We start from the raw sequence: 57,671 nt of genomic DNA on the forward strand, positions 1-57,671 counted from the left end.
CGGGGGCGGTGCGCTGGCCTGGGCCCGCCGCCACCGCCGTGGCGGCACCCCCCGCCGCGACCAGCGCCCCGGCCACGGTGGCCACGTGATAGCCGAATCCGCCGCCCGGGGCCTGCGCCACCTCGCGCCAGCGCGGGCCGTGCAGCCTCCGCATGAGGGCGTCGTCGGCGTTGCCGGCCTGCAGGCGCAGGCTCACCCCGTCGTCGGCCGGGCGGACAGGATGGATGATGTGTCGCGCACCGCGGGCGAGCGACCAGCCCGCGCGGCGGACCCGCAGCGCGAGATCGGCGTCCTCGCGGAAGGCCCGGGGGAACCGCTCGTCGAAGCCCGCCACCTGCTCGAGGGCCGCACGGCGGTACGCCATGTCCGCGGTCGCCCAGTCCGCGCCCTCGAGCGCGGCGACGTTGCGCTCCCAGTCCGTCGGCGGGCGATCCGTCGGACGCGGCACGCGGATCGAGGCCTGCGTGGCGCCCGTGTCCGGGCCGCACGCCGCGAGGTCGTCCACGAGCCCGGAGAGCCACCCGTCGGGCAGGATCACGTCGTCGTCGAGGAAGGAGATCCACTCCGGGGCCGACTCATGCGTGGCCCGCCAGCCGCGGTTGCGGGCGGCGGCGGGCCCTCGCCCGTAGCCGCGGACGACCCGCAGCGGCCAGTCGACTCCCGGCAGGCTCGCCGTCAGCGGGTCGACCCGTCCCGGCCGGTCATCGACGAGCACGACCTCCACGGGAGCCGGGTGGGTGTCATCTGTCCGCTGCGCGGCCAGGGAGTCGAGCATCGCCTGGAGGCACTCCCGACCGATGGTGGGCACGACGATCGCCCAGCGGGGAACTCGGCTCATGCGTCACCGCCGGCGACGAAGTCGGCGCGGCGCACGAGGTGGGGGCCGAGCACCAGCGCGGCGACGGGCGCCGACCCGAACAACTCGAGGGCGTCGCGGGGATCGTCCACCATGGGCCGGCCCGCCGTGTTCAGGCTCGTGTTGACCAGCACCGGGACACCGGTCCGGGCCTCGAAGGCGCGCAGCAGGTCGGCGACCCGCGGCGTGTCGGAGTCCGAGACCGTCTGGACCCGCGCGGTGCCGTCCGTGTGCACCACCGCGGGCAGCCGATCCCGCCATTCGGGGCGCACCGTGTGCACGAAGAGCATGTACGGGCTCGGCAGCGGGCCGTCGGTGACGATATCGGCGGCGCGCTCGGCGAGGATCATCGGCGCCACGGGCCGGAACTGCTCACGCCCCTTGACGTCGTTGAGCCGCTCGACGTTCGCCGCCCGCGTCGGGTTGGCCAGCAGGGACCGGCGACCCAGCGCCCGGGGACCGAACTCACTACGCCCGTCGAACCACGCAATGACGCCGTCGGCGGCGAGTAGATCGGCCACCTCGCCCGCCAGATCATCCGGGGTGCTGAAGGGCACGCGCGCCGCGGTGAGCCACTGCGCCAGCTCGTCGTCGTCCCATCCACGCCCCACCGCGGGGTCCACGGCCCCCGGGGCGAGCTCGTCCTGCTCGCGCGCCAGGTGCAGCGCCGCCCCCAGTGCGGTACCGGAGTCGCCGGACGCCGGCTGGACCCACACCTCGTCGAACGGCCCGTCACGCCAGATCCTCGTGTTGGCCACACAGTTCAGCGCGGTCCCGCCCGCCATGGTGAGCACGTGCTCGCCCGTCTGCCGGTGCAGCCAGCGCACGTTCTCCACCAACACCTCCTCCACCCCGGCCTGCACCGACGCGGCGAGATCGGCGTGCACACCACCCCACGTCCCGTCGTCGACGCGGCGGGGCGCGAACCTCTCCCACTCCGGGGCGCGCGCGGTGAACCCCCCGTCCGGGTTCGCGTGCAGGCTCTCGCGCAGCTCCGGCAGGAAGCGCGGCTCGCCGTAGGAGGCCAGTGCCATCACCTTGAACTCGTCGCTCGAGCGTAGAAAACCCAGGTGCTCGGTGAGCGACTCGTAGTACAGGCCCAACGAATCGGGCAGTTCCTGGCGGTGACAGATCTCCAGCTCCCCGTCGCGGTAGTGCCCCGCCAGCTGGGAATGCCGCTCCCCCCGGCCGTCGTTGACCACCACCGCGCACGTGCGGTGCGGCCCGGCCAGCGCGGCGGAAGCGGCGTGCGCGACGTGATGCTCGACGAACCGCACCTGGTCGGGGTCCAGCCCGGGTAGCGCCTCGGCGAGGAACTCCGGCGCGCGCCGCACGTAGTCGATGCGCACCGGGTCGAAGGGGTCGTCGGGCTGCAGCGCCGCCAGCTCGGGGTCGAAGGCGTACCCCACCGCGTCCAGATCCGCCGCGGTGATCCCGGCCTCCTCGAGGCACCAGCGCATCGACAGCTCCGGCAGTTCCCAGGCAGAGAACGGCACCGGCCGCTTGGCGTGCTTACGGCGGGAGAAGCGTTCCTCCTCGGCCGCGGCGACCACGCGTCCGTCGACGACCAGCGCGGCGGACGAGTCGTGGAAGGTGGCATTTACTCCCAGGACGATCATGGCGCGACCATAGGCCCGATCGGGGGGAAGTGGCCACCGAACGCGGCCGTCCTAACGCTCGACCGCGAACCGGCGTGCGAAGCCTCAGCTCTCGTAGCGCCTCGCCGCGCTGGACCTCTGGCTCTCCTCGAGGGCCAGGAAGCGCGCCTCGACGTGCGGTGGCAGGACCCGCCGATCCCTCGCCACCCAGGCCGCGCCGCGGAGGGCGTCGAGCACCCCCGCCGCGGTGACCCGGTCCCGCGGGGCGCCCGCGAGGACGTCGCGCGTGCGCCGGAGTGCGGCGGGCAGCGGCCGGCGCAGCCACGTGAACCAGAGGGTGTTCCGGATGCCGTGACGGCGGCGCAGATGCGGGTCGCGCAGCACCGACGCCTGGTGGTGCACGGTCATCTCGGGCAGGTAGCAGAGCTCCCAGCCGGCGGTGGCGAGGTCGGCCGCGAGCAGCTCCTCCTCGCCCCCCAGCCACAGACGATCGTGAAAGCCGCCGACCTCCCGGTAGGCCCCGGCCCGGACGATGCTCGCCCCCGCGAGGAAACTGCCCAGCGCCGGCCCGGGGAGCCAGTCCGGGCCGCGCACCGGTGAGTTCTCCAGCTCCGCGACGATCGGGTCGTCCTCGCCGTCCGGCTCCACGACGATCCGCGCCGTGACCACGCCCAGCCGCGGGTGCGCGTCGAGGGCGTCCGCACCGGCGCGCAGCGAACCGGGATCCCACCACGTGTCGTCGTCGCAGAACGCGACATAGGGGGTGGTCGCCGCGTCCACCCCGAGGTTGCGGCCGACCGCGCCCAGGTTCGTGGGGCTGGCGATGAGCCGCACGCCCGGGCGCTGGCGGGTGATGGCGTCGGCGGTGCCGTCGGTGGAACCGTTGTCGACGACGATGACCTCCGGACGCTCGGGAAGCCCCGCCAGCCGGTCCAGGGCGGCGAGCGCCTCCTCGCGGCGGTTCCAGGTGATCATCACCACGCTCACCCTGGGATCCCGACCATCCGGCTCCGGTGCGCTGCTCATCCGACTCTCCTTCCGTGTGGCGGCTTCCACCCGTCGTCTACGGCGCGGGGCTTCTACCCGTCGTCCGCGGCGCGGAGCCGCTCCCGCGCGCGCAGGGTGCGCTCTCCCACGACCCGGCGCGCGGCGAGCGCGGCAGGGATCCGCGGCACCGCGCTGAGGAGTCCCCTCCGTCCGTCCGCGCTGCGCATCCCGTCCACGACCTCACCCGCGACCGCGCCCGCCGGCAACCGGAGGACCGCGGTGAGGAGCCGGCTGCGGGTGAGGCCGGCCCGGCGGATCCCCGGCGCGTCCCGCACCGGTGACGGGTGGTGGTGGGCCACGAGGTCCGGGACGTGGCAGAGCTGCCAGCCCGCGTCGTGCAGGTCCAGGGCGACCCGCTCCTCCTCGCCGGGGAAACGGATGACGTCGTCGAACCCACCCACCTCGAGGAACGCGTCGCGGCGGACGATCGCACCGCACCCGACGAAACCCAGCAGAGCCGGGCCCGGGGCGTCCGGCGCGGTGCCCAGGGGCGAGTCGGCGAGGACCGCGTTGATCGGGTCCGGCTCGTCCGCCGGACCCACGAGGATGGTGCCGGCGGCCAGGCCGAGTCGCGGGTACTCGGCGAAGAGCCGCACCGCCCGCTCGAGGGAGCCCGGTTCCCACCACGAGTCGTCGTCGGCGAACGCGACGAGCTCGGTCCGCGCCGCCCGCGCGCCGACGGTGCGGGCCCTCGCGGCGAGGTTCTCGGGCGACGCGATGACGCTCACGTGGTCACCCGCCGCGCGGCACACCTCCACCGAGTCGTCGTCCGAGGCGTTGTCCACGACGATCACGGGCGCGTCATGGCGGGGCAGGGTGGCCCGGAGGTCCTCTCGTCGGTTCCTCGAGGCCACCACGACCGTCACGTTGGTGTTCACCGGCCCGAGGCTAGCCCGACGAGCCGGGGCTGGCGGGACGGCGCCGGGTCGGGCAGGCTCGGGACGTGCGCGTACTCATCGTCGGTTGGTCCAGTCCCCTGCACGGCGAGGCCACGGCCGGCGACGTCCTGGCGATGGAGGCGGTGGCCCTTCGCCTCACCGCCGACGGGATCGGTCACGACACCGCCTGGAGCGCGGTGATGTGCCCGCCCGGCGGCCTCCGCCTCGACGACGTCGATCCCTCCCGGTACACCCACGTGGTCTTCGTGTGCGGCCCCGCCAGCGGCGACGCCGCGGTCGAGATGCTGGACCGCTTCCCCCACTGCCGACGCATCGCTGTCGGCGTCAGCGTCGTGGACCACGCCGATCCCCTGCTCGACCGGCTCGACGCCGTGATCGCCCGCGACGCCCCCGGTTCGACCGCGCGACCTGACCTGGCGGCACGCGTCTCGCCATCAGCGGTACCAGTCGTCGGGGTCTACCTGACCGGCGGCCAACACGAATACGGCGACCGTCGCCGCCACGAGGCCGTGATCGGCGCGCTCACCGACTGGCTGGGCGGCCTGGACTCGGCGCTGCTGTCGCTGGAGACCCGACTCGACCCCCGCGACTGGCGACTGCCCTCGACGCCCGGTCAGGTGAGCTCGGTGATCGCCCGCATGGACGCCGTGGTGACGATGCGGATGCACGGACTCGTGCTGGCCCTGCAGGCCGGTGTGCCCGCACTGGCGATCGACCCGATCAGCGGTGGCGGCAAGGTGTCCGCGCAGGCCGCCGCGTGGGACTGGCCGGCGGTCGTCGGCGCCGACGACCTCGGCGCGGGCGCGCCCGGCGCCGACGCGTTCACCGCCGACGGCCTGGGCGCCCCCGGCCCCGGCGAGACCGTCCTCGACCACTGGTGGCGGTGGTGCCTGTCCCCCGACGGGCGCGCCACCGCGAGCCGACGCGCCGACGACCGGCCGTCCGACGGCATGCTCGACGACCTGATGAAGGCACTGCGGTCGCGGTGAGCGCGCGGCGGCCGACGTCCGATGGCGGTTGGGCGGCGTCCGGTCGCCGATGCTGCGGACGCGACCGGAAGCGCGGCGGCGCGAGTCGCTCTAGTGTGGCCGTGACGCCGACCGCGAGTTCCCACCCGAGCACGAAGGAGAGCGCCCGTGCCCCGACCCGTCCCCCGACTGATCAGCGACCAGTCCTTCGACTTCGTGCGCTCGGGATACCTCTTCGCCTCCCGGGTACGGCGGCGTGCGGGGGTCACCGCCGAGTCCCAGACACCGGTCCGGTTGCGGTTGATGGGCCGCAGCGCGGTGTTGCTCCGGGGAATCGACGGCGTGCGTGCGTTCTACGACGCCGACAAGGTCAAACGTGACGGGGCGATGCCGGGGTTCATCCGGTTGCCTCTGTTCGGCCCCGGCTCCGTCCACAAGCTCGACGGCCGCGCCCACGCCACACGCAAGAACGCGATGGCCGACATGGCCTACGACGACGACCGGGGAGCCCACTTCGGCGAGCTGGTGGCCGAGGAGCTCGAGGAGATGCTCGACCAGTGGGCACGCAGCGGCGCCGGCACCGTGTACGACGACACGGCGACCGCGTTCGGTCGGGCGGCGTTCCGCTGGGCCGGTCTGCCCCTCACCCCTGCGGAGGCCGACCGTCGCGCCCGCCAGATGAGCCGCCTGCTCGACACGTTCGGACGCGTGGCGACCAACCCGGTCGCGCAGATCGAGCGCATCCGGCTGGACCGGTGGGCCACCGACCTGATCCGGGCGGTGCGATCCGGCCGGCACCGGGCCGACCCGCACTCCGTCCTGGCGGCCATGGCCGACCTGCGCGATGAGAACGGCGCGCTCGTCGACGACCGCACCGCGGCGGTGGAACTGCAGAACCTCACCCGGCCCACCGTGGCGGTGGCCCGGTTCGCGGCGTTCGCCGCCGTCGCACTCACCGAACACCCCGCGTGGGCGGACCGGATCCGGGAGGCCGCGTCCGCCGCCGGGCGGCTGACCGAGATCCCCGAGGCCGTGGCGTTCGCCCAGGAGGTCCGCCGTGTCTACCCGTTCGTTCCCATGCTGCCCGCCCTGGCGACCACGGACTTCGAGGTCCAGGGCTGCCCCGTGCGCAAGGGCCAGCGGGTCCTGCTCGACCTGCTCGGGACCGACACCGACCCGCGGCACTGGCCGGACGCCACCACGTTCGACCCCGACCGGTTCATGGACGTCGACGACGCCGAAGCGCTCGAGGCGTTCATCCCCCACGGCGGTGCCGGCGTGCGCACGGGCCACCGCTGCCCTGGTGAGAAGATCGCCGTGGCCGCACTGTCCGCCGCCGTGGCCGCGCTGTGCCGCCCCGAGGTGCGGGTCAGCCGGGACCCCGACGACCTGACGTTCCCGTGGACCGAGATGCTGACCCGGCCCGCGACCGGCGTGCGGGTGGCGTGGCAGGAGCGCTCGGCCGCGACGGCGTAGGGCCGCCGCCGTGACCCGGCCGCGAGGCGGGAGGGGGTCAGGGCAGGAGGCCGAGCAGCCGTGCCCGGGCCACCGACTCCATCCGCGACCGCGTCCCGAGCTTGGTGCCGATGTTGCGCAGGTATGCCTTGATCGTCTCCGGGGAGAGCGACAACCGCGCGCCCACCTCGGCGTTGGACAATCCGAGCGCCACCTGGGCGAGGACGTCGATCTCGCGGGGCGAGAGCACCGAGTTCGCGGGCACCGGCACGTCGCCGGCGTCGGGAGCGCGCCCGACGCCGGCGAGGGCCGACCCGGCCGCCAGCAACCGGTCGCGAAGGGCCGGGTCCCCCAGCTCTGCGGCGATCGCCCGCAGCTCGCCGTGCAACACCCTCAGCTGCTCGCGATCCGAGGCCTCCAGGCCGACCGAGTGCTCGGCGGCCGCGACGTCCGCCATGCGCAGGCGGCGGTCGACCTCGTCGCGGACCCGGAACTCCGAGGCGAGCTCGGCGGCGACCGAGTTGAAGGTCCGGGTCACGTGGTCACCGAGCTGCGTGGCCACCCGCGTCGACCCGTAGAGGATCGTGCGCGCGACGCCGGAGACCATCACCGGCACCGAGATGATGGCGCGCAGCCCCTCCTGCCCCACCGCCTCGGCGTAGTGCCGGGTGATTCCGGAGCAGTCCTCGTAGTCGCGCACCGTCGCGGGTCGCCCCGACGCCATGACGTGACCGCCGAGCCCGCGCCCCTTGGCCACCTGCAGGCCCTGCATGGAGGAGGTCCGGGCGCCGATGAACCGACTGAGTTGGGCGGTCTCGCCGTTCCCCTCCCCGGCGAACACGATCGGGAGCCCGGAGTCCTGCCGGGCCCGGCGCAGTGCGCCCAGGACGGCGTCCGAATCGCTCGGTCGGAGGGTGGTCATGGCAACGCTCCTCGTACTGACGTCGATCAGCTCCGCGCGGAGTCGCGGATGCTGGTGATGATGGCGCTGAAGTCCTTGTCACCGTGATCCTGCGCGAACTCGTCGTACAGCGCCGCGGCCGCAGCACCGAGGGGCGCCACCGTGCCGGTGCTCTCGAGCGCGGACAGCGCCAGGCCGAGGTCCTTGTTCATCAGTGCCGTGGCGAAGCCGGGCTTGAACTCGTTGTTCGCCGGCGACGTCGGGACGGGGCCGGGTACCGGGCAGTTGGTGTGCAACGCCCAGCTGTTGCCGGTGGCGCCGGTGACGACGTCGAACAACGCCTGGTGCTCGAGACCCAGCCGCTCGGCCAGGACGAACGCCTCACCGATCGCGATCTGGTGCACGGCGAGGACCATGTTGTTGCACACCTTCGCGGCCTGCCCCGCACCGGCGCCGCCGCAGTGGATGACCTTGCCCGCCATCGGCTCGAGCAGCGGCTGCGCGGCTGCGAACGCCTCGTCCTCACCACCGACCATGAACGCCAGGGTGCCGGCGGTGGCGCCCTTGACCCCGCCCGAGACGGGAGCGTCGACCTGGAGCATGCCGGCGGCCACCGCCTGCTCGTGGACCGCGCGGGCGTCGTCGACCGAGATGGTGGACGAGTCGATGAACAGCGTCCCCGCCTCGGCGGAACCGAGCACGTCGGCGTAGGTCGAGGTCACCAGCGCGCCGTTGGGCAGCATCGTGATGACCGCGGCGGCACCCCGCACCGCCTCGGCCGGGGACTCGCACACCGTCACCCCGGCCTCACGCGCGGCCTGCTGCGCGGCCTCGACCGGGTCGAAACCGCGGACCTCGTGACCGGCCCCGACCAGATTGGCGGCCATCGGCCCGCCCATGTTGCCCAGCCCGAGGAACGCCACGGTCGGCTTGCTCGTGTCCACGTTGCTCATCTACTACGCTCCCAGTCCGCGAGCGGCGACGGCCCGGCCGACGACGACCCGCATGATCTCGTTCGTGCCCTCAAGGATGCGGTGGACCCGCAGATCCCGCACGATCTTCTCGATTCCGTACTCGGATAGATATCCGTAACCGCCGAACAGCTGCAGCGACCGGTCCGCGATGTCGAAGCAGCGGTCGGTGACGAACAGCTTGGCCATGGCGCACAGTTCGACGTGGTCGGGCTCCTTGGCGTCCAGCGCCGCCGCCGCACGCCACAACATCAGCCGGCTGGCCTCCAGCTCGGTGGCCAGCTCCGCGAGGGTGAAACGGATGGTCGGCTCGTCGATGAGCGCCCCACCGAACGCCTCGCGGTCCCGCACGTGGGCCACCGCCCGCGCATAGGCCTCCTGCGCGCCGCCCAGCGAACAGGCCGCGATGTTGATGCGGCCGCCGTTGAGACCGCGCATGGCGATGGTGAAGCCCAGCCCCTCCCCGCCGGAATCCGCACCGCCGATGAGGTTGGCGGTCGGCACGCGCACGCCCTCCATGATCACCTGCGCGGTGGGCTGCGCGTTCCAGCCCATCTTCCGCTCGTCCGCGCCGAAGCTCAGCCCCTCGGAGTCCGCGGGGATCAGGAACGCCGAGATGCCCTTGGGGCCGGCGTCCCCGGTCCGCGCCATGACGAGGTAGACGTCCGACTGCCCGCCACCGGAGATGAACTGCTTGGTCCCGGTGAGCACGTAGTGGTCGCCGTCCCGCACCGCCTTCGTCCGCAGCGCCGCCGCGTCCGAACCGGCGCCCGGCTCGGTCAGGCAGTAGCTCGCGAACAGCTCCATCGAGGCCAGCCGCGGGATCCACTCCCGCCGCTGCTCGTCCGTGCCGAACTCGTCGACCATCCACACGCACATGTTGTGGATCGACAGATACGCCGCCACCGACGGACACCCCCGCGCGAGCTGCTCGAAGATGCGGACACCGTCCAGGCGACGCATCCCGCTGCCCCCGACGTCCTCCGAGACATAGATCGCGCCCATGCCCATCCCGGCGGCCTCCCGCAGGACGTCCTTGGGGAAGTGGTGGTTCTCATCCCACTCCTGCGCCATGGGCCCGACCCGCTTGTCCGAGAAGTCGCGTGCGGCGTCGACGATGACCTTGTCGTCGTCATCAAGCGTGAACATCAGGTTCCTCTCCTACGCCCGGTAGGCGTCAGTCCATCGTGGGGATGACGAACTCGGCGCCGTCCTTGATCCCCGAGGGCCACCGCTGGGTGACCGTCTTGACCTTGGAGTAGAACTTGATCGACTCCGGCCCGTGCTGGTTGAGGTCGCCGAAGCCGGACTTCTTCCAGCCGCCGAAGGTGTGGTAGGCGATCGGCACCGGGATCGGCACGTTCACGCCGACCATGCCGACCTCCACGCGGGAGACGAACTCGCGGGCCGCGTCACCGTCACGGGTGAAGATGGCCACGCCGTTGCCGTACTCGTGGTCGCTGGGCAGCGCGAGGGCCTCCTCGAAGTCCTTGGCGTGGACGATGGACAGCACCGGGCCGAAGATCTCGTCGGTGTACACGCTCATGTCGGTCGTGACCTTGTCCAGCAGCGTCGGCCCGACGAAGTAGCCGCCCGAGATGTCCTCGCCGTTGAAGGAGTCCGTGTAGGCGCCCACGCCGCGGCCGTCGACGAGCACCTCCGCGCCCGCATCGGCGCCCTGGGAGATGTAGTCCAGCACGCGCTCCTTGGACTCCGGGGTCACCAGCGGGCCGTAGTCGGACCGCGGGTCGTGGCTGTGGCCGACCTTCAACTCCTTGACCTTGGGCAGGAGCTTCTCGATCAGCTTCTCCGCGGTGCCCTCGCCGACCGGCACGGCCACCGAGATGGCCATGCAGCGCTCGCCCGCCGAGCCGAAACCGGCCCCGACCAGGGCGTCCGCGACCTGGTCCATGTCCGCGTCCGGCATGATGATCGCGTGGTTCTTGGCGCCGCCGAAGCACTGCGCGCGCTTGCCGGTGCGCGCGGCGTTCTCGTAGATGTACTGCGCGATCGGGGTGGAGCCGACGAAGCCGACCGCCTGGATCGTGTCGTTGTTCAGGATGGCGTCCACGGCCTCCTTGTCGCCGTGCACCACCTGGAAGATGCCGTCCGGCAGACCGGCCTCGGTGAACAGCTCCGCGAGGCGGACCGGCACCGACGGGTCGCGCTCTGATGGTTTGAGGACGAACGCGTTGCCGCACGCGATGGCCGGACCGGCCTTCCACAGCGGGATCATGGCCGGGAAGTTGAACGGCGTGATGCCGGCGACGACGCCGAGCGGTTGGCGCATGGAGTAGACGTCCACTCCGGTGCCGGCGTTCTCGGTGTACTCGCCCTTGAGCAAGTGCGGGATGCCGATCGCGAACTCGATGACCTCGAGGCCGCGCTGGATGTCGCCCTTCGCGTCCGGAGTCGTCTTGCCGTGCTCGATCGCGAGCAGCTCCGCGAGCTCCTGCATGTTCTGGTTGACCAGGTCGACGAACCGCATGAGCACGCGGGCGCGCTTCTGCGGGTTCTGCGCGGCCCACGCCTTCTGCGCGGCGGCGGCCTTGGCGATGACGTCGTCGACCTCGGCCGTCGTGGCCAGCGGCACGATCGCCTGCGCCTTCCCCGTGCTCGGGTTGAGCACCTCCTGGGTGCGGCCGCCCGTGGCCGCGACACGCGCGCCGTTGATGTAGTGCTCGACCTGCCTGAGATCCGACATGTCCGTCCCTTCGTCAGCGGGCTCGCCGCGGCCTGGTGACCGCGCGCCCCTCTCCCGTGATGCCCATCACCCTATACTTGCAACTCCTAGTAATCCATATCGAGGCGGCGACGGGCCTCGCACCATCCCCTTTCGGGTGTACCGCCACCCCGAACGACGGACCTACTGTGAGCTGACTCACTACACAATAGGCACGTCCGTCGACAGGAGTACCCATGTCCCCGTTGCCCACCGAGGCCACCGTCCGGTTCCGCGCCGCCCGCGACTTCCTCCAGGCCCACGCGCAGGACTACGAGGGTGCCCGGGACGGTTTCGTCTGGCCTGAGCTGGACGAATGGAACTGGGCGTTGAATTGGTTCGACGTCCAGGCCGAGGGCAACGACGACCCGGCGCTGTGGATCGTCGAGGAGCACGACGGCGGCGGCGCACCCACCGAGGCCAAGTACTCGTTCGACGAGATGCGCATCCGCTCCGACCGCACCGCCAACTGGCTCCGCGACCACGGAGTGGAGCCCGGCGACCGCATCCTGCTCATGCTCGCCAACCAAGTCGAACTCTGGGACGTCATGCTCGCCGTGATCAAGCTCGGCGCCGTCGTCATCCCCGCGACCACGCTCCTGGCCGAGGGCGACCTGCGCGACCGGATCGCCCGCGGCGGGATCAAACACGTGATCGCCCGCGCCGAGCTGGCCGACCGCTTCGCCGGCATCTCCGGTGACTTCCAGCGCATCTCCGTCGGCGGGGCCGACGTGGGTGGCGCCGTCGGCGGGGCCGATGTGGGTGACGCCGTCGGCGGGGCGCCCGAGGGCTGGATCGATCTGGCCGGCGCGATGGACGCCTCCCCCGACTTCGAGCCCAGCCACACCACGCACGCCGACGACACCCTGCTGCTGTATTTCACCTCCGGCACCACCAGCAAGCCCAAGCTCGTCGAGCACACGCATGCCTCGTACCCCGCCGGCCACCTGTCGACCATGTACTGGATCGGATTGCAGCCCGGCGACGTGCACCTCAACGTGTCCTCGCCCGGCTGGGCCAAGCACGCGTGGTCCAACGTTTTCACGCCGTGGATCGCCGGTTCGTGCGTGTTCATCTACAACTACTCCCGCTTCGACGCGACGGCGATGATGCGCGAGATGGACCGCTGCGGAGTGGCCAGCCTGTGCTGCCCGCCGACCGTGTGGCGCATGCTCATCCAGGCCGACCTCACGCAGCTGCAGGTCCCGCCGCGTCTGGCGGTGGGCGCCGGTGAGCCGCTCAACCCCGAGGTGATCGGCCGCGTCCGCGACGCGTGGGGCGTGACCATTCGTGACGGCTTCGGCCAGACCGAGACCACCGTGCAGATCGCCAACACCCCCGGCCAGCCCATCAAGGACGGCTCCATGGGCCGGCCGTGCCCGGGCTTCGAGGTGGCGCTGGTGGACCCGGCCACGGGGCAGGAGGTCACCGATGACGGGGCCGAGGGCGAGATCTGCCTGCGCCTCGACCCGCGGCCGCTCGGTCTGATGGTCGGCTACCACGGCGACCCGGAGCGGACCGCTGCCGCGTACGCCGACGGGTTCTACCACACGGGCGACGTGGGCTCCCGGGACGCCGACGGCTACATCACCTACGTGGGTCGCACCGACGACGTCTTCAAGTCCTCGGACTACCGGATCTCACCCTTCGAGCTCGAGTCGGTCCTGCTCGAGCACCCGGCCGTGGCCGAGGCGGCCGTGGTGCCCTCCCCCGATCCGGTGCGGTTGAGCGTGCCCAAGGCGTTCGTCGTCCTGGCCGGGGGTTGGGAGGCGACCGAGGAGACCGCGCGGGAGATCTTCGAGTACTCGCGCACCCACCTGGCCGGCTACAAGCGGATCCGCCGGCTGCAGTTCACGGACCTGCCCAAGACGATCTCGGGCAAGATCCGGCGCGTCGAGCTGCGCAGGGCCGAGGTAGACAACGGCCCGTCGGTGGACTTCCCCGGCGAGTTCCGCGAGGAGGCGCTGCGCTGACCGCGACGACGACGGCGTGAGCGCCGCGCCCGCAAGGCCGCCCGCCGCACCGAGGGCCGAGGGGTGGGCGCTAGGTTGACTGTCATGACCGCACCCGAGATCGAACCCTCGCTGCTCGCCGTCGCACTCGCCGCCCCGGGCTTCATGCCACTGGAGGAGGGCACGACTCTCTACGAGATCGCCTGCGAGTACCTGGGCGACGGTGTGGGCGTGGAGATCGGCACGTACTGCGGCCGCTCGACGGTGTTCCTCGGCGCCGCCGCGCGCGTGACCGGCGGCAGCATCGTCACCGTCGACCACCACCGCGGGTCCGAGGAGCACCAGCCGGGCTGGGAATACCACGACACCTCGCTCGTCGACCCGCACACCGGGCGCCTGGAGACCCTGGTCGCCTTCCGCCACACCATGTGGGACGCGGGTCTGGACGAGGTGGTGACCGCCGCGGTGGGCAGCTCCCGGCAGGTCGCGCGGGTGTGGGGCACTCCCGCGTCGTTCGTCTTCATCGACGGTGGCCACTCCTCCGAGGCCGCGCAGGCCGACTACTCCGGCTGGGCCCCGTGGGTGAAGATCGGCGGAGCGCTGCTCATCCACGACGTGTTCCCGAACCCCGAGGACGGCGGTCGTCCGCCGTACGAGATCTACTGCCGCGCCCTGGAGTCAGGGCAGTTCACCGAGGTGGCCGCCGTGGATTCGCTGCGTGTCCTGCGCCGGGTTTCCGGCGAGGTCGGCGCACCGATGCCCTGAGAGGGGTCACACGGCCCAGCGGCCGCCCGCGCTCCACGCGTCACCGGCGCCAGGCCGGCCGTGGCGTGTGTGCAGGAACCGCCCCACCACGGCAGCCCCGAGGTCGTCGACCTCCGGCGCCACCACCGTGCCCTCGACCCGCCGGGCCAGCGCATCCAGGAACCGCGAGAGGCCGGGATCCGCACCCAGGCGGAAGAACGTGGTCTGCGCGCCGAACCGGGCGACCCTGTCGAGCTCGTCGACGGTCGTGCGGATCGTGTCCGGGTCCGGCGGGTAGGCGAACCAGGGTTCGCCGCCGCTGAGCAGGTGCGCGGTGGGCTCGCCATCGGTGACGATGAGCAGGACCGGCTGCATGGTCGGGTGCTCGCGGAAGAAACGACCCGCCAGGAGCAACGCGTGGTGCAGGTTCGTCCCGGCCTCGTACTGGGCGTCCAGTGACAACAGTGACTCGATCGTGCGGGTCTGGGCGAACCGCCCGAACGAGATGAGCTGGAGCCGGTCCTGCCGGAAGCGGGTGCTCACCAGGTGATGCAGGGCGAGCGCGGTGCGCTTCATCGGCACCCACCGGCCCTCCATCGCCATGGAGAACGAGGTGTCCACGAGCAGCGCGACCGCGGCCTGCGTCCGGGCCTCGGTCTCGCGGACCTCGATGTCCTCGGGCAGGAGCCGGACCCCGCCAGCGGGTTCACCGCCCTCGGCGGCGATGCGGGAGATCGCGTTTCCGATCGTCCGCGGCACGTCCCACGACTCGACGTCGCCGAACTCCCATCCCCGGCTCGACCCCGTCTGGTCACCGGCCGCGCCCGATGCACGGGTCTCCCGCGCGCCCGATCTGCCGGACAGCCGGCGGGCGGCGTCCCGCAGCAGCGACCGGCCCAGTTTACGGAGCGCGGCCGGGGACAGTCGCAGGTCGCCGTCCGACCGGCGGCTCAGATAGCCCGAGTCCCGCATGGCCTGCTCGAGCCGGGCCAGGGTCTGGACGGACACCGCCGCCTCACGACCGAGGGTGCGCTCGACGGCCTCCAGGTCCAGTTCGGACAGCGGCGACCGGTCACCGCGGGACAGCTGCTCGGCCAGGCGGTCGAGGTCTCCGAGTTCGGCCATCGCGGCCGTCCCCTCGGACACGCCTAGGTCCTCGGAGCCCTCGAAGTCCTCGGAGCCGTCCCAGTTCTCGCCGGGTCGCAGTGTCTGCAGCAATCCGTCGAGTCTGCCGAGCTGCTCGGAGAGCTCGGGCGAGCCGAACGCCTGCTGCGACAGGGCCATGAGCTCCTCCCGCTGCTCCGGGGTCATCGAGCGCATCATCCGCTGCGCTGCGGCCGAGCGCTTGGCGAGGGTGTCGATGAGCTCGTCGACGTTCTGCGGCTGCTCGGGGAAGGCGTCACCGTGCCTGTCCATGAACTCGCGGAAGTCCTCGTCGGTGTCCTCCCCGCGGGCGTGCTTGCCCAGCAGGTCGGTGAGGCCGGAGAGCATCTCGGACACCGCCGCCCGGTCGGCGTCGGTGGTGTTCTCCAGCGCCTGCTTCATTCCGGCGAACCGCGCGTCGAGCGCCTCGGCACCCAGCAGGTCCTGGATCCGCCTGTACGCCTCGCGGGCGTCCGACGAGGCCCAGTCGTAGTCCTTGAGCTCCCCCACCGCGGCCGCCGGACTGTCGGGGAGGTTCTCGATGGTCATCTCCCGCAGCGTGCGGTCCATGGGGTCCATCTCGGTGTCGCGGGCGAGCTGCCCGCGTTCGGCGAGCAGCGCCTCGTCGAGCAGCTTCGAGACCTCGTCGAGGGTGCCGCCCAGCCGGTGGCGCTTCAGCAGTTCACGCCGGCGGCGGTGGACGCGCCCCGCGAGCTCGTCGAGCCCGGTGTGGTCGCGGCCGCCGGAGCGCAGGAACTCGCGCATGGACTGCTCGGGTGAGTAGCCGGCCATGACACCCTCGGACACCGCGTCGAGTGCCTCGGACAGGTCGAGCGGGGGCGCGAGCGGGTCCGGCCCGCCGACGTAGCGTCCGTAGCGGGCGCGGGGTTCTGGTCGCGACATCGCGCACCTCCTGCTCCGATGGCCGCGTGGCCACCGGGGTGTGTCAGCCGTAGACGGCGGCGCCGTCCCCGGTCTCCTTGGACAGGCGCCGCGAGAGGTACAGCCCCTCCAGCGCCAGCTCGATCGCGCCGGCCCGCTGGCCGGCGTTGGTGGCGCCGACCCGGTCGGCGATCTCGTCGTACAGCCCCGGTACGGACAGCTCGGGCAGTGCGGCCAGGAACTCGGTCGCGGTGACGCTCGCCCCTGTGGTCAGGGTCACCGAGCCGTCGAACGCCTCGACGAGCGGGGCCATGTCGATGCCGCGGAAGAGCCCGCGCACGACGTCCACGGTCGCGGTGCGGAGCAGGTACCGCAGGATCTCGGATTCGCGCCCCTCCTCGCCGGGTTCGAACTCGATCTTGCCGCGCAGGACCTCCACGGCGGCGTCGAGATCCACGAGCCGGGCCACCGCCTCGCCGGGGTCGTCGGCCCCGCGGACGGCGGCCCGCCGGCGGGCCGCCGCGGCGACGGTCTCCGCGCCCGCGATGGCGAAACGCGCCGACACGCCCGAGGCCTGGTTGATCGAGTCGGAGGTGCGCAGTTCTCGGGTGAAGCGGGCGAGCAGCTCCATGAGAGCGTCCGGCACCTCGGCGGTGAGCTCGGCCTCCTGCCGCACGACCTCGATCTCGTCGGCCAGGTCGAGCGGATAGTGGGTGCGGATCTCCGCGCCGAACCTGTCCTTGAGGGGAGTGATGATCCGCCCGCGGTTCGTGTAGTCCTCCGGGTTCGCCGACGCCACTACCAGTACGTCGAGGGGCAGCCGCAGCACATAACCGCGGATCTGGACGTCCCGCTCCTCCATGACGTTGAGCAACGCCACCTGGATGCGCTCGGCGAGGTCGGGCAGCTCGTTGAGCGCCACGATCCCGCGATTGGCGCGGGGTACGAGTCCGTAGTGGATGGTCTCCGGGTCACCGAGGCGGCGACCCTCCGCCACGCGCATGGGGTCGACGTCGCCGATCATGTCGGCCACCGACGTATCCGGGGTGGAGAGCTTCTCCACGTACCGTTCGGTGCGGTGGCGCCACTCGACGGGCAGCGCGTCACCCTCGCGGGCGATCCGCTCGCGGGTCGGGTCGGTGATGGGGGCGAGCGGGTCCTCTCCCAGTTCGGAGCCGGCGACGACGGGGGACCACTCGTCGAGCAGCCCGACGAGGGTGCGCAGCAGGCGGGTCTTGCCCTGTCCGCGCTCACCGAGCAGTACGATGTCGTGCCCCGCGATGAGGGCGCGCTCGACCTGCGGGATCACGGTGGTGTCGAACCCGTGCATCCCGGGCCACGGGTCCCGTCCGGCGGCCAGGGCCGCGAGCAGATTGCCGCGCAACTCGTCGCGGAGGGTGCGGCTGGTGTAACCGGCGGCGCGCAGCTCGCCGAGGGTCCTGACGTCCGGCTTGTCGCTCACATCGCCCACCGTAACCCTGTGACGCGACTTCCGCTTCCGACCTACAGTGGCGGCATGCGTTCCGTGCTGACGGTGGTCCTCAACGTCATCTGGCTGGTGACCGCGGGCGTGTGGTTGTTCCTGGGCTATGTGGTCGCCGGGATCCTCGCGTGCATCCTCGTCGTCACGATCCCGTTCGGGGTCGCGAGCTTCCGGATCGCCGCCTATGTCCTGTGGCCGTTCGGTCGCGAGGTCGTCGACCGGGGCCGGCCCGGCGGGGCGAGCACGGTCGGCAACGTCATCTGGTTCTTGGTGGCCGGGCTGTGGCTGGCGATCGGCCACGTCGCCACGGCACTCGCCCAGGCGGTGACGATCATCGGACTGCCGCTGGCGTGGGCCAACCTCAAGCTCATCCCCGTGACGTGTTTCCCGTTCGGCAAGGAGATCGTGCGCTCCGGCCGGGCGTCGATGGTGCCGGTCGCCTCCCGCTGACCACCCGTCCGGGGCCGGCGGCGGTCGCCGTGCCCGGGGTCGGCGGCGGCCGGGTCAGTCCTCGATCCGCGGCTGGTGGTGACTGGCGATCGAAACCCGGTTGAAGGCGTTGATGAGCACGATCGTCCACTCCAACGCCGAGAGCTGCTCATCGGAGAAGTGGTCGGTGGCGGCCGCCGTCGCGGCAGCGCGTTCGTCGCCGTCGTCCAGGCGTGTCAACGTCTCGGCCAGGCGCAACGCCGCCCGCTCGGGGTCGCCGAACGCGTCGAGTTCGTGCCACGCGGGCAGCAGGTCCAGCCGTTCCTGTGACACCCCGGCCTCGCGGGCGGCCGGCACGTGGGTGGCCAGGCAGGCCGCGCATCCGTTGATCTGCGACACGCGCACGTTGACCAGTTCGAGCAGTGCCTCCTCCAATCCGGCCTCGCGGGACGCCTGCCGGGACGCGACGGCGGTACGGACGAGCTGCTTGTAGACCTCGCGCTGGGTCCGATCCAGCTGCGGGACCCCCATATCAGCCGTCCTCCGCTCCGACCCGGGCGCGGTCCTCGTCGGTGGCGTCGCGGTACGCTCCCGCGAACTCGTCGGCGTTCTTGCCGAGGAACCCTTCCACCATCGAACACACGGGGACGATCATCACGCCCTCGTCGCGGGTCGCCTCCACCGCGCCGCGCACGAGCGCGGTACCGAGACCCCGGCCTCCGAACTCCTCGCCGACCACGGTGTGGTGGAAGATGCGCTCGCCGCCGATCTCGCGGAAGTCGGCGTGGCCGGCGACCTCGCCGGAGGCGTCCCGGATCTCGAACGCACTGCGCGAGTCGGAGCGCTCCACGGTCACGGTGCTGCCGCTGCTGTCGGTGTACTCGGTCATCGGTGTTCTCCCCTACTCGGTGGTCCGTGCACGCGGATCGGGATTGACCCGCGGTCTGAGCGTGGTGGTGGGCAGCGTGGGCGCGGGCAGCCGGGTCAGGCCCTGCGGGTCGTGGCCGATGTAGCCGTCCACGCGGCCGAAGCGGTCGGAGCCGGCCTCCCACAGGTCACGGTAGTGGGCGATCTCGTCGTGGGTCCGCCCGATGAAGTTCCACCACATGATGATCTCCTCGGCGAACGGAGTGCCGCCGATGAGGATCGCGCGCCCGGCGGTGGCGCCGGTGTTGCGGAGGGTCAGGGTGGTCTCGCCGACGCCCGTGTAGGCGAGTTCGGTCACCGCGACGCGCACCCCCTCGAGCGTGAGGTCGCCGCTGTCCGCGAGCAGCCCGTGCTCGAACTCCGGGTCCACGTCGAGCGTCAGCTCGGCGCCGGGGTCGAGCCGGATCTCCGCCGCGAGGAGGGGGGTGTAGGTGGGGACCGACGACGACGAGCCCATCAGTGACCCCATGAAGACCTGCATCGACGAGCCCTCGAAGCGGACCGTGTCGGGCACGAAGTGGTCGAACCTGCGGCCGCCCACCTCGCGGTGCGACTCGGGGAGCACGGTCCAGAGCTGCACTCCGTGCAGCATGGTGGTGTCCTGGGTCGACACCTCGGTGTGGCAGATGCCGGACCCGGCGGTCATGAGGTTGACCTCCCCGGGGCGCACGACGGCGTGGTTGTCGCCGGAGTCGTGGTGGGTGATGTTCCCCTCGAACAGCCAGCTGACGGTCTGCAGGCCGGTGTGCGGGTGGGAGGGGACGTCCATGCCGCCGCTGACGGAGACGTCGTCGGGTCCGTAGTGGTCGACAAAGCAGAAGGCACCGATGAGGGAGCGTTGCCGCTGCGGCAGCGTGCGGCGGACGGTCATCGCGCGCGGCCCGCCCAGGGGGACGTCGCGGGAGGTGATGATCTCCACGGCGGCGCCACCGGGGCGTGGCCCGTCGGGCGCGCCGCCGGCCTCGCACTCGATCTCCTCGGGCCGGGGGTCGAGGTTGGTCATTCGGCCACCTCGCTCATCTGTTCGCGGGCGCCGGCTTCCTGTCGCCGCATCTCGAGCTTCCGGGCGTTGATCGTCCCGCCCAGCGCGAGGACGAGCGCCTTGTCGACCAACGGTACCGGTAGATGGTCCAGCAGGCGACGGGTCAGTCCGCGGCGCAGGGCGGCGAGCGGGCCGATCCCCAGGATCCCCGCGAAGGTGACGACGAGGTCGAGTCGACCGAAGTCGGCCCGCACGCGGTCGGCCAGAGTGGAGAGGGAGTCGGGGTCGGTGACGTCCGCGGCTACCGGCGTGATCCCCGTCCCGCCGGCCCCGGTGATGACGACGACGGGAGCGACCGGGTCACTGTGGTCCATACCACGACGGTACCGGCGGAACCGGCCCGGGTGGGGCGCTACCGGCGGCTCAGACCGTGCCCCGAGGCCGAGCTTGCCGCCGAGGACGACGATGTACGGCTCGCCCTCGCGGCCGGCCTCCGCCCACAGCTCGCGCAACCTGCGCACGCTGCCGGAGATGTCCCGGGAGATGGGTGTGGTCATCCAGCCGTCGGCGCTGCGGCAGATCCACTTCAGGTTCTTCTCGTTCCCTGCCGCGCCCACCAGAGTGAGCGGGCCGGGCGTCCGGGCGGGCTTGGGCCAGGCCCAGCTGGGCCCGAAGTCGACGAACTCGCCGTGGTACTCGGCCTTGTCGTGGGTCCAGAGCTCGCGCATCGCCTCGAGGTACTCGCGCAGCATTGTGCGACGGCGCTTCGGCGGAACGTTGTGGCCGCCATCTCGTCGAGGCTCCAGCCGTAGCCCACGCCCAGGACGGCCCGGCCGTCGGAGAGGTGGTCGACGGAGGCGAAGGTCTTGGCCAGCGTGATGGGATCGCTCTCCACCGGGATGGACACGGCCGTGCCCAGCCGGATGGTCGAGGTCACCGCGGCGGCGGCGCCCAGCGCGACCCACGGCGAGCGCCGCGGTGTGTGGCCTGATACCCCGGTCGCTCGTGAACAGCGTCAGGCCGAATTCCATGCGCACTCCCCGGTCTGCGTCGCCACCCGCGCCGACACGTGATGAGGCAGGTGTCCCGCGGCGGCGTGGCGACAGACTAACGCGCGACGACGGCGGTCGGGCAGGCCTCGCCCGGCGCACAGTCCGCGGGGTCACCCGGCTGCGACCGCAGGCGCTGCATGGTGTGGTCCGAGACGTACCGGAAGATCTCGTTGCCCGGCGTGGTGCGCGACAGTGCGTCAGCGGCCAGCAGCACCACCGCGGCGGTCCATGTGCTCAGCTCGACGGGCCACCGTTTGCCGTCCGCGAAGACCAGGCCGGTCCAGTACGAACCGTCGTCATCCCTCAGGTGCTGCATGTTGGTGAACTGCTGCAGCGCCTGCTCGTGCCGACCCGCGGCCTCGAGCGCGAGCACCAGCTCGCATGTCTCCGCGCCCGTGACCCACGGACGGTGGTCGACGCAGCGGATACCGAGGTCGTCCACCACGAAGTCGTCCCAGCGGGAGTCGAGCCGGGCCTGCGCCTGCTCCCCCACCATGACACCGGCCAGGACCGGGTAGTACCAGTCCATGGAGAACTCGTCCTTGGGCGTGAACAGCTCCGGGTGCGCGCGCAGCGCGTGGCCCAGCCGGTCGGCGGCCGCGTCCCAGTCCGGCGCCGTCTCCCCCAGCTCCTCGGCGATCGCGACACCGCAGCGCAGCGAGTGGTGGACGCTCGACGACCCCGTGACCAGGGCCTCCTCGCAGAAGCCCTCGGGGCCGGCGCCCCACCACATCTGCCCCTCCGGGCCCTGGAACGTCAGCACCAGGTCGAGCGCACGCCGCACGGTCGGCCACATCGACTCCAGGAACCCCGGGGTGCCGGTGACCAGGTGGTGGTGCCAGACCCCGACCGCGACGTAGGCGCAGAAGTTCGAGTCGACGTCGCCGTCCACGATCCGGCCGTCCTGCCACTTGATCGGCCACGAACCGTCCGGGCGCTGGGAGTCGCGGAGGAACCCGTAGGCCCGCTCGGCGGCCTCCCACTGGCCGGCGACGGACAGACCCATCGCCGACTCGACGTGGTCCCACGGGTCGGTGTGCCCACCGGTGAACCACGGGATCTCACCGTTCGGCTTCTGGACCGAGGCGATCCACTGCCCGGTGGCCCGGACCGCGTCGGCGTCGAGGACGCCCGGCACGCTGGGCACCGGCCGGTCACCGGCCACCACGGTCACCGGCCCCGGGCGGGACACGCCGTTGTTGTGTGACTGCACGGACGATCAGGCCTCCACGGGCTTGCGCAGGTAGAACACGATCGACTTGCCCATGACCGGGTTGAGCAGCTTCTCGGCGGTGCGTGTGACCCACGGGCCCTTCATGAGGTCCCACACGAGCAGCTTGTGGTACGCCTTCGGCAGCGGATGATCCTCGTTCTCCGTGCCGACCGCGCACTTGAGCCACCAGTACGGCGCGTGCAGCGCGTGGGCGTATCCGGTGCCCGTCACCTCGAGGCCCGCGGCGCGCAGCTTGTAGCCGAGTTCCTCGGCCGTGTAGATCCGGCAGTGCCCGCCCGGGTTGGAGTGGTAGGCGTCCGACAGCTTCCAGCACAGCTTCTCCGGCCACTCCCGCGGCACGGTCACCGCGGCGACCCCGCCCGGCTTGAGGATCCGGACCAGCTCCGCGATGGCCTTCGTGTCCTCCGGCACGTGCTCGAGGACCTCGGAGATGAGCACCAGGTCGAACGTCGCGTCCCCGTACGGCATGGCCAGGGCGTCCCCGGTGACGGCCTCGCCCTTCGACGTGGGCAGGCCCTCGCCCTCGGCCTCCATGGCCGCCAGCATGTCCGCGACCTGCTGCATCTCGTCGGCATTCTGGTCGAACGCTGTGACGTCGGCCCCACGCCGGTAGAGCTCGAACGTGTGACGGCCGAGCCCGGCCCCCACGTCGATGGCTCGCATGCCCGGGGTGACCCCCAGACGGTCGAAGTCAGCGGTCAGCATGCGGCGTCCTCCTGCTCACGGATGTCGTACTCACCGGATTCCGGGAGCACCTCGGGCGCGTCGTCGGTGACGTGCTCGTCGATCTCGGTCTGATCCGGCCCGAGGACCGGCCCCGCCGACAGGTCCGGCAGCGCGTCGCCGCGGACCCGGGCGATCGCCGCCTCGTAGACCTCGACGGTCCGGCGGGCGACGGCCGCCCAACTGTAGCGCTCCATCACCCTCGCGCGGCCACCCTCCGACAGCCGGCCCCGCTCGACGGGATCGGACAGCAGCGCGCTGATCTCCCGGGCCAGTGCGTCGACGTCCCCGGGCTCGACAAGGCGGGCCGCCGAATCGTCCGTCCCGACCACCTCCGGCAGTGCGCCGGCCCGCGTCGCCACGAGAGCGCAGCCACTGGACATCGCCTCCACCGCCGGGAGGGAGAACCCCTCGTACATACTCGGAACCACCGCGATCTCGGCGGACCCCACGAGTTCGGCGAGCTCGTCGTCGTCGACCCCGGACACCAGGTCCACCGCATCGCGCAACCTCAACCTGTCCAGCAGACGCGACGCCTCGCCCTTCGGCTTGAGCTTGGAGATCAACGTCAGGCGGACGTCCGGGTGTTCCTCGCGCACCTTCGCCAGCGCGCGCAGCAGGACGGGGACACCCTTGAGCGGCTGGTCGGCGCTCGCCACGCACACCAGGCGGCCGGGTTCGCGACGCCGCCCGTCGTGGAAACGGTCGGCGTCCACACCCAGCGGGATCGTGACGATCCGGTCCGGGTCGACCCCGAAGTCCACCGCGATGTCCTCCGCCGAGTTGCCGGAGACCGTGATGATCTCCTGCAGCCGGCGGGAGACGCGGATCTGCATACCGAGGAAGCCGAACCACCGCCACGTGGTGATCTTCTTGCGCAGCGGGGCCTCTTTCATGGCCAGCGCGCGATCCCTCGTGATGGGATGGTGCACGGTCGCCACCACGGGGAAGCCGGCCTTCTCCAGGTCCAGCAGGCCCGAGCCCAGGCACTGGTTGTCGTGCACCACGTCGAAGTCGTCCAGCCGGTCTTTCAGCGTGCGCGCGGCCCGCAGGCTGAACGTCCGCGGTTCCGGGAACCCGGCGGTCCACATCGTGACCACCTCGAGCACGTCGATGAGGTCCCGGATCTCACGGGGGCGCGGCGTACGGAACGGGTTCGCGTCGTTGTACAGGTCCAGGCTCGGCACCTTCGTCAGCGTGGGCCCGGGATCCAGCTCGGGGTACGGCTGACCGGAGAACACCTCGACGGTGTGGCCGAGTGCCGCCAGCTCACGGCTCAGGTGGCGTACGTATACACCCTGCCCGCCGCCGTGGGGTTTGCTCCTGTACGAGAGCAACGCGATCCGCACGATCGATCGCCTCCTTCTACGGTCATCGGCCCCGCCGTCGCGACTGCCGTGGGTCGCGACGGGCACATCGGGCAAGTCTAGAACACGTTCCCCAGCAGCAAGGACGCGGCCGGGCAGCCGACCCGCCGACACACCGGACCCCCGGCACGCGGGGTGCTCGGGGGTCCGGTGAGACGGGCTGGGCGCGGCGGCGATCCTGCCGCGCCAGCCGATCAGTAGCCCAGGTCGTCGAGGCGGACGGACGCGCCGGTGGCGTCGCCGAAACCGTCCTCGGGGCCGTAGAAGCCGTCGCCGTAGTCCGGGATGGAGTAGGCGGCGGCGCGGGCCTCCTCGGTGGGCTCGACCGTCGAGTTCCGGTAGCGGTTGATACCGGTACCCGCCGGGATGAGCTTACCGATGATGACGTTCTCCTTGAGGCCCACGAGCCGGTCCGACCGCTTGTTGATCGCGGCGTCGGTGAGGACGCGGGTGGTCTCCTGGAAGGAGGCCGCCGAGAGCCACGAGTCGGTGGCGAGCGAGGCCTTGGTGATGCCCATGAGGACCGGGCGCGCCGAGGCCGGCGAACCACCCTCGGTGAGCACGCGGCGGTTCTCCGCCGTGAGCTCGGCACGCTCCACCAGGGCACCCGGCAGGAACTCGGTGCTGTTCGACTCGTTGATCGCGACGCGGCGCATCATCTGGCGGACGATGACCTCGATGTGCTTGTCGTGGATCGACACGCCCTGCGAGCGGTAGACCTTCTGCACCTCGTCGACGAGGTGCTTCTGGACACCGTTCGGGCCGAGGATCGCCAGCACCTCGTGCGGGTCCGCCGGGCCCTCGAGGAGCGCCTGACCGCGCTCGAGATGGTCGCCGTCGGCGATCGGCCGCGAGGAGCCGTCGTCGAGGGTGATGTGAGCGAGACCCTGACGCTTGGAGAGCTTCTCGTAGACGATCTCGTCCGCCCCGTTGTCGGGCACGATCGTGATCGTGTAGAAGCGCTCCTCCTCGTCGATGCGGATCCGGCCCGCCTCCTCGGCGATCGGCGCCTTGCCCTTGGGCACGCGCGCCTCGAACAGCTCCTGCACACGTGGCAGACCACCGGTGATGTCGTCGCCGACGCCACCCTGGTGGAACGTACGCATCGTGAGCTGGGTACCGGGCTCACCGATCGACTGGGCGGCGACGATGCCGACGGCCTCGCCGATGTCCACCAGCTGACCGGTCGCCATCGAGCGGCCGTAGCAGGTGGCGCAGACGCCGGTGCCGGTGGTGCAGGTCAGGACCGAGCGCACCTTGACCTTCTCCACGCCGGCGCTGATGAGCGCCTCGATGGTCGGGTCGCCCAGGTCTGTGCCCGCCGACACGATGACCGTGCCGTTGGCGTCGACCGCGTCCTCGGCGAGCGTCCGGGCGAACGTCGAGGTCTCGACGTGCTCGTCGCGCTCGAGGACACCCGTGGAGTTGCCCTGGGCGTCCATGATCGGACGGGCGATGGTCGTCTCCACGCCCTTGCTGGTGCCACAGTCGGTCTCGCGGACGATGACGTCCTGGGAGACGTCGACCAGACGACGGGTGAGGTAGCCCGAGTCGGCGGTACGCAGGGCGGTGTCGGCCAGACCCTTACGCGCACCGTGCGTGTTCATGAAGTACTCGAGCACCGTCAGGCCCTCGCGGAACGAGGACTTGATGGGCTGCGGGATGAACTCGCCGTTCGGACGGGTCACCAGGCCCTTCATGCCGGCCAGCGACCGGATCTGGGTCATATTGCCCGCCGCGCCCGACTTCACGATCGTCGGGATCGGGTTGTCGTCCGGGTAGTTGGCCTCCATGGCCTGGCCGATCTCGTCGGTGGCCTCCTGCCAGAGCTTGACCAGGTCGCTCTTGCGCTCCTCGTCGGTGATCTTGCCGAGGTCGTACTGCGACTCGAGGCGCGCGGCCTTGGTGTCGTACGAGGCGAGGATTTCCTTCTTGGCCGGCGGCACGAGCACGTCGGACATGGCGATGGTGACACCCGACCGGGTGGCCCAGTAGAAGCCGGTGTCCTTGAGCTTGTCCACCGTCTGCGCCACGACGATCATCGGGTAGCGCTCGGCTAGGTCGTTGATGATGACGGCCTGACGCTTCTTCGGCATCTGCTCGTTGACGAACGGGTAGTCCGCCGGGAGCAGCTCGTTGAACATGACGCGGCCGAGCGTGGTCTCGGCCAGCCACTCCTGCCCGGGGGTCCAGCCCTCGGGGAACTGCTCCGCCTCGATCTCGGCGCTGGGGCGCTGCTGCGTCATCCGGACCCGGATCGGGGCGTGGATGTCGAGCACACCCAGGTCGACGGCCATGATGGCCTCGGCCGGGGTCGCGTACACGCCGGTCGCCGGCGCGTCGTCGGTGGCGGGCTCGTAGGCGCCCTCGGCGCCCTCGTCCAGACGGGTCAGGTAGTAGAGGCCCGTGACCATGTCCAGACGCGGCATGGCGAGCGGACGACCCGACGCCGGCGACAGGATGTTGTTCGACGCGAGCATGAGGATGCGCGCCTCGGCCTGCGCCTCCGCGGACAGCGGGAGGTGCACGGCCATCTGGTCGCCGTCGAAGTCGGCGTTGAAGGCCTCACACACGAGCGGGTGCAGCTGGATGGCCTTGCCCTCGACGAGCTGCGGCTCGAACGCCTGGATACCCAGGCGGTGCAGGGTCGGAGCGCGGTTGAGCATCACCGGGTGCTCGGCGATGACCTCTTCGAGCACGTCCCACACCTGATCGCGCTGACGCTCGACCATGCGCTTGGCGGACTTGATGTTCTGCGCGTGGTTGAGGTCGACGAGCCGCTTCATGACGAACGGCTTGAACAGCTCGAGCGCCATCAGCTTGGGCAGACCGCACTGGTGTAGCTGGAGTTGCGGGCCGACGACGATGACCGAACGGCCCGAGTAGTCGACGCGCTTGCCGAGGAGGTTCTGACGGAACCGGCCCTGCTTGCCCTTGAGCAGGTCCGACAGGGACTTGAGCGGGCGGTTGCCCGGCCCCGTGACGGGCCGCCCGCGGCGACCGTTGTCGAACAGCGCGTCGACGGACTCCTGAAGCATCCGCTTCTCGTTGTTGACGATGATCTCGGGCGCGCCGAGGTCCATCAGTCGCTTGAGGCGGTTGTTGCGGTTGATCACGCGACGGTAGAGGTCGTTGAGGTCCGACGTGGCGAAGCGGCCACCGTCGAGCTGGACCATCGGCCGCAGCTCCGGCGGGATCACCGGGACGGCGCCGAGCACCATGGCTGCCGGGTGGTTGCCCGACTGCAGGAATGCGGAGACGACCTTGAGCCGCTTGAGGGCGCGGATCTTCTTCTGCCCCTTGCCGTTGCGGATGATCTCGCGCAGCGACTCGGCCTCGGCCTCGAGGTCGAAGTTCAGCAGCAGCTGCTGGATCGCCTCGGCACCCATGCCGCCCTCGAAGTACTCGCCGAAGCGGTCCTCGAGCTCGCGGTAGATGCCCTCGTCGGCGATGATCTGGTTGACGTCGAGCTTGACGAAGGTGTTCCAGATCTCCTCGAGGCGGTCCAGCTCACGCTGGGCGGCCTCGCGGATCTTCTTCATCTCCTTCTCGCCGCCGTCCTTGACCTTGCGGCGCTGGTCGGCCTTGGCACCCTCGGCCTCGAGCTCGGCGAGGTCGGCCTCGAGCTTGCGCGCGCGGGCCTCGATGTCGGAGTCGCGCTCGTCCTCGATGATCTTGCGCTCCTCGAGGAACTGCGCCTCGAGGGTGCTGAGCTCGTTGTGACGCAGCTCGGTGTCGACGCCCGTGATGACGTAGGCGGCGAAGTAGATGATCTTGTCGAGGTCCTTGGGCGCGAGGTCCAGGAGGTAACCCAGACGCGACGGGACGCCCTTGAAGTACCAGATGTGGGTGACGGGCGCGGCCAGCTCGATGTGGCCCATACGCTCACGACGCACCTTGGCGCGGGTCACCTCGACGCCGCAGCGCTCACAGATGATGCCCTTGAAGCGCACGCGCTTGTACTTGCCGCAGTAGCACTCCCAGTCCCGGGTGGGGCCGAAGATCTTCTCGCAGAACAGGCCCTCCTTCTCCGGCTTGAGGGTGCGGTAGTTGATGGTCTCCGGCTTCTTGACCTCGCCGTAGGACCAGTTACGGATGTCCTCGGCGGTCGCGAGGCTGATGACCAGCTCGTCGAAGTAGTTGACGTCCTGCACGTAGGCGTCCTTTCCCGGGTGGGATGATGGCGGGCCCCTCGCGGGGTGGGGCCGGTGGGGCCCGCCGTGGTGGAACTCGAATCTGTCGGGTGCGGGGCGGGGCGGCGGCTGCCGCCCTCCCGCCTACTGGGCCAGCTCGTCGGCCGCCGAGGACTCGTCGCGCGAGAGGTTGATCCCGAGGTTCGCGGCGGTACGGTCGAGGTCGTCGTCGTCACCCTCGCCCAGGGAGACCGCCTGGCCGTCGCTGGAGAGCACCTCGACGTTGAGGCACAGCGACTGCAGCTCCTTGAGGAGGACCTTGAAGGACTCCGGGATGCCCGGCTCGGGGATGTTCTCGCCCTTGACGATCGCCTCGTAGACCTTCACGCGGCCCACGACGTCGTCGGACTTGATGGTGAGCAGCTCCTGCAGCGTGTACGCCGCGCCGTAGGCCTGCATCGCCCAGCACTCCATCTCACCGAAGCGCTGGCCGCCGAACTGGGCCTTACCGCCGAGCGGCTGCTGGGTGATCATCGAGTACGGACCGGTCGAGCGGGCGTGGATCTTGTCGTCCACCAGGTGGTGCAGCTTGAGGATGTACATGTAACCCACGGCCACCGGGTACGGGAACGGCTCGCCGGAGCGGCCGTCGAACAGCGTCGCCTTGCCGTCGGCCTTGACCATCCGCTCACCGTCACGGTTCGGCAGGGTGCAGCCGAGCAGACCGGTGATCTCGGTGTCGGCCGCGCCGTCGAAGACGGGGGTCGCGGTGTTGGTGCCGGCCTCGACGTGGTGGATCTCCTCCGGCAGCTTGGTCGCCCAGTCGGGCAGGGAGCCGTCCGCCTCGCGCGGCACCTCCCAGCCCGCCTTGGCCAGCCAGCCGAGGTGGGTCTCCATGATCTGACCGATGTTCATACGACGCGGGACGCCGTGCGTGTTGAGGATGATGTCGACCGGCGTGCCGTCGGGCATGAACGGCATGTCCTCGGCGGGGAGGATCTTGCCGATGACGCCCTTGTTGCCGTGCCGGCCGGCGAGCTTGTCGCCGTCCTGGATCTTGCGCTTCTGCGCCACGTACACGCGCACCAGCTCGTTGACGCCGGGCGGCAGATCGTCGTCGTCGTCGCGCGAGAACACGCGCACACCGATGACCTTGCCGGACTCACCGTGGGGCACCTTGAGCGAGGTGTCGCGCACCTCGCGCGCCTTCTCTCCGAAGATCGCGCGCAACAGGCGCTCCTCCGGGGTCAGCTCGGTCTCGCCCTTCGGGGTGACCTTGCCGACCAGCACGTCGCCGTCGCGGACCTCGGCGCCGATGCGCACGATGCCGCGGTCGTCGAGGTCGGCGAGGACCTCGTCGGAGACGTTGGGGATGTCGCGGGTGATCTCCTCGGCGCCCAGCTTGGTGTCGCGGGCGTCGATCTCGTGCTCCTCGATGTGGATGGACGTGAGCACGTCCTCCTCCACGAGGCGCTGCGAGAGGATGATCGCGTCCTCGTAGTTGTGACCCTCCCACGGCATGATCGCCACGAGCAGGTTCTTGCCGAGCGCCATCTCGCCGTTCTCGGTGCAGGGGCCGTCGGCGAGGACCTGGCCGACCTCGACGCGGTCGCCCTCGTCGACGATCGGCTTCTGGTTGGAGCAGGTGCCCTGGTTGGAGCGCGCGAACTTGGACAGGCGGTACGTCTGACGACCGCCGTCGTCGTCCATGACGGTGATGAAGTCGGCCGAGACCTCCTCCACGATGCCCGGGTGGGTGTTCACGACGACGTCGCCGGCGTCGACGGCCGCACGCAGCTCCATGCCGGTGCCGACGAGCGGCGCCTCGGAACGTACGAGCGGCACGGACTGACGCTGCATGTTCGCGCCCATGAGGGCACGGTTGGCGTCGTCGTGCTCGAGGAACGGGATCATCGCGGTGGCGACGGAGACCATCTGCCGCGGCGAGACGTCCATGTAGTCGACGTCACCGGCCTCGACGACCTCGACGTCGCCGTGCTTCTTGCGGACGAGGATGCGTTCCTCGACGAAGCGACCCTCGGTGTCGATCTCCGAGTTGGCCTGCGCGACGACGTAGCGGTCCTCCTCGTCAGCCGTCAGGTAGTCCACCTGGTCGGTGACGACGCCGTCGACGACACGGCGGTACGGGGTCTCGATGAACCCGAACGGGTTGACGCGGGCGTACACCGAGAGTGAACCGATGAGACCGATGTTGGGACCCTCGGGGGTCTCGATCGGGCACATGCGGCCGTAGTGCGAGGCGTGGACGTCGCGGACCTCGAGGCCGGCGCGCTCACGCGAGAGGCCGCCGGGACCGAGCGCCGAGAGGCGACGCTTGTGCGTCAGGCCCGACAGCGGGTTGTTCTGGTCCATGAACTGCGACATCTGGGAGGTTCCGAAGAACTCCTTGAGCGCCGCGGTGATGGGCCGGATGTTGATCAGCGACTGCGGGGTGATCGCCTCGGAGTCCTGCGTTGTCATGCGTTCGCGGACGACGCGCTCCATGCGGGACAGGCCGACGCGGACCTGGTTCTGGATGAGCTCGCCGACGGTGCGCAGACGACGGTTGCCGAAGTGGTCGATGTCGTCGACCTCGACCGGCACCTCGCGGCCGCCGGCGACCTGCATGCTCGACTCGCCCGCGTGGAGGCGCACGAGGTACTCGATGGTCGCGGCGATGTCCTCGCGCGTGAGCGTGGTGGTGGCGTCGCCCTCCGGATCCGGCAGGCCGAGCTTGCGGTTGACCTTGTAGCGACCGACGCGGGCCAGGTCGTAGCGCTTCTCCTTGAAGAAGAGGTTCTCCAGGAGGGCCTCGGCGGACTCGCGGGTCGGCGGCTCGCCCGGGCGCAGCTTGCGGTAGATCTCCAGCAGGGCCTGGTCGGTGTCCTCGACCGTGTCCTTCTCCAGCGTGGACATCATGATCTCGGAGAAGCCGTAGCGCTCCTTGATCTCGGTGGTGGTCCAGCCCAGCGCCTTGAGCAGCACGGTGACCGACTGGCGACGCTTGCGGTCGATGCGCACGCCCACGGTGTCGCGCTTGTCGACGTCGAACTCGAGCCACGCGCCGCGCGACGGGATGACCTTGACGGAGTGGACGTCCTTCTCCGTGGACTTGTCGCGTGAACGGTCGAAGTACACGCCCGGCGACCGGACGAGCTGGGACACGACGACCCGCTCGGTGCCGTTGATGATGAACGTGCCCTTGTCGGTCATCATGGGGAAATCGCCCATGAAGACGGTCTGCGATTTGATCTCACCGGTCTCGGTGTTCTCGAACTCCGCGGTGACGAACAGGGGCGCCTCGTACGTGCGGTCCTTCTCGCGGCAGTCCTCGAGGGACGCCTTCACCTCTTCGAAGTACGGCTCCGAGAACGAGAGGGACATGGAGCCGGAGAAGTCCTCGATCGGGGAGATCTCCTTGAGGATGGACTCCAGACCTCCCTCGAGGTTCGTGGTACCGCGCGAGGCGGCCCTCTGCTGCCACTCCTCCGAACCGATGAACCACTCGAACGACTCCGTCTGGAGGTCGAGCAGCCCCGGGACCGGCAACGGCTCGGAGAGCTTCGCGAACGAGACTCTCCGGGGCGCACCGGGAACGGTGGAGACTGACGTGGTCTGGCGGGAGACTGCCAAGATGGGTCCTTCCAGCACCTCACGTGATCACCACGGGCGGTGACCACAGATGTATCTGCGAGCGGTCCGCCGACGGTTATCCCCCCAGGTCCGCGACCGGATGGAAGGCTCGGAGATCGCCCGGGGAAACCGGGGACGAGCCGTCACGGACGGACGAGTGGGCAAATAGCAGCCAGCGCAACGACCTAATCTAGTGGAAGGCGGCGACAAAGTCCAGCCTTCGACGGGAAAGCCCCGGAGGCTGCTCATATACGCGGCGCGTCGTCCGTCTCTGCGCTGGTTGCCCTCGTGGCTCTCGCCTCATCGGCCCCCGGTCGGGACGTCGCGCCCGGGCGGTGTGGATCACGCCCGACGCTCCTAAAGGGTGACGGGTGAAAGCCCGTTCGTCAAGGATCCGACTCGGTCGGGTCTCTGATCGGTGCTCGCACAGGCTCCGTCAGGAGGGGAGGTCGGGGATCCTGGAGAGCTTCCACACGCCGTCGACCTTGTCGAGGCCGACGAGGTACGTGCCGCTGGTACTGCCGGCGGCCGCGCCGTCGCGGCTCATGGACACGTCCTGGACCAGCAGGACCTCGGCCTTGTCGCCCTGCAGGTAGGACAGGCCCGCCTCACGGACGAGCGCGTCGACGGTGGTCGCGGTCTGCTCGTAGCTGTCCCGTAGAGCGGGCCAGTTCCGCTCGAGCTCCTCCACGAGCCCCGGGGTGAGGAACTCCTCGAGCGAGGCGTGGTACTCGTCGAGTTTCTCGTGGTCGATCGCCACGAGCCGCTGCACGTTGGTCGTCGCGGCGGCGAGGACCTCCTCGGTGGCCTGCTGGTCCACGAACGCCCGGTTCTCGACCGAGACGCCGGGTTCGGTCGCCAGGAACGCCCCCGCGGCGCCGGCGACCAGACCGACCGCCACGGCGGCGGACGCGAGGACGACCCCGGAGGGACGACGACGAGGCGTGCGCTCCCCCGTGTCCCCGCCCGCCGCCGCGTCGTGCGCTACGTCCGGGGCGGGGTCCGCCGGGCCGGCGGTGGTCTCGGCCCGGGTCGGCCCGGAGTGCCCGGCGAGGCGTCGCCGGGCCTGCGGGGTGGCCTGCTTCTGGGTTCTCTTGATGGGTGGCATCAGTTCTTCCCGCCCTTCGTCATCGGCCGGCGGTGGTGGTCGGCGCCGGGGTGGTCTCCTCCGCCTCCGGCGCGTCGTCGCTCCCCTGCTCCCCGGCGGCCGCCTCGGGCACCGCCAGGCCCTGCACCGACCGGCTGGACTGACCGACGGGGACGGTCACGCCGACCTGGTTGACCGCGTCGGCCTTCCACTGCCCCTCGACGCGGGTGAGATCGACACGCATGGCCTGGCGGCCCGTGATGTCGTCCTGGCCCTCCCGCTCGGAGTGCGCGGTGAACACGACCAGCACGGCGGCGTCGCCGGCGCCCCGGTCGAGGGTCTCGACCGCGGTGTGGGAGACGGTGGCCGTGGTGACCGCCTTCTGCTCCACCACGCGTGTGCGCACGTCCTGCGCCCACTGCTCCTGCTCCGCGAGGAAATCGCCCGTCGAGGCCGCGGCGAGCTGCTCGAGCGAGTCGTCCACGTCGCGGTGGTCGAAGCTGAACGCGTTGATGATCACCTGCGCGGCCGTCTCGGCGACCTCCTCGCGCTCCTGCGCCACCTGGTGCGCGGATCGCGCCTGGAGGTATCGCGTCCCCCCGACACCGAGCACCGCGAGCCCGGCCACCAGCACGACGACGGCCACGACGGCCATCCAGACGGGGACGCCGGCCCGCGTGCGGTCGGTCGCGGCGGGCGCGGGGTCCTCGTCCGTCGGCTGCGAACTCATGGCGGCGACGGTACCGGACGAGCGTCCTGACGGGTGATCCCCCGGTCGCCCCGTCACCGTGGGATCAGCCCCTGGAGGACGGCGAGCTGCTCGGCGGCCACGGACAGGTTGAGGCGGTCCGGGTCGATCTTCGGTGTACTGTCCCAGGGCTGCGGGACGTCGGGGTGTGCGTATTCCACCCGGTCGGCGCCGCGGACGGCCGTCGGACTGCCGAACGGCACCGTGCAGCGCGCCTCGTAGTTGGGCGGGAAGTCCTGCTCCAGCGGGTCGAAGGACGGGTCCTGCGCCTTGAGCTGCTCGATGATCTCGTAGGTCCTTTCGTAGCCCTGCGTACAGGGTGTGGGATTGTCCATTTCCAGTACCAGGCCGAAGTGGATGGTCCCGTCGCCCGGTGCCACGGACAGACCGCCCGCGGACAGTGCGGGCAGCAGCTGCAGCAGCACCACGAACGACGGCGCCAGCGGATCGACGGTCTTCATGGTGGTGGACAGGTTGCCCACCGCCCGGGTGAGGGGCTCGCCCGAGTTGTCGATCAGTGCACGGGTCTCGTCGGCGAACTCCGGGGCGGTGGAGATGAGCCGCTCGAGGTCCGAATCGGAGTCCCGCAGGGCCTCGGTCACGGTCCGCAGATCACGCGAGAAGCTGACGATCTCCCCGGACTGGTCGGCCTGGGTGTCGAGCACCGTCGCCCCGTCCCGGATGAGCGCCTGCAGCTGCGGCATAGTGCGGATCCCCTCCTCGGAGAGACGGATGAGCGAGTCCGACAGCCGCTGGAGCTGTGGCCCGCGGCCCTCGAAGGCGTCGCCGAGTTCGTCGACCATGACCTCGAGGTCGTCCAGCGGGACCGAGCGGGACAGGTCGTCGACCGAGGCCAGGAGGTCCTCGACGCGCACGGGCAGCGCTTCGCTGCCTGCCGTGATGACGTCGCCGTCCTGCAGGTGCGGCTCGGTGTAGCTGTTGGGCCTGAGGTCCACGAACTGCTCGCCGATCGCCGAGCGGTTGGCGACCACGGCCATCGTGTCGGCGGGAATCCCCGGGGCGTCGGAGTCGAGATCGAGTTCGACGCGCACCCCGCCGTCGGTCAGCGTCAGCTCCCCGACGCGCCCGACGGCGGTCCCACGGTAGTTGACTGCCGCGTTGGTGAACACGCCGCCGGTGTCCGGCAGGTCGAGGTAGACCTTGTACTGCCCGATTCCCAGCAGGGACGGCAGTCGGACGTAGTTGGCGCCGACATAGGCGATACCCACCGCTGCTATCACGCAGAAGGCGATGAGCTGGGTTCTCAGTGTCTTGCTCATCGGTATCCGGGCTCCCCTGGTTCGGGCAGGTAGTTCTCGGAGAACTCCGAGGTCCCCGGCGCGGGCCTGGGCTCGACGGCCCGGTCCATGACGGGTGGTACCGGCAACAGCGGCAGGACGATGGTGGTCCTCCGGTCCGGGCCGTTGTCGCCCTCCCACGGGTTGCCGGGGTCGACGTTGTACGGCCCTCTTGTGGTGGTCGGACGCAGCGGGACCGGGTCACCCTGGTTCGCGCCGAGGTTGCGGAGTGTCTCGGAGATGGTCGCGTCGATCGACAGGAACACGTTGGCCGAGCCACCGATGGTCGAGCGGATCGACGAGTCGGGGAACGGGAACGTGGGCACGAAGCCGGTGAGCTCGATGAGGTCCGGCGTCGACTCACCGAGGTACTGCAGCACGGGCCGGAGGGCGCGCAGGTCGGCGATGAGGTCCTCACGACTGGTGAGCAGGATGTCGGACCCGACCTGGCCCAGGGCGTCGATGCGACGCAGCATCTCCACCAGCTGCGGCCGCTGCTCCTCGAGGACCGCGACGCCGGCGGGGAGCTCGTCGAGTGCGGCCTGGATCTGTTCGCGCTGATCGTTGGCCCGGGCGGTCATGAGGTTGACGCCCTCGAGCGCGGCGGTGATGCTGTCGCGCTGCCGGTTGAGCCCGGCGATGAGCTCGTCGGCGGACCGGAGCGTCTCGGTGAGTCCGTCCTCTCGCCCGTCGGTGGCCTTGCGCAGTTCGGCGACGATCGGCTGCAGCTGGTCGACACCGCCGCCGTTGAGCAACAGCGACAGGGCGCCGAGGACCTGCTCGATGTCCGTGGCGGTCCGGGTGTTGGACGTGGAGATGACGTCCCCGTCCGCGAGCCGACCGGTGGGCGGCTCGTCCTCCGGCGGGGTGAGCTGGACGAACTTCTCACCCAGCAGGTTGGTCTGCTGGATGGACGCCTCCGTGTTGGCGGGCAGCTCCAGGTCGTCACGCAGGACGATGTCGACCTGGGCCGTCCAGCCGTCCTCGGCCAGCGAGATCCCGGTCACGCGCCCGGCGTCGAGTCCGTTGACCTTCACGGTGGACTGCAGCACCAGATCGAGCACGTCGTCGAACCTGATCGAGACATCCATGGGGTCGTCACCGACGTCGGCGCCCCCGGGCAGCGTGTAGTCCTCGAGGTTCATCGAACAGCCGGCGGCCACGGCCGCGACGAGGGCGGCCGCGCCCAGCGCGCGGCCCGCGCGGCCCGCCGGATTGAGCTGTCGCCTCATCCCCGTCCCCCTTCGGAAGCGGGCGTCATGGGCCACCCGCGGTTGCCCTCGACCGTCCCCGGCACCGGGATGGACTGCTTCATCTCGCCGGCGAGGATGCCGAGCGGCAGATCCGGGTTGGACGTGCGCAGTTCCTGGTTGCGCTGGGGCGCGAGCGCCTCGCACGCCTGGATGTCGGCGCGACGGAGGTTGTCCAGCTCCTGGAACAGTTCGTTGCCCGGGTTGAGCCGGCCCAGCTTCATGATCTGGCACAGGATGCCGGCCGGGTTCTGCTTCTCGGGGATGTTCGGGCGCATCGACAGGGTGCCGGACTCCGCGTCGTAGGCGTTGATGAGGTTGGCCAGCGCCAGGGGCGCGGTCTTGAGGATCTCCTCGAGGTCGTCACGCTGGTCGGCGGTGATCTGGCTGATCGTCACCAGGCGGTCGGCGTTGCTGCGGATCACGTCCTGGTTGTCCCGCACGAGACGCGCGACGTCGGCCAACGCGTAGCTCAGTTCGCCCAGCGCACCCTGGAGGTCCTCACGCTGCCCGGCCACCGTCTGGTTGAAGGAGGCCATCTGGGAGTTGAACTCGCGCACCTGGGCGTCGTTCTCCGCCAGCATGGTGACGAAGGACTGCAGGTTGACCACGGTCTCGCTGATGTCCTGGCTCGAGTCGGCCAGTGTCGTCGCGGCGCGGGACAGTTCGTCGATCGAGCGCCCCAGGGCGGCACCGTTGTCGGCGAGGGTGTCGGCGGAGGTGGCGACGAAGCGGTCGAGGGCACCGTCGCGGTTCGCGCCGTCGGGGCCGAGCGCCTCGGTGAGGTCCTTGACCGACGCGTACAGCTTGTCGACCTCGACGGGCGTCGCCGTCCGCTCGATCGGGATGTGCGCGCCCGACTCCATGATCGGGCCGCCCGAGTACGCCGGGACGATCTGGATGTTGCGGTCCGGGATCACCGAGGGGGTGACCTGGACGGCCTTGGCGCCGGCGGGGAGGTCGATGCCTCTGCGCACGTGGAGGCGCACCTCGACGGTGTCACCCATGGGGGTGACCTCTTCGACCGATCCGACCGTCACGCCGAGGATGCGGACGTCGGTGCCCTCGGAGATGCCCACCGCGGACGGGAACGTCGCGGTGATGGTGGTGCGCCCGAGTCGGGTCACCGCGAGGTAGGTGACGGCGACGACCGCGACGACGACGACGAGGAGCAACGCCACCAGCCAGTACGGCAGCTTCTTGTGCATCACTTGATCCCACTCTGTCGGGCCGGCGTCCGGGCGCCCGGGTAGAAGGGCGGTTCCGGCGCTCCCGGCGGGATGAGGTTGGTGACCACGGAGTCGAACCACCGGCCGGTGCCCAGCATGTTGGCGTACAGCCGGTAGAAGGGCGCGAGGTTGTGGATGGACTTCTTGAGGTCCTCCTCGTGGTCGGTGAGGATCTCCAGCGCGGAGTCGAGACTGTCGAGCGTCGGGCCGAACTTCGCCTCGTTGTCCGCCACGAACAATCGCAGCTCGGTCGACAGACCGCGGGTCGACGCCAGGACCAGTTTGAGGGTCTCCGCGCGCTCGTTGAGCTCGCCGAGCAGCTGACCGGTGCCGATGATGAGCCGGCGGAAGTCGTCGTTGCGCTCGGCGAGGATCCGCGAGCTCGTCCGGGTGGCCTCGAGCAGCTGCCGCAGTTCGGCGTCCCGGCTGGAGATGGTCTGGGACAGCCGCGCGACGCCGTCGACCGCGCCGCGGAACTCCTCGGGTGAGGCCTGCATCGCGTCGGTGAGGGTGTCCAGACTCTCCGCCAACTTGACGTCGTCGATCTCGTCGAGCGTCTCGGCCGCGGAGGAGAACGCCGTGACCACGTCGTACGGGGCCACCGTCCGTTCGAGCGGGATCGGTTCGGACCGGTTCAGCTCGCCCGTCCCCGCGGGGTCGAGCGCGAGGAACTTCTGCCCCAGGACGGTCTTGACCTGGATGCTCGCCCGGGTGTCGTCGCCGAGCCAGGCGTCCTCGGCCCGGAAGCCCACGAGTACCTTGTCTCCCTCGAGCTCGACGTCGGTGACCACGCCCACCTTGATTCCGGCGACGCGGACCTCGTTGCCGCCGGTGAGACCCGCCGCCTCGGAGAAGTAGGCCTCGTACTTCGGCCCCGCCCCGACGATGGGCAGGGCGTCCAGTCGGAAGGAGCCGAGCGTGAGCACGAGGATCGTGATCACGCCGATCGCCCCGATGGTGGCGTTACCGAACCGGGGCTCGCCCGGCTTGCGCCTGCTCACGGGATCCCTCCTTCATGGCATCGCGGTGCGACGTTGGTGTACAGGACGTGGTTGAGCGTGGGTCCTCCGCTCGGCAGCAGGTTCGGCACGTTGTTACCCGGGCCGTGTACTAGGTCGGCGCCGCACAGATAGAACTGGAACCAGGAACCGAACGAACCCATCCGGATGAGGTTGTCGGTCTTGAGCGGCATGTTCGTGAGGACCTCGCTGAGCTTCTCCTCGTTGTTGGCGAGATTGTCGGTGACCAACTTGAGGTGGTCTAGCGACTCGGTGACGGCCGGCCGCGTCCCGGTGACGACGTTCTCGGCCGAGGACGTCAGATCCGCCATCGACTCGAGCGAACCGCCGATGGCGTCCCGCTCGGCGGCCAATCCCTCGACGAGCTGCCTGGTGGTCACCACGAGTTGCTGGAACTGGACGTCACGCTCGTTGATCGTCTCGAGCACCCTGGTGAGGTTGTCGATGACCTCCCCGATCACCTGATCGCGGTCGGCCAGGTGGTTGGTGAGCTGGCCGGTCTGACGGACGAGGTTCGTCACCGTGCCACCCTCGCCCTGCAGGACCCGCACCAGCGAGTCGGCGAGGGCGTTGACGTCCTCGGGCTGCAGGGTGGTGAACAACGGCCGGAAGCCGTTGAACAGGGCGGTGAGGTCGACGGCGGGCGACGTCTTCTCGATGGGGATGGTGGTGCCCTCGGGAAGAGTCGGCTGGACCGGCCCCGGTTCGCGCGAGATGTTCATGTACCGCTGGCCGATCATGTTGCGGAACCGGAGGCTGAGGTGGACGTTAGCCGGCAGGGTGCGGTCACCGGCGAGGGTGAAGTACACCTTGGCCTGGTCGCGCTCGTGGATCTCGAAGTCGGTCACGTGCCCCACCACCACTCCCGCGATCCGGACGTCGTCACCCTCCTCGACCATGGTCGCGTCGGAGAAGATCGCGGAGTACTCGGTGCCCTTCTCGCGAGTACCGCCCCGGATGGTCGTGGCGAGGACGGTCGACAGCAGACCGGTGACCACGATGAAGATGACGAGCTTGACGAACGAGGACAGCAGGCCCCCGCGGAACAGCGCTCCGAGTCTGGTCTTCACTCGAACGCCACCTCCGTCCCGCGGAGTGCCGGGGCGCCGAGGGCACCGACCCAGCCCGGGATCTCGGCAGCGTCACGGGCGGAGGCGACGCCGTAGACCGTGCGGACGGTGTCGGTCTCCAGCGGGGACCCGGCGTAGGCCATGGCCATGACATCCGCGTCCCGTCCGGCGGTCACGGTCGACGGGAACGGACGGTTCGGCTGCTCGGGCACCGCGCGTCCGGGTGCCGCGGGGACGGAGCCCCTGCTGCGGAGCGCCGGGACCGGACCGTCGAGGTCCAGTGGGTTGGGCAAGGTCGGCATGCTCTGCGGGCCGGGATTACGCGACGGCGGCTGGAACGCGCCGTCGGCGATCGCCCCGCCGGGGGCCATGGGAAAGATGTCGGGCTCCTGGGCCGGTTCGTAGCAGCGCGGACCGCGAGTGTCGAAGAACCGCGGCTCGTCCTGGTTGGGCACGTACCGCCCCTTCGGGTTCACCACCTCTATGGTCACCCGGATGCCGGGGTGCGGGTCCCCCACGCCGAGGATCGCATCGGAGCGGTCCAGGGCGACCATGAAGTTCTCGACGGTGCACGGCAGGGCCGGCGAGTACTCGGCGAGGTACTCCAGCGAGGTCCGCGAGTCGGCCGCCAGGGCGATGAGGTCCGTGCGGTTGTTGGCCAGGAAACCGGTGAGCACCTCGGCGGAGGTGCTGATGCGCTGCAGTCCGTCCGCGATGTCGGTGCGTCGCTGGATGACCGTGTCGCCGGTGGTCCGCAGGGCGTCGAGGGCGTGGACGAGATCCGGCAGCGCCTCGGAGTACGTCTGGGAGAAGGTCGCGAGGTCCTGCAACCCGGACTCCAGGGCGGGCATCTCCTCGGAGATGCCCTCGAAGACCCGGCCGATCTCCACCAGGCTCGCCCCGATCTCGTCGCCTCGGCCGGCCAGCGCCTGGTTGAGCGCGCCGAGGGTGCCGGCGAGCTTCTGCGGGGGCACGGCCTCGAGCACGGGCAGCAACCCGTCGAGGACCCGGCCGAGCTCGACCGCGTTACCCCGCGTGTCCTGCTCGATGGTGTCGCCCGGTTCGAGCGCGCCCGTCGGCGTGTCGGGGAAGCCGAGGTCCACGTAGCGCTCGCCGAACAGCGTCTTGGGCAGGAGCCTGCCGCTGATGTTGGCCGGGAGCTGGCCCATGAAGTCCGGATCGAACTCCATGTTCACGCGCACCTGGTCGCCGTCGGGCTCGACCCCGGAGACCCGTCCGACGAGGACTCCGCGGGCCTTGACGTCCGCGTCCACGGGCAATGAGTAGGCCATGTCGTCGGTGACCATGGTGACGCTGTCGGACGCGGTGAATGCGCGGTTGTAGATCGCGACCGTGGTCGCGACGAACGCCACGACGATGACGACGAACAGGGTCGCCAGGAGTCGCTTGCGTGTCGATGACATCTCGTTCATCCGGCCACCCGCACCGTCGTGGTCGTGCCCCACAGGGCGAGTCCGACGAAGAAGTTGAGGATGGCCACCACGACGATCGTGGTGCGTACCGCGCGACCGACCGCGACGCCCACGCCGGCCGGTCCGCCGGTGGCGGTGAACCCGTAGTAGCAGTGGATCATCACCAGGACGAACGCGAAGATGATGACCTTGACGAAGGAGTAGATCACGTCTTCGGGCGGCAGGAAGAGATGGAAGTAGTGGTCGAAGGAGCCCGTCGACTGCCCCTGGACCATCGTGTTGACGCCCCGGGTGGCGAGGTAGGACGACAGCAGACCGACCACATAGAGCGGGATGACCGCGATGAACCCGGCGATGATCCGGGTGGTCACCAGGTACGGCACGCTGGGGATCGCCATCACCTCGAGGGCGTCGATCTCCTCCGAGATGCGCATGGCCCCGAGCTGGGCGGTGAACCCGCATCCGACGGTGGCGGACAGCGCGAGTGAGGCCACCAGCGGCGCGACCTCACGGGTGTTGACGTAGGCCGACAGGAAGCCGGTGAGCACCGAGCTGCCGATCTGATCCAGGGCGGCGTAACCCTGGAGCCCCACGACCACGCCGGTGAAACCGCTCATCATGACGATCACGCCGATGGTCCCGCCGAGGACGGCGAGCACGCCCACTCCGAAGGTCACCTCGGCGATGAGCCTCAGAACCTCTTTGCGGTAATGGACGATCGTCTGCGGGATCCACCGGATCGCGCGCAGGTGGAAGGCGAGCTGGTCGCCGAGCGAGTCGAACGAGGCTATGGGGCCGCGGATCATGGCCCGGATCCGGGCCCGGGTGGGGCCGACGTCGGTGTGGATCGCCATCTACGACCCCTTCGGCGGGACGATCTGCAGGTACATCGCCGTGAGGATGAGGTTGGCGAAGAACAGCAGGAGGAAGGTCAGGACCACGCCCAGGTTGACGGCGTCGCCGACCCCCTTGGGACCGCCCTTGGGGTTCATGCCGCAGTAGGACGAGACCACTCCGGCGATGAGCCCGAAGACGAGGGCCTTGAGCGACGACATGATGAAGTCGGGCAGCTGGGCGAGCGCCCCGAACGACATGAGGTACGCGCCGGGCGTGCCGCCCTGCAGCAGGATGTTGAACACGTAGCCGCCGGCGATGCCGACGATCGAGACGAGTCCGTTGAGCAGGACGGCGATCAGCATCATGCCCAGCACGCGGGGGACCACGAGTCGCTGGACCGGGTCGATCCCCAGCACCCGCATCGCGTCGAGTTCCTCGCGGATGGTGCGGGCGCCGAGGTCGGCGGCGACCGCGGACCCCGCCGCGCCGGCAATGAGCAGCGAGGTCACCAGCGGCGCCCCCTGCTGCACGACGGCGAGGACGCCGGTGGCCCCGGTGTAGGCCTCCGCCCCGAGCTGCTGGACCAGCGAACCCGTCTGCATCGCGACGACCGCGCCGAACGGGATCGCCACGAGCGCCGACGGCAGGATCGTCACCGAGGCGATGAACCAGGACTGCCCGATGAACTCACGGAACTGGAACGGTCGTCTGAAAATTCCCCGCAGCACCTCGAGGAAGAGTCGGAACACCTTGCCGGCCTCGCCGAACGCGGTGCGGACGCCACCGCCGACATCCGACGGCGACACCCCTGTTCTTCTCTCTGGCTGCTGGGTCGTGCCCTCCGCCATGTATTCTCCCCCGACCTCTCCTGCCTCAGTGCTGACCGGAACCGTAGTGGTCGTCGAGCCCCGACGGGCTCGCACCTCCCGGCGTGGCGGCGTGTGCGGGGGTCGTGGCGGGCTCTGCAGCGGTGGTCGCAGAGTCGGCGTGGGCCGACTCCGCGGGCACGGAATCCTGGGTGTGGGCGGCGGCGGTCGAGCGTCCGTTGCCGTGCCCACGGGCGGCCCACTCCGTCCGGATGGCCTCCCGGGCCTCGGGCGGAAGGGCGTCGAGCATCTCGGCGACCCGCTTCTCGCGGCGGAGTTCGCCCTGACGCTGCGGGCTGCCGGGGGTCGGCTGCATCTGCGGCGGAACGCCCTTGACCTCGTCCTCGCCCGGGGAGCCGTCGTTGTGGCCGGCCTCGGCGTGAGCCTGCTCCTGGCGCATCTGCGCGTCGTCCTTCTCTTCGGACATGCCGATGGGCCCGAGCTTCGATCCGCGCAGGAACTGGCGGACCGACGGCTCCTCGCTGGTGAGCAGCACCTCACGCGGGCCGAACATCACGAGGTTCTTGCGGTAGAGCATGCCCAGGTTGTCGGGGACCGTGCGCGCGAGGTTGATGTTGTGCGTCACGATGAGGATCGTGGCGTCGATCTGCGCGTTGATGTCGATCAACAGCTGCGCGAGGTACGTCGTGCGGACCGGGTCGAGGCCCGAGTCGGGCTCGTCGACGAGGATGATCTCCGGGTCGAGCACCAGCGCGCGGGCGAGGCCGGCCCGCTTCCGCATACCGCCGGAGATCTCGCCCGGCAACTTGCCCTCGGCACCGGTCAGACCGGTGAGCTCGAGCTTCTCCATGACGATGTCGCTGATCTCGGACTCGGGCTTTCGGGTGTGCTCGCGCAGGGGGAACGCCACGTTGTCGTAGAGGTCCATGGAGCCGAACAGCGCGCCGTCCTGGAAGAGGACGCCGAACAGCTTGCGGATCTCGTAGAGCTCCTTGGCGGTGCACTGCAGGATGTCCGTGCCGTCGATGATGATCTTGCCGCGCTCGGGCCGCAGCAGGCCGATGAGCGATTTGAGGAAGACGGACTTACCGGTGCCCGACGGGCCGAGGAGCGCACTGACCTCACCCTCGGGGAGGGTGAACGAGACGTCCTCCCAGATCTTCTGCGAACCGAAGGACTTGGTCAGCCCCTCGACGGAAACCTCGACACCCACGGCAACCACTCCTCACTGCAGCCATCATCTGTGGCCACGGTCACTGTAAGCTACCGCTCCGTAGGCGTGCGGTGTTACATGGCCCGGAAAAGTGTTCCGCTCGGATCGTCGAGAGTGCTCGTGGGCGTGGGGATGTGCCGGTCGTACAGACGCCACAGGGGCGGCCCGGCGATGTCGCCGGGCCGCCCCTGTGGACGGTGGTGCGTCAGGTCACTTGAGGGTGACGGTGGCACCGGCCTCTTCGAGCTTGGTCTTGGCGGCCTCGGCGGCCTCCTTGTCGGCCTTCTCGATGATCGCCTTGGGGGCGGACTCGACGAGGTCCTTGGCCTCCTTGAGGCCCAGGCCCGACACGATCTCGCGCACGACCTTGATCACGCCGATCTTCTTGTCGCCGGCCGACTCCAGGACGACGTCGAACTCGTCCTGCTCGGCGGCGGCCTCGCCACCGGCAGCCGGGGCGCCGGCGGCGGCGACGGCGACCGGAGCGGCCGCGGTGACCTCGAAGGTGTCCTCGAACAGCTTCACGAACTCGGAGAGCTCGAGAAGAGTCATCTCCTTGAAGGCCTCGAGCAGCTCGTCGTTGCTGAGCTTCGCCATGGTGGCGTCCTTTCTGTTGGTCCCGGTGCCGTCAGACGGCCCGGAAGCATGTGGGGTGGATCAGTTCTTCTTGTCCTGGAGCGCCGCGAACAGACGTGCCAGCTGCGAGGCGGGCGCGTTGAACAGGCCGGCGGCCTTGGCCTGGTTGCCCTTGAGGGCACCGGCCATCTTCGCGAGCAGGACCTCGCGGGACTCGAGCTCGGCGATCTTGTCGAGCTCGTCGGCGGACAGCGGGGCGCCGTCCATGACGCCGCCCTTGATGACGAGCGCCTTGTTGTCCTTGGCGAAGTTCTTGAGCGCCTTGGCGGCGTCCACGACCTCACCGGTGACGAACGCGATGGCGGTGGGACCGGACAGGAGGTCGTCGAGACCCTCGACTCCGGCTTCCTCGGCCGCACGCTTGACCAGGGTGTTCTTGGCCACGGTGTACGTGGCCGCGTCACCCAGCGTCTTGCGCAGCTCGGTCACCTGGGGAACGGAGAGTCCGCGGTACTCGGTGACCACGGCGGTGGAGGAGTTCTGGAAGTGCTGCTTGATCTCCTCGACGGCCTGGACCTTTGCGGGCTTTGCCATGTTTCGCCTCCTTTCTGCATCATCTCGCCCGGGAGAGACACGAACGCCCCGTGCGCAGGTGGCACGGGGCGCGGAGGAGGCGGGCCCGCGGGCGCGCTGTCGTCTACGCTGACCGGTGTTCTCCTGCGCGGGCCGTCCGGGCGCTCCCGGACCCTTCGACCACCCCCGGCGGGAATGGCGACCTGCGGTCTTCGGTGAAACTTGATCAGGCGCCCGGGGGCCTGGACCTCCGAGCGTTCAAACTTCGGACCCAAGGGTATAGGCGGCGGACGCCGCATACCAAATCGCCCGGGCCGGCCGCGAATGGCGGCAAGTCCGGCTTTCTGACAGATTGGTCCCGTGTCTCCAGCCTCCTCCCGCCTCGCCGTCGTCTATAACCCCACCAAGGTCGGAGTCGACGAGGTGCGCCGTCGCGCCACGGCACGGGCGTCCCGGCACGGGTGGACCGACCCCGTCTTCCTCGAGACCACGGAGGACGACCCCGGCACCGGTCAGGCCGCCGAGGCGGCGGCGCAGGGCGCCGGGCTGGTGATCGCGTGCGGCGGCGACGGCACCGTGCGCTCGGTCGCACAGGGACTGATCGGCACCACGGTGCCGATGGGCGTGGTCCCCCTCGGCACCGGCAACCTGCTGGCCCGGAATCTCGACATCCCCCTGGACGACGTCGACCGCGCGCTGCGGGTGGCCATGACCGGACGCAGCCGCGCCATCGACATCGGCGAGGTCCGCTACACGGACGGCGAGGGCGACTCCCACGACGACGTGTTCCTGGTGATGCTCGGTGCCGGGATGGACGCCGACATGATCGCCGGCACAGACGACGACCTCAAGGCGCGGGTGGGCTGGCTCGCCTACGTGGGCGCCTTCGCCTCCACCCTGCTGCGCGGCCACAGGATCAGGGTGGACTACTCCCTCGACGACGGCCCGCGGATCCAGACCCGCGCGAGGACCCTGCTCGTGGCGAACTGCGGGATGCTGCAGGCGGGGATGGTGCTGCTGCCGGACGCGGTGATCGACGACGGCCTGCTGGACGTGATGGCCCTGCGCGCGAAGGGCGCGATCGGGTGGGCCAAGGCCGGCGCGGTCCTCGCGCAACACACCGTCCGCCACCGCCTCAGCGCGCTGCGCCGCGGCGGCGGTTCGTCCCACGAGCCCGAGCGTCACGAGACCCGCCCGGTGGACTTCCGCCAGGGCGTGAGTGTCACCGCGCGCATCCTCGAGAAGCCGGCCGCGTTCCAGATCGACGGCGAGGACTGCGGAACAGTCGCCGAGTTCTCCGCCCGGATCAAGCGGAGGGGCCTCGCGGTACGCGTCGCGTACTGAACGCGCCGCCGGGCCTCGGACGCGCATCAGGGGTCCCGACGGATCAGGAGCGCGAGGACGGCGCGGATCCGGAAAAGCGGAAGGCCCCGCGCCGGGGATTCCGGTCGCGGGGCCTTCGGCCGAGCTGGCTAGCTCACTCCGAGTCGGTGCCGGCCTCGAGGAGCTTCGAGATCGCCTGCGTGTCGACCGGGATGCCGGGGCCGGTCGTGGTGGAGAAGGTGATCTTCTGCAGGTAGCGGCCCTTGGAGGAGGACGGCTTGAGGCGCAAGACCTCGTCGAGCGCAGCCTGGTAGTTCTCCGTGAGCTGCTCCGGCGTGAAGGATGCCTTGCCCACGATGAAGTGCAGGTTGTTGGCCTTGTCGGTGCGGAAGGTGATCTTTCCGCCCTTGATGTCGTTGACGGCCTTGGTCACGTCCATGGTGACGGTGCCCGTCTTGGGGTTGGGCATGAGACCACGCGGGCCGAGAACGCGGGCCACACGGCCGACCTTGGCCATCTGGTCCGGGGTGGCGATCGCTGCGTCGAAGTCGAGCCAGCCGCCCTGGATGCGCTCGATGAGGTCATCGGAGCCGACGGCGTCGGCGCCTGCGGCCTCGGCCTCGGTGGCCTTCTCGCCCTCGGCGAAGACGATCACGCGGGCGGTCTTACCGGTACCGTGCGGAAGGTTCACGGTGCCACGGACCATCTGGTCCGCCTTGCGGGAGTCGACGCCAAGTCGCATGGCGACCTCGACGGTGGCATCCATCTTCGTCGAGGAGGTGTCCTTGGCCAGGGCCAGGGCTTCCAGAGGCGAGTACAGCTTGGTGCGGTCGACCTTTTCAGCGGCGGCCTTGTAGGCCTTGCTGTTCTTGCTCATGTCTCATCCATTCCTGCCGCGTCACTCACGCGGCGGTCGGGTGTGGTTCGGGCCTGAGCTGCCCTCCCACGCAGTGCTTGGGGGTGGAGGTCAGCCCTCGACCGTGATGCCCATGGAACGGGCGGTGCCGGCGACGATCTTCGCGGCCTGGTCGATGTCGTTGGCGTTGAGGTCCTCCAGCTTGGTCTGCGCGATCTCACGGACCTGGTCCATGGTGACCTTGCCGACCTTGGCGGAGTGCGGCGTGCCGGAGCCCTTCTGCAGGCCGGCGGCCTTGAGGAGGAGCTTGGCGGCCGGCGGCGTCTTCAGCTTGAAGTCGAACGACCGGTCCTCGTAGACCGTGATCTCGACCGGCACGACGTTTCCGCGCTGGTTCTCGGTGGCGGCGTTGTAGGCCTTGCAGAACTCCATGATGTTGACACCATGGGCACCCAGAGCCGGGCCGACCGGCGGGGCCGGGTTGGCAGCGCCGGCCTGGATCTGGAGCTTGATGAGCCCTGAGACCTTCTTCTTCTTCGGAGGCATCGTCTTCCTGATTCTTCGACTGGATCTCGGCGCCGCGCTGTACACGCGGGAGGCCGACTGTCGTGTGCACCCGTCCCCGCCGCCCCACCGTGAGGCGAGCGTGCGGCGACACAAGCGCAACCTGGGAGAGTTTACGTGTTCCGCGCACGCAACGACTAATCGTGGGCGCGGACCGCTCCCCCGGACGCCTTCCGTGCGGGAAACGACTAACCCGCCCCACGCTGGGCGCGGGGCGGGTCGCCGGAGGTTCGTGCGGGTCAGTCGATCTTCTCGACCTGGTTGAAGCCGAGCTCGACCGGGGTCTCGCGGCCGAAGATCGACACGAGCACCTTGAGCTTCTGGGCGGCCGGGTCGACCTCGGAGATCGACGCGGGCAGGGTCGCGAACGGGCCGTCCATGACGGTGACCGACTCGCCGACCTCGAACTCGACCTCGACGTTCTGCGGGACCATCCCGGCGTCGCCGTCGGCGACACCCGCGGCGGCGGCCTTCTTCTCCGGCTTGGGCGCCAGGAACTTGGCCACGTCGCTCAGGGAAAGCGGGGTGGGGCTGCCGCCCTGGCCGCCGGTCGCGCTGACGAAGCCGGTGACGCCGGGGGTGTTGCGCACGACGCCCCACGACTCGTCGTCGAGCTCCATGCGCACCAGCACGTAGCCGGGCAGGACCTTGCGGTTGGCGGTCTTCTTCTGACCGTTCTTGACCTCGGTGTACTCCTCCACCGGGACCTCGACCTGGAAGATCTTGTCCTCGGCGCCGAGGGTGACGGCGCGGGTCTCGAGGTTGGCCTTCACCTTGTTCTCGTACCCGGCGTACGAGTGGATGACGAACCAGTCGCCGGGCAGCTTGCGCAGCTGGCGCTTGAACGCGATGACCGGGTCGATCGCGGGCGTGGCCGGCTCGGCCGGCGACTCCTCGGCGGGGGCGTCGTCGCTCACGTCGTCGGTCTGCAGGGCCGACTCGTCGAGCTCGGCCTCGGCGACGTCCTCGTCACCCTCCTCGACGATGTCGCCCTCGACGTCCTCGTCGATCTCGGTGGGCTCGGCGTCGGTGGCCGCGTCCTCGTCGAGCTCGGCGCCGGCCGCGACGGTCTCGCCCTCGGCCTGCTCGGCGGCGGCGTGCTCGGCGTCCTCGGCCCCGGGGCTCTGATCGATGTCGCTCACGGAAAATGCGGTCCTCTCGAAGTCGGCGGTCCGGATCTCACCCCGGACCTTCAGCGGCAGGTCTCTAGCGGTCGAAGACGAGCTCGACGAGCTTGCCCGCGCCGAAGTCGACGCCCGAGACGAGCGCGGTCATGAAGATGAGGAACAGGAACACGACGATGGTGTAGGTGACCATCTGGTTGCGCGTGGGCCAGATGACCTTGCGCAGCTCCTCGACGACCTGCTTGAGGTACTTGACGGGATTCGCGCGGGCGGTCCGCGTGTCCTCCGGCTTGTCCGCGTCCGTGCGGACCCGGCCCGCGACGGCCGTGTCGGCACGACCGGCCTTACCCGTGGGAACGGCGGCGGCCTCGGAGTCGCGAGCGCCGCGGGTATCGACGTCGTCGTCGCGATCCTGGCTCACGCGGCTACCTCCGGGTCGTCTGGCTTGCGGGGAAGTGCAGGGGCGACAGGACTTGAACCTGCAACCTGCGGTTTTGGAGACCGCTGCTCTGCCAGTTGAGCTACGCCCCTTCGGCCGGTTTCCCGACCACCCGTACCGTCCCGCGTAGCGGACCGCACGATCGCCTCGACTCTACAGTGTCGGCGACTGCCCGGGGGCAGCGCGGGTCGCGACCACGTTCGGTCGGGCATCTCAGTGTACGACAGCCGCCCCGGCGCCCCGAAATCGGCTCCCCCGGCCCTCTCAGTCCCCGAGCGCGACCGTGACGATCGCCTTGCCGAACACCTTGGCCCCGCCGCTGGTGACGACCAGCGCGACGTCGGCGCTCGAGCCGTCCTCGGCGACCTTCTTCACCGTCCCCGCCACCGCCAGGAGCGCCGGGGCGTCGGCCGGCACCACCACGGGGGCGGCGAACCGGAACGAGGTGGCCAGGACGCGATCGGCGCCCCCGGCCCACTCGGCGACGACCCCGATCGCCAGGGCCGAGGTCAGCATCCCGTGCGCCACCACACCGGGCAGGCCGAGCGCCTGCGCTGCCGCGTCGTCCAGGTGGATGGGGTTGTGGTCCCCCGACGCCTCGGCGTAGCGACGCAGGTCCTCCCGCCGGACCGGCAGTGTCCGCGGGGGCAGGGCGTCGCCGGCGGCGGGACTCGTCGTCGTCGCCCCCGTCGTGCCCTCCGGCGCGGGCGTCTCCTCCGGCGCGGTCGTCTCCTCCGGCCTGGTCACGCCTCCACCTCCGCGGTGAGCAACGCACTGGTCAGGGTCTGGACGGGCTCGCCGTCGGCGTCGCGGAGCAGCGTGTCGAAACCGATCATGCGCCCGCCGCGCGCCGACCGCACGCCGGTGACCGTCGCGGTGGCGGTGAGGACGTCGCCCACGCGGATCGGCCGGTGGTGCTCGCTCGACTGGGCGGTGTGGAGGGTCCGCGCGAGGTCGATGCGCAGCGCGGGGTGCTCCATCACCGCGCGTTGGACCGGGGCGGTCAGGGCGGCGGCCAGCGTCGCGGGGACCTGACCGGCGGGCGCGCCGACGGCCTCGGCGAACCGTGTCACGACCGCGTCGGTCACGGTCACGGGATCGGCGACGACGACGAGGTCATCGGCGGTGTCTGTGCTCACAGCCCCCGACGCTACCTGAGGGCGCGTGCGGCGGGATCGCCCTCGCGGCGGCGCCCCGGCTCCTACGGTGAGGGCGGTCCAGCAGGAGGTGCGACGTGAGCCATGACTGGACACGCCCCCGGACTTCCGGCTGAGCCACGGCGTGTTCGGCGGCAGGGACGGAACCACGCCCGCGACCGCTGTACCCCGATCGACGTCCGGTGCGAGAGAGTCGCTCCCCGGGCCGGAACGACGAAGGCCGCCCGCGGCGATGCGGACGGCCTTCGATGGAAGTCGTACCGGTGGGGGGACTCGATCCCCCGACCTCACGATTATGAGTCGTGCGCTCTAACCAGCTGAGCTACACCGGCATGCCCTGCCAGTCGGGCGATCGAGCCGCCCCGCACAGTGCGAGCCCCCTGTCGGAATCGAACCGACGACCTTTTCCTTACCATGGAAACGCTCTGCCGACTGAGCTAAGGGGGCGGGCTACGCTCTGCGGCTGATCTCCCAACCGCTCGGCGCTGAAGCCTTTAGCAGATTACACACACCGCCGAACGCCGCACAAATCCGCCGGTGAGGGGTCTGTCTCCGGCAGGATGGGCGGGTGCGCATCTCCGTGGTCATCCCCGTGCTCGACGACGCCCGCGAGCTCGCGGGGTGTCTGGCCGCGCTCGCCGCACAGACTCGGGCCCCCGACGAGGTCGTGGTGGTGGACAACGGCTGCTCGGACGACAGCGTCGCGGTGGCGCGGTCCGCAGGCGCCCGCGTGGTCGTTGAGCCCGTGCGCGGGATCCCCGCCGCGGCCGCGTCCGGGTATGACGCCGCCACGGGTGACGTCATCGCCCGCCTCGACGCCGACTCCCGACCGGGCTCCGACTGGCTGGCACGGATCGAGTCCGCGTTCGCCGCCGACTCCGAACTCGTCGCGGTCTCGGGGCCGGGCGAGTTCATCGGCTTGACCGGCTGGCGGGCCCGGGCGGCGAAGCTGCTCTACATGGACGCGTTCTTCGTGTCCGTCGGATCCGCGATGGCCCACCCGGTGTTGTTCGGCTCGAACCTGGCGATGCGCCGCAACGCGTGGGAGCGGGTCCGCGACGGGGTCGACCGCACCGACCCGGAGCTGCACGACGACATCGACCTGTCGTTCCAGTTCGGCGCTCGCGACCGGTTGTGGGTGGACCGCTCGCTCGCCGTCGGCATCTCGGCGCGACCGTTCGACGACCCCGCGGCGATGCGCCGTCGCTTCTCGCGGGCGTTCCGGACGATCTTCCGTAACTGGCGCACGAGCCCGCCGTCGCAGCGGTGGCTGGAGCGCGTCCGGCGCTGACCCGGCCGAGCGCCTGCAGCCCCGCGTAGCGGCGGGCCTCCTACAGCCGCGGGCCCCTCGTCTGGGCTCAGGCCCAGACGATGACGGACCAGAGGATCAGCTGCGTCACGCAGAACCCCGCGAGCATGTTGAGCACGAGGAAGCGCTTCCAGCCCTCGTTGGTCGCCTCGGCCGTGGCGTCGGTGACCCGCACGTAGGCGGCCACGGTCGCGAGGTACGGCAGGATCGCGAACGCCGCCCCGGAGGCCGGCCACGGCGCCGCGAGGAGTAGCACCAGCACGGCGGCCGCGTAGCAGGCCAGCGCGAACCACACAGCGGCCCGCGCGCCGAGCACGGTGGCGACCGACTTCAGGCCCGCCTCGCGGTCGAAGCGCACGTCCTGCACAGCCCCGAACGCCTGCGAGGCCGCGCCCCACAGCATGAACGCGATGAGGCACGCCCACACGCCGCCGCTGAGATCGGCCCCGGCGATGGTCCAGCCGACGATCGCCGGGGAGACGAAGTGGAACGCCGACGTCACCGAATCGAGGAACGGGATCTCCTTGAACCGCAGCCCCTTGGCGCTGTAGGCGATCACCGCGAACGCGCTCGCCGCCAGCCACAGCGACGACTCCAGCGTCCCGACCACCGCGAGATAGACCAGGAACGGCACCGTCGTCACCGCGGACGCCACGAGAGTGGGCGTGTGCAGGGAGCGGTCGAGCACCGCGCCCTCGACGCCGCCCTTACGCGGGTTCCGCAGGTCGGACTCGTAGTCGAAGACGTCGTTGATCCCGTACATCGCGAGGTTGTACGGCACCAGGAAGAATACCGTCCCGATCACGCCCAGCAGGTCGAACCCGCCCGTGGCCAGGAAGTACGCCAGCGCGAACGGGGCGGCGGTGTTCACCCACGACACCGGGCGGGACGACCAGAAGAGGGTGGTGAGCAGTCCGGGCGGCGCGGGCCGGTCGGGGCTGCGGACCTCGTCGTCGTCGCCACCCCGCCCCGGCGCGTCACCGACCGGCGCGTCACCCACCGCGGCGTCGCCCGCCACAGCGCCACCCACCGGCCCGTCGCCACGCCCCGACACGGTCGGGTTGGGGCTCGCGGCGGCCTCGCTCACGGCCACCGCGCGCGGCCGGGCGGTGAGCGTGAACCACACCGACGGCACGAACACGGACGCGGCGATCGCGTAGGAGAAGTCCTCGATCGGCGCCACGCCGAGGCGGATGCCGCTGGTGAGGGCGTCGTCGTAGGCCACGAGCCCGGCGGCGATCATGATGTTGTCGAAGATCGCCGTGAGGACGAGCAGCACCACGAGCGAGCCGCCGACCCCGATGAGCCAGCGCCGCCGGTCGTCGCCGCGAAGACACCACAGGGCGATGAGCGCGGCCGCCACCACGGGAATGGCCATGGTGACGTTGATGGTCGAGTAGATGCTCACGGCCACTCCTCCGCCCGCCGCGCCGAGACGTGCTCGACGACCGTGACCACACCCGTCGCACACACGAGCGCGAGGTGGGACAGGAACGCGAGGAACACGACCTCCTCGAGCGGGATCTCCGGCGCCACGAGCAACCCGGTCATGAAGTCGGTCTGCCCGCGAAAGAACACGCCGCTGCGCACGCCGAGCACGTCCCACGTCAGCAGCAGCGCCACCGACGCGGTCACGGCGAGCGCGGTGGCCGCCGGCGCGCGGAACGCCGCGAGCTTCCAGCGATGGTCGATGACGAGGATGCCCGCGAACGAGATCGCCTGGACCGCCAGGTACGCCAGCCCGATCACCGGTCGAACACCGTGCCCCCGCCCGACGCCGCGCCCCCGCTGGCGGCGGCCCGATCGAACACCGTGCCCCCGCCGGGCTCGGCGACCGGCGCCGTGCTCGTGTCCCCGCGGACGTGCTTGAGCACCAGCTCGGCGCTGATGAGGCACATCGGCAGGCCGATGCCGGGGATCGTCGAGGCACCCGCGTAGTACAGGCCGTCGACGTGCTTGCTCACGTTGCGGGTGCGGAAGAACGCGCTCTGCGCGAGCGTGTGTGCCGGGCCCAGGGCGGTGCCGCGCCACGCGCCGAGGTCGGCCTCGAGGTCGGCGGGCGCGATGGTGCGCCGCACGACGACCCGCTCGGCGAGGTCGTCGGCGCCCGTCCACTCGGCGATCTGGGCGATCGCGCGGTCGGCGGCGGCCTCGATCACCACATTCCCGGCACCGTCCACGCCGCCGCGCCCGAGGGACGGATCGGCGGGGATGGGCACCAGGACGAAGAGGTTCTCGTGCCCCTCCGGCGCGATCCCGGCTGCCGGGTCGATGTCGGTGGCGCTGGGTCGACAGACGTAGAGCGACGCCGGGTCGGGGATGTGCGGGTCGTCGCCGAATATCGCGTCGAACCCCTCCTCCCAGCGGTCGGTGAACAGCAGCGTGTGGTGCGCGAGCTGCGGCAGCTCGCCGCGCACGCCGAGCAGGATGAGCAGCGCGCCCGGCCCGGGGGTCTTGGCGTCCCAGTATTTCTGTGGGTACGTGCGGAGGTCCTCCGGGAGCCACCGGGTCTCGAGGTGGTGGAGGTCGGCGGCGCCGACGACGAGGCCGGCCGGCAGCGTCCGCTCCGCCCCTGCCCGGTCGCGCACCCTCAGGCCCTGCACACGGGGGCGGGCCCGGCCGGACACGCGCCCGGCGGCGCCCTCGGATGTGGTGACCAGTTCGATCGCCTCGGTGCCCGTGTGGATGCGCACCCCCTGCTCCTCGGCCACCCTGCGCACGGCGGCGATCACCTCGGTGAACCCGCCCCGCGGGTAGAGGACGCCGTCGGTGAGGTCGAGGTGGCTCATGAGGTGGTAGATCGACGGCGCCAGGTACGGCGAGGAGCCGAGGAACACGGCCGGGTAGCCGAGGATCTGCTGGATGCGCCGGTCGGAGAAGCGCCGCGACACGAACGAGTGCAGCGGCTGCACGAGCCGCGCCACCAGGCTGCCGGCCCGGGCCACGACGTCCGGCCGCACGAGCGCCGGGTACGAGGTGAAGTTGGTGTAGAGGAACCGCTTGAGCGCCAGGTCGTACGTCGTGCGCGCCGAGTCGAGGTACGTACCCAGCACCCGCCCGGCGCCGGCCTCGAGCGACTCGAACAGGGCCGTGGACGCCGCGCGGTCCGAGCGGACATCGACCGGGTCGCGCCGGTTCTCGAAGTACACGCGGTACCCGGGGTCCAGGCGGACCAGGTCGAGTTGCTCATCCGCGGAGGTGCCACAGAGACGGAAGAAGTGGTCGAATACCTCGGGCATCAGGTACCACGAGGGGCCGGTGTCGAAGCGGAACCCGACCGCCGACCAGCTGCCCGCGCGGCCGCCGACCTGGTCAGTGGCCTCGACCAGGGTGACGTCGCGGCCCTCGCGGGCGAGCAGCGCTGCGGTCGCCAGGCCCGCGATCCCGCCGCCCACCACCACGACGGGCCCGTCCGGGGCGTGCCGGGGGTTCATCGCGCCACCGCCCGGCCGCGGCCCGCGGCGGCCCGGCCGATCACGGCGAGTTTGACCGGGTCGGGCACCCGCACCCGGCCCGCGCTCACCCCGGCCGCACCGGCCGCGCGGAGGCGGGCGTTGAGCTCGGCGAAAAGGTCGTGCGCTGCCGCCACCGCCAGGCGGTCACGGCCCGGGATGCGGTCGATCGCCGCCCGCGCGACGCGCAGGTCCGCGTCCACGTGGTCGGCCAGCTCGCGGACGTCCCCCTCCGTCAGCGCCCGCGGGTCCCGACCCGGCAGGTAGTTGCGACCGAGTTCCAGCGAGTCCTCCCGGACGTCCCGGAGGAAGTTCACCTTCTGGAACGCCGCACCGAGTGCGCGCGCTCCCGCCGCCATCTCGTCGTCGTCACCCAGTCCCCCTCCGGCGAACGTACGCAGGCACATCTCCCCGATCACCTCCGCCGACCCGTGGATGTACCGGCGCAGGGACTCCTCGGTGTGCTCGGTGACCTCCAGGTCGGCCTCCATCGAGTCGTAGAACGGGTCCACCAGGCGCGCGTCGATCCCGAACCGACGCGCGGTGTCGGCGAACGCGTGCGTCACCGGATCCGGGTCCAGGCCCCGGTCGATCGCGCGGTGCGTGCGGCGCCGCGCCTCCGCGATGAGCTCCCGCGCGGCGACCGGGTCGTCCATCGCGCCGTCGACCACCTCGTCACCCACGCGCGCCCACGCGTAGATCGCCGCGACGTGCGGGCGGGTCGCGGGCGCGAGCAGGCGGCACGCCAGCGCGAACGACGTCGAATACCGGCGCAGGATCACCTCGCTGCAGCGGCGTGCCGCCGCGGTGAACTCCGCGTGCGGGCTCTGCTGGGTCATCGGTTCCTCTCCAGGGCGGTGGCCAGGTGCGATTCGAGCGCCTCGCGGACGACCGGCGGTACGGCCGGCGAGTCCAGGGCGGCGCGGGCCGCGGTGACGAGGTCCTCCGCGATCCCCAGGGCGTACTCCCGCGCGCCGCATTCGCGCAGCAGCTCGCGCGCTGTGTCGGGGTCGGGGTCGGACCGGTTCAGCGCGGCGTCGATCCGCGGCCACGCCCCGGTCGCGCGGGCGTGGGCGAGCAGCACGGTGGGCGCGCGGCGGACGAGGTCGCCGGAGTTCGACTTGCCCGTCACGGCCGGGTCGCCGAACACACCCAGCACGTCGTCCACCACCTGATACGCGGTGCCGAGGTGGCGGCCGGTCTCCCGCAGCGGGTCGACGATCTCCTCGGGCGCTCCGGCCAGGACCGCGCCCAGTACGAAAGGCAGGCACACCGAGTAGGCGGAGGTCTTGGCCGCGCCGATCGCCAGCGCCCGCTCGCACCCGGCGGGAACGTCCTCCGAGGCGCCGTGGACGTCCGCGAACTCGCCGGCCACCGACGCGACGACCGCCCGGTGCACCTCGTCCACCACACGGTGCAGCGTCGCCGCGGGCACGGGCAGGCGCGCGAACTCGGCCATCGCCGCCACGAGCAACAGGTCCCCGCCCAGCAGCCCGCCGATCATCCCCACGTGTCCTGCACACTCGGCGGGCAGTCCGCGATCGGCGGCCCGCGTGGCGGTGCGCCCCTGCAGGTTGGGGTGGCCGCGACGGTGGTCGTCCCCGTCGGCGAGGTCGTCGTGGACGAGGAACGCCTCGTGCAGCAGCTCGAGGGCCTGGCCCGCGGCGGCGCGCACGGTCTCGTCCCGCCCACCGGCGGTCGTGTAGACGGCGTCGAACAGCGCGGACCGCATGCCCTTCCCGGAACGGGTGGTCCGGCCCAGGTCACCCAGCCAGTCGTCCACCCCCCGCCCCAGTCCGGGCGGCAGCGCGCGGGCGGTGATCCGATGGGCGGCGGTCATCGAAACGGGTGTCATATCGGGTTGTTCGGAGCCGGGGCCGTCGTGGATATGTCTCACCTCGATTCTGGTCGACGAGATGCGGCGTGACAGGTCGTGCGGGACGTGACACCGGAGCCGCCCATGCCCACACTTTCACGAATGTGCGCGCGACGTGCCCCGAAATGCACGAAGACCCCCGCTTGTGGCAGGGGTCTCGCGTGCCAGATGATGGATTCGAACCAACGTAGGCATAAGCCGACGGATTTACAATCCGCTCCCTTTGGCCGCTCGGGCAATCTGGCGTGCACCCTCAAGGGCGCTACGACACGATACAACGCACACGCCCCCGGGTGCCAAATCGGGGTGG

The 57,671-nt window shown here is 70.7% G+C and carries 49 protein-coding genes, 4 tRNA genes and 1 pseudogene; 7 read left to right on the plus strand and 47 right to left on the minus strand.

Annotation, left to right across the window (positions count from 1 at the left end; genetic code table 11):
• The 4 genes from DCI01S_RS06085 to DCI01S_RS06100 form a co-directional block, all read right to left on the minus strand.
• Window positions 1-838, minus strand: an 838-nt coding sequence (locus DCI01S_RS06085; protein WP_156482550.1) for a glycosyltransferase family 2 protein, incomplete at its 3' end; no start/stop codon positions are given.
• Window positions 835-2,475, minus strand: coding sequence for a carbamoyltransferase family protein (locus tag DCI01S_RS06090; protein ID WP_061228396.1), 1,641 nt, complete (start codon window positions 2,473-2,475; stop codon window positions 835-837). The genes DCI01S_RS06090 and DCI01S_RS06085, both read right to left, overlap by 4 nt.
• 84 nt (window positions 2,476-2,559) lie before the next feature.
• Window positions 2,560-3,480 (minus strand): glycosyltransferase family 2 protein, encoded by a 921-nt coding sequence (locus tag DCI01S_RS06095; RefSeq protein ID WP_061228397.1) that lies wholly within the window; start codon window positions 3,478-3,480, stop codon window positions 2,560-2,562.
• Window positions 3,481-3,533: 53 nt separating this feature from the next.
• A complete protein-coding gene (locus DCI01S_RS06100) occupies window positions 3,534-4,379 on the minus strand; it encodes a glycosyltransferase family 2 protein (protein WP_061228398.1) in 846 nt (281 codons plus the stop codon).
• 65 nt (window positions 4,380-4,444) lie between these two features.
• On the opposite strand from DCI01S_RS06100, the gene DCI01S_RS06105 reads away from it, so the two are divergent.
• Both DCI01S_RS06105 and DCI01S_RS06110 read left to right on the plus strand, forming a co-directional pair.
• On the plus strand, window positions 4,445-5,389 hold the full coding sequence (locus DCI01S_RS06105) for a polysaccharide pyruvyl transferase family protein (protein WP_061228399.1): 945 nt from the start codon (window positions 4,445-4,447) through the stop codon (window positions 5,387-5,389).
• Between the two features lie 147 nt (window positions 5,390-5,536).
• Window positions 5,537-6,844, plus strand: a complete 1,308-nt coding sequence (locus DCI01S_RS06110; RefSeq protein WP_061228400.1) for a cytochrome P450 — start codon at window positions 5,537-5,539, stop codon at window positions 6,842-6,844.
• A 37-nt stretch (window positions 6,845-6,881) separates the two neighbouring features.
• On the opposite strand, the gene DCI01S_RS06115 is transcribed toward DCI01S_RS06110, so the two are convergent.
• From DCI01S_RS06115 to DCI01S_RS06130, 4 genes are read right to left on the minus strand one after another with little or no spacing between them, the layout of a single operon-like run.
• Window positions 6,882-7,745 (minus strand): LuxR C-terminal-related transcriptional regulator, encoded by an 864-nt coding sequence (locus DCI01S_RS06115; protein ID WP_061228401.1) that lies wholly within the window; start codon window positions 7,743-7,745, stop codon window positions 6,882-6,884.
• Between the two features lie 26 nt (window positions 7,746-7,771).
• Window positions 7,772-8,677, minus strand: coding sequence for a 3-hydroxyisobutyrate dehydrogenase (mmsB, locus tag DCI01S_RS06120; RefSeq protein ID WP_061228402.1), 906 nt, complete (start codon window positions 8,675-8,677; stop codon window positions 7,772-7,774).
• A gap of 3 nt (window positions 8,678-8,680) precedes the next feature.
• The gene (locus tag DCI01S_RS06125) at window positions 8,681-9,844 is read right to left on the minus strand and encodes an acyl-CoA dehydrogenase family protein (protein WP_061228403.1); all 1,164 of its coding nucleotides are present in this window, start codon (window positions 9,842-9,844) and stop codon (window positions 8,681-8,683) included.
• Between the two features lie 28 nt (window positions 9,845-9,872).
• Window positions 9,873-11,399, minus strand: coding sequence for a CoA-acylating methylmalonate-semialdehyde dehydrogenase (locus DCI01S_RS06130; RefSeq protein WP_061228404.1), 1,527 nt, complete (start codon window positions 11,397-11,399; stop codon window positions 9,873-9,875).
• 215 nt (window positions 11,400-11,614) lie between these two features.
• Here DCI01S_RS06130 and DCI01S_RS06135 point away from each other — a divergent pair, with 215 nt between their 5' ends.
• Together DCI01S_RS06135 and DCI01S_RS06140 are read left to right on the plus strand one after the other, a co-directional pair.
• Complete coding sequence (locus tag DCI01S_RS06135; protein ID WP_061228405.1) at window positions 11,615-13,390, plus strand: AMP-binding protein; 1,776 nt, start codon at window positions 11,615-11,617, stop codon at window positions 13,388-13,390.
• An 84-nt stretch (window positions 13,391-13,474) separates the two neighbouring features.
• On the plus strand, window positions 13,475-14,134 hold the full coding sequence (locus tag DCI01S_RS06140; protein WP_061228406.1) for a class I SAM-dependent methyltransferase: 660 nt from the start codon (window positions 13,475-13,477) through the stop codon (window positions 14,132-14,134).
• A 6-nt stretch (window positions 14,135-14,140) separates the two neighbouring features.
• Here DCI01S_RS06140 and DCI01S_RS06145 read toward each other — a convergent pair whose 3' ends face one another.
• Window positions 14,141-16,159, minus strand: coding sequence for a vWA domain-containing protein (locus tag DCI01S_RS06145; RefSeq protein WP_061228407.1), 2,019 nt, complete (start codon window positions 16,157-16,159; stop codon window positions 14,141-14,143).
• Window positions 16,160-16,202: 43 nt separating this feature from the next.
• Window positions 16,203-17,600, minus strand: coding sequence for a sigma 54-interacting transcriptional regulator (locus DCI01S_RS06150; RefSeq protein ID WP_061228454.1), 1,398 nt, complete (start codon window positions 17,598-17,600; stop codon window positions 16,203-16,205).
• Between the two features lie 54 nt (window positions 17,601-17,654).
• Here DCI01S_RS06150 and DCI01S_RS06155 point away from each other — a divergent pair, with 54 nt between their 5' ends.
• A complete protein-coding gene (locus DCI01S_RS06155; protein WP_061228408.1) occupies window positions 17,655-18,071 on the plus strand; it encodes a YccF domain-containing protein in 417 nt (138 codons plus the stop codon).
• Between the two features lie 54 nt (window positions 18,072-18,125).
• Here the strand turns inward: DCI01S_RS06155 and DCI01S_RS06160 are convergent, their stop codons facing one another.
• The 22 genes and pseudogenes from DCI01S_RS06160 to rplJ all read right to left on the minus strand — a co-directional run bounded on the left by DCI01S_RS06160 (window position 18,126) and on the right by rplJ (window position 45,282).
• Entirely contained in the window at window positions 18,126-18,581 is a 456-nt protein-coding gene (locus DCI01S_RS06160; RefSeq protein ID WP_061228409.1) for a carboxymuconolactone decarboxylase family protein, read from the minus strand.
• Between the two features lies 1 nt (window position 18,582).
• Window positions 18,583-18,939: a GNAT family N-acetyltransferase gene (locus tag DCI01S_RS06165; RefSeq protein ID WP_061228410.1), complete on the minus strand. Its 357-nt coding sequence runs from the start codon at window positions 18,937-18,939 to the stop codon at window positions 18,583-18,585.
• A gap of 12 nt (window positions 18,940-18,951) precedes the next feature.
• Complete coding sequence (locus tag DCI01S_RS06170; RefSeq protein WP_061228411.1) at window positions 18,952-19,980, minus strand: pirin family protein; 1,029 nt, start codon at window positions 19,978-19,980, stop codon at window positions 18,952-18,954.
• A 425-nt stretch (window positions 19,981-20,405) separates the two neighbouring features.
• A pseudogene (locus tag DCI01S_RS06175) lies at window positions 20,406-20,990 on the minus strand (TIGR03619 family F420-dependent LLM class oxidoreductase); the annotation flags it as partial.
• Window positions 20,991-21,066: 76 nt separating this feature from the next.
• Window positions 21,067-22,185, minus strand: coding sequence for a prenyltransferase (locus DCI01S_RS06180; protein WP_232302955.1), 1,119 nt, complete (start codon window positions 22,183-22,185; stop codon window positions 21,067-21,069).
• A 45-nt stretch (window positions 22,186-22,230) separates the two neighbouring features.
• Window positions 22,231-22,950, minus strand: a complete 720-nt coding sequence (locus DCI01S_RS06185; protein ID WP_061228413.1) for a class I SAM-dependent methyltransferase — start codon at window positions 22,948-22,950, stop codon at window positions 22,231-22,233.
• A complete protein-coding gene (locus tag DCI01S_RS06190; RefSeq protein ID WP_061228414.1) occupies window positions 22,944-24,317 on the minus strand; it encodes a glycosyltransferase family 4 protein in 1,374 nt (457 codons plus the stop codon). The genes DCI01S_RS06185 and DCI01S_RS06190 overlap by 7 nt, the downstream gene beginning before the upstream one ends.
• 212 nt (window positions 24,318-24,529) lie before the next feature.
• On the minus strand, window positions 24,530-28,489 hold the full coding sequence (locus tag DCI01S_RS06195) for a DNA-directed RNA polymerase subunit beta' (RefSeq protein WP_061228415.1): 3,960 nt from the start codon (window positions 28,487-28,489) through the stop codon (window positions 24,530-24,532).
• Window positions 28,490-28,612: 123 nt separating this feature from the next.
• The gene (gene rpoB, locus DCI01S_RS06200; RefSeq protein WP_061228416.1) at window positions 28,613-32,119 is read right to left on the minus strand and encodes a DNA-directed RNA polymerase subunit beta; all 3,507 of its coding nucleotides are present in this window, start codon (window positions 32,117-32,119) and stop codon (window positions 28,613-28,615) included.
• 418 nt (window positions 32,120-32,537) lie between these two features.
• Window positions 32,538-33,209: a hypothetical protein gene (locus tag DCI01S_RS06205; RefSeq protein WP_061228417.1), complete on the minus strand. Its 672-nt coding sequence runs from the start codon at window positions 33,207-33,209 to the stop codon at window positions 32,538-32,540.
• 19 nt (window positions 33,210-33,228) lie between these two features.
• A complete protein-coding gene (locus DCI01S_RS06210) occupies window positions 33,229-33,918 on the minus strand; it encodes an Rv1363c family protein (protein WP_232302951.1) in 690 nt (229 codons plus the stop codon).
• Between the two features lie 53 nt (window positions 33,919-33,971).
• A complete protein-coding gene (locus DCI01S_RS06215; RefSeq protein ID WP_061228419.1) occupies window positions 33,972-35,216 on the minus strand; it encodes an MCE family protein in 1,245 nt (414 codons plus the stop codon).
• The gene (locus DCI01S_RS06220; RefSeq protein ID WP_061228420.1) at window positions 35,213-36,466 is read right to left on the minus strand and encodes an MCE family protein; all 1,254 of its coding nucleotides are present in this window, start codon (window positions 36,464-36,466) and stop codon (window positions 35,213-35,215) included. The genes DCI01S_RS06215 and DCI01S_RS06220 overlap by 4 nt, the downstream gene beginning before the upstream one ends.
• Entirely contained in the window at window positions 36,463-37,692 is a 1,230-nt protein-coding gene (locus tag DCI01S_RS06225) for an MCE family protein (protein WP_061228455.1), read from the minus strand. Before DCI01S_RS06225 ends, DCI01S_RS06220 begins: the two co-directional genes overlap by 4 nt.
• The gene (locus DCI01S_RS06230) at window positions 37,692-38,714 is read right to left on the minus strand and encodes an MCE family protein (RefSeq protein ID WP_082767668.1); all 1,023 of its coding nucleotides are present in this window, start codon (window positions 38,712-38,714) and stop codon (window positions 37,692-37,694) included. Before DCI01S_RS06230 ends, DCI01S_RS06225 begins: the two co-directional genes overlap by 1 nt.
• Window positions 38,711-39,802, minus strand: a complete 1,092-nt coding sequence (locus tag DCI01S_RS06235) for an MCE family protein (protein ID WP_061228421.1) — start codon at window positions 39,800-39,802, stop codon at window positions 38,711-38,713. The genes DCI01S_RS06230 and DCI01S_RS06235 overlap by 4 nt, the downstream gene beginning before the upstream one ends.
• The gene (locus DCI01S_RS06240) at window positions 39,799-41,235 is read right to left on the minus strand and encodes an MCE family protein (RefSeq protein ID WP_061228457.1); all 1,437 of its coding nucleotides are present in this window, start codon (window positions 41,233-41,235) and stop codon (window positions 39,799-39,801) included. Before DCI01S_RS06240 ends, DCI01S_RS06235 begins: the two co-directional genes overlap by 4 nt.
• Window positions 41,232-42,041, minus strand: a complete 810-nt coding sequence (locus DCI01S_RS06245) for an MlaE family ABC transporter permease (RefSeq protein WP_174521533.1) — start codon at window positions 42,039-42,041, stop codon at window positions 41,232-41,234. Before DCI01S_RS06245 ends, DCI01S_RS06240 begins: the two co-directional genes overlap by 4 nt.
• 48 nt (window positions 42,042-42,089) lie before the next feature.
• Entirely contained in the window at window positions 42,090-42,920 is an 831-nt protein-coding gene (locus DCI01S_RS06250; protein WP_061228423.1) for an MlaE family ABC transporter permease, read from the minus strand.
• Between the two features lie 25 nt (window positions 42,921-42,945).
• A complete protein-coding gene (locus DCI01S_RS06255; RefSeq protein ID WP_061228424.1) occupies window positions 42,946-44,112 on the minus strand; it encodes an ABC transporter ATP-binding protein in 1,167 nt (388 codons plus the stop codon).
• 210 nt (window positions 44,113-44,322) lie between these two features.
• On the minus strand, window positions 44,323-44,709 hold the full coding sequence (gene rplL, locus DCI01S_RS06260) for a 50S ribosomal protein L7/L12 (RefSeq protein WP_061228425.1): 387 nt from the start codon (window positions 44,707-44,709) through the stop codon (window positions 44,323-44,325).
• 60 nt (window positions 44,710-44,769) lie between these two features.
• The gene (gene rplJ, locus DCI01S_RS06265; RefSeq protein ID WP_061228426.1) at window positions 44,770-45,282 is read right to left on the minus strand and encodes a 50S ribosomal protein L10; all 513 of its coding nucleotides are present in this window, start codon (window positions 45,280-45,282) and stop codon (window positions 44,770-44,772) included.
• A gap of 339 nt (window positions 45,283-45,621) precedes the next feature.
• Between rplJ and DCI01S_RS06270 the strand changes: the two genes are divergently transcribed.
• A complete protein-coding gene (locus DCI01S_RS06270) occupies window positions 45,622-46,605 on the plus strand; it encodes a diacylglycerol/lipid kinase family protein (protein ID WP_061228427.1) in 984 nt (327 codons plus the stop codon).
• Window positions 46,606-46,738: 133 nt separating this feature from the next.
• Here the strand turns inward: DCI01S_RS06270 and rplA are convergent, their stop codons facing one another.
• The 9 genes from rplA to DCI01S_RS06315 form a co-directional block, all read right to left on the minus strand.
• Complete coding sequence (gene rplA / locus DCI01S_RS06275; protein WP_061228428.1) at window positions 46,739-47,461, minus strand: 50S ribosomal protein L1; 723 nt, start codon at window positions 47,459-47,461, stop codon at window positions 46,739-46,741.
• 90 nt (window positions 47,462-47,551) lie between these two features.
• A complete protein-coding gene (rplK, locus tag DCI01S_RS06280; protein WP_061228429.1) occupies window positions 47,552-47,986 on the minus strand; it encodes a 50S ribosomal protein L11 in 435 nt (144 codons plus the stop codon).
• A gap of 257 nt (window positions 47,987-48,243) precedes the next feature.
• Window positions 48,244-49,146 carry a transcription termination/antitermination protein NusG gene (nusG, locus tag DCI01S_RS06285; protein ID WP_061228430.1) on the minus strand — a complete coding sequence of 301 codons (903 nt, stop codon included), beginning with the start codon at window positions 49,144-49,146 and terminating at the stop codon, window positions 48,244-48,246.
• A 64-nt stretch (window positions 49,147-49,210) separates the two neighbouring features.
• Window positions 49,211-49,549 (minus strand): preprotein translocase subunit SecE, encoded by a 339-nt coding sequence (gene secE / locus DCI01S_RS06290; RefSeq protein WP_061228431.1) that lies wholly within the window; start codon window positions 49,547-49,549, stop codon window positions 49,211-49,213.
• Window positions 49,550-49,586: 37 nt separating this feature from the next.
• A tRNA-Trp gene (locus DCI01S_RS06295) sits at window positions 49,587-49,659 on the minus strand.
• Window positions 49,660-49,831: 172 nt separating this feature from the next.
• Complete coding sequence (locus DCI01S_RS06300; RefSeq protein WP_082767669.1) at window positions 49,832-50,314, minus strand: MaoC/PaaZ C-terminal domain-containing protein; 483 nt, start codon at window positions 50,312-50,314, stop codon at window positions 49,832-49,834.
• On the minus strand, window positions 50,311-50,706 hold the full coding sequence (hadA, locus tag DCI01S_RS06305) for a (3R)-hydroxyacyl-ACP dehydratase subunit HadA (protein WP_061228432.1): 396 nt from the start codon (window positions 50,704-50,706) through the stop codon (window positions 50,311-50,313). The genes DCI01S_RS06300 and hadA overlap by 4 nt, the downstream gene beginning before the upstream one ends.
• A 276-nt stretch (window positions 50,707-50,982) precedes the next feature.
• Window positions 50,983-51,056, minus strand: a tRNA-Met gene (locus tag DCI01S_RS06310).
• A gap of 42 nt (window positions 51,057-51,098) precedes the next feature.
• Window positions 51,099-51,171: transfer RNA gene (locus tag DCI01S_RS06315), tRNA-Thr, on the minus strand.
• A gap of 121 nt (window positions 51,172-51,292) precedes the next feature.
• On the opposite strand from DCI01S_RS06315, the gene DCI01S_RS06320 reads away from it, so the two are divergent.
• The gene (locus DCI01S_RS06320; protein ID WP_061228433.1) at window positions 51,293-52,015 is read left to right on the plus strand and encodes a glycosyltransferase family 2 protein; all 723 of its coding nucleotides are present in this window, start codon (window positions 51,293-51,295) and stop codon (window positions 52,013-52,015) included.
• A 67-nt stretch (window positions 52,016-52,082) separates the two neighbouring features.
• On the opposite strand, the gene lbtBC is transcribed toward DCI01S_RS06320, so the two are convergent.
• From lbtBC to DCI01S_RS06350, 6 genes are all read right to left on the minus strand, one after another.
• Window positions 52,083-53,411, minus strand: a complete 1,329-nt coding sequence (gene lbtBC, locus DCI01S_RS18135) for a C(50) beta-cyclic carotenoids biosynthesis protein LbtBC (protein ID WP_165001136.1) — start codon at window positions 53,409-53,411, stop codon at window positions 52,083-52,085.
• A 26-nt stretch (window positions 53,412-53,437) separates the two neighbouring features.
• A complete protein-coding gene (locus DCI01S_RS06330) occupies window positions 53,438-53,782 on the minus strand; it encodes a lycopene cyclase domain-containing protein (RefSeq protein WP_061228434.1) in 345 nt (114 codons plus the stop codon).
• Complete coding sequence (gene crtI, locus DCI01S_RS06335) at window positions 53,779-55,467, minus strand: phytoene desaturase family protein (RefSeq protein WP_061228435.1); 1,689 nt, start codon at window positions 55,465-55,467, stop codon at window positions 53,779-53,781. Before crtI ends, DCI01S_RS06330 begins: the two co-directional genes overlap by 4 nt.
• The gene (locus DCI01S_RS06340) at window positions 55,464-56,324 is read right to left on the minus strand and encodes a phytoene/squalene synthase family protein (RefSeq protein ID WP_061228436.1); all 861 of its coding nucleotides are present in this window, start codon (window positions 56,322-56,324) and stop codon (window positions 55,464-55,466) included. Before DCI01S_RS06340 ends, crtI begins: the two co-directional genes overlap by 4 nt.
• Window positions 56,321-57,325, minus strand: a complete 1,005-nt coding sequence (locus DCI01S_RS06345; RefSeq protein WP_232302952.1) for a polyprenyl synthetase family protein — start codon at window positions 57,323-57,325, stop codon at window positions 56,321-56,323. The genes DCI01S_RS06340 and DCI01S_RS06345 overlap by 4 nt, the downstream gene beginning before the upstream one ends.
• Before the next feature lie 198 nt (window positions 57,326-57,523).
• Window positions 57,524-57,606, minus strand: a tRNA-Tyr gene (locus DCI01S_RS06350).
• Window positions 57,607-57,671 lie beyond the last annotated feature (65 nt).

The organism is Dietzia cinnamea NBRC 102147, assembly GCF_001571065.1.
Classification (GTDB): domain Bacteria; phylum Actinomycetota; class Actinomycetes; order Mycobacteriales; family Mycobacteriaceae; genus Dietzia; species Dietzia cinnamea.

Excerpts from the sequence above, each read along its gene's own strand:
- DCI01S_RS06125 (WP_061228403.1), bottom strand. The coding sequence starts at position 9,844 with ATGTTCACGCTTGATGACGACGACAAGGTCATCGTCGACGCCGCACGC.
- rplJ (WP_061228426.1), bottom strand. The coding sequence starts at position 45,282 with ATGGCAAAGCCCGCAAAGGTCCAGGCCGTCGAGGAGATCAAGCAGCAC.
- rplA (WP_061228428.1), bottom strand. The coding sequence starts at position 47,461 with ATGAGCAAGAACAGCAAGGCCTACAAGGCCGCCGCTGAAAAGGTCGAC.
- DCI01S_RS06185 (WP_061228413.1), bottom strand. The coding sequence starts at position 22,950 with ATGCTGACCGCTGACTTCGACCGTCTGGGGGTCACCCCGGGCATGCGA.
- DCI01S_RS06135 (WP_061228405.1), top strand. The coding sequence starts at position 11,615 with ATGTCCCCGTTGCCCACCGAGGCCACCGTCCGGTTCCGCGCCGCCCGC.
- DCI01S_RS06225 (WP_061228455.1), bottom strand. The coding sequence starts at position 37,692 with ATGCACAAGAAGCTGCCGTACTGGCTGGTGGCGTTGCTCCTCGTCGTC.
- lbtBC (WP_165001136.1), bottom strand. The coding sequence starts at position 53,411 with ATGGCCATTCCCGTGGTGGCGGCCGCGCTCATCGCCCTGTGGTGTCTT.
- DCI01S_RS06155 (WP_061228408.1), top strand. The coding sequence starts at position 17,655 with ATGCGTTCCGTGCTGACGGTGGTCCTCAACGTCATCTGGCTGGTGACC.
- rplL (WP_061228425.1), bottom strand. The coding sequence starts at position 44,709 with ATGGCGAAGCTCAGCAACGACGAGCTGCTCGAGGCCTTCAAGGAGATG.
- mmsB (WP_061228402.1), bottom strand. The coding sequence starts at position 8,677 with ATGAGCAACGTGGACACGAGCAAGCCGACCGTGGCGTTCCTCGGGCTG.
- DCI01S_RS06340 (WP_061228436.1), bottom strand. The coding sequence starts at position 56,324 with ATGACCCAGCAGAGCCCGCACGCGGAGTTCACCGCGGCGGCACGCCGC.
- DCI01S_RS06210 (WP_232302951.1), bottom strand. The coding sequence starts at position 33,918 with ATGAGTTCGCAGCCGACGGACGAGGACCCCGCGCCCGCCGCGACCGAC.
- DCI01S_RS06115 (WP_061228401.1), bottom strand. The coding sequence starts at position 7,745 with ATGACCACCCTCCGACCGAGCGATTCGGACGCCGTCCTGGGCGCACTG.
- DCI01S_RS06220 (WP_061228420.1), bottom strand. The coding sequence starts at position 36,466 with ATGAGGCGACAGCTCAATCCGGCGGGCCGCGCGGGCCGCGCGCTGGGC.
- DCI01S_RS06095 (WP_061228397.1), bottom strand. The coding sequence starts at position 3,480 with ATGAGCAGCGCACCGGAGCCGGATGGTCGGGATCCCAGGGTGAGCGTG.
- DCI01S_RS06090 (WP_061228396.1), bottom strand. The coding sequence starts at position 2,475 with ATGATCGTCCTGGGAGTAAATGCCACCTTCCACGACTCGTCCGCCGCG.
- DCI01S_RS06165 (WP_061228410.1), bottom strand. The coding sequence starts at position 18,939 with ATGACCGAGTACACCGACAGCAGCGGCAGCACCGTGACCGTGGAGCGC.
- DCI01S_RS06205 (WP_061228417.1), bottom strand. The coding sequence starts at position 33,209 with ATGCCACCCATCAAGAGAACCCAGAAGCAGGCCACCCCGCAGGCCCGG.
- DCI01S_RS06250 (WP_061228423.1), bottom strand. The coding sequence starts at position 42,920 with ATGGCGGAGGGCACGACCCAGCAGCCAGAGAGAAGAACAGGGGTGTCG.
- DCI01S_RS06130 (WP_061228404.1), bottom strand. The coding sequence starts at position 11,399 with ATGTCGGATCTCAGGCAGGTCGAGCACTACATCAACGGCGCGCGTGTC.
- DCI01S_RS06345 (WP_232302952.1), bottom strand. The coding sequence starts at position 57,325 with ATGACCGCCGCCCATCGGATCACCGCCCGCGCGCTGCCGCCCGGACTG.
- DCI01S_RS06245 (WP_174521533.1), bottom strand. The coding sequence starts at position 42,041 with ATGATCCGCGGCCCCATAGCCTCGTTCGACTCGCTCGGCGACCAGCTC.
- DCI01S_RS06240 (WP_061228457.1), bottom strand. The coding sequence starts at position 41,235 with ATGAACGAGATGTCATCGACACGCAAGCGACTCCTGGCGACCCTGTTC.
- DCI01S_RS06170 (WP_061228411.1), bottom strand. The coding sequence starts at position 19,980 with ATGACCAACCTCGACCCCCGGCCCGAGGAGATCGAGTGCGAGGCCGGC.
- DCI01S_RS06140 (WP_061228406.1), top strand. The coding sequence starts at position 13,475 with ATGACCGCACCCGAGATCGAACCCTCGCTGCTCGCCGTCGCACTCGCC.
- DCI01S_RS06160 (WP_061228409.1), bottom strand. The coding sequence starts at position 18,581 with ATGGGGGTCCCGCAGCTGGATCGGACCCAGCGCGAGGTCTACAAGCAG.
- DCI01S_RS06215 (WP_061228419.1), bottom strand. The coding sequence starts at position 35,216 with ATGAGCAAGACACTGAGAACCCAGCTCATCGCCTTCTGCGTGATAGCA.
- crtI (WP_061228435.1), bottom strand. The coding sequence starts at position 55,467 with ATGAACCCCCGGCACGCCCCGGACGGGCCCGTCGTGGTGGTGGGCGGC.
- DCI01S_RS06145 (WP_061228407.1), bottom strand. The coding sequence starts at position 16,159 with ATGTCGCGACCAGAACCCCGCGCCCGCTACGGACGCTACGTCGGCGGG.
- rplK (WP_061228429.1), bottom strand. The coding sequence starts at position 47,986 with ATGCCTCCGAAGAAGAAGAAGGTCTCAGGGCTCATCAAGCTCCAGATC.